The sequence below is a fragment of the Candidatus Arsenophonus phytopathogenicus genome (assembly GCF_056113345.1).
In genome coordinates, this window is sequence record NZ_JBUIOB010000017.1 from 576,716 (window position 1) to 633,776 (window position 57,061).

At 33.9% G+C, this 57,061-nt stretch carries 66 protein-coding genes and 10 pseudogenes (2 of these 76 cut by a window edge); 54 read left to right on the forward strand and 22 right to left on the reverse strand.

What is annotated here, in order from left to right; genetic code table 11:
* From AC01GB_RS06360 to AC01GB_RS06375, 4 genes and pseudogenes are all read right to left on the reverse strand, one after another.
* Window positions 1–1,716, reverse strand: a pseudogene (locus tag AC01GB_RS06360) (toprim domain-containing protein) (it extends 935 nt beyond the left edge of the window).
* A 205-nt stretch (window positions 1,717–1,921) separates the two neighbouring features.
* On the reverse strand, window positions 1,922–2,167 hold the full coding sequence (locus AC01GB_RS06365) for a DUF5347 family protein (RefSeq protein WP_474451093.1): 246 nt from the start codon (window positions 2,165–2,167) through the stop codon (window positions 1,922–1,924).
* A gap of 362 nt (window positions 2,168–2,529) precedes the next feature.
* Window positions 2,530–2,706 (reverse strand): hypothetical protein, encoded by a 177-nt coding sequence (locus tag AC01GB_RS06370; RefSeq protein ID WP_474451095.1) that lies wholly within the window; start codon window positions 2,704–2,706, stop codon window positions 2,530–2,532.
* 189 nt (window positions 2,707–2,895) lie between these two features.
* Window positions 2,896–3,159 (reverse strand): Cox family DNA-binding protein, encoded by a 264-nt coding sequence (locus AC01GB_RS06375; protein WP_474451096.1) that lies wholly within the window; start codon window positions 3,157–3,159, stop codon window positions 2,896–2,898.
* Window positions 3,160–3,283: 124 nt separating this feature from the next.
* On the opposite strand from AC01GB_RS06375, the gene AC01GB_RS06380 reads away from it, so the two are divergent.
* From AC01GB_RS06380 to AC01GB_RS06410, 7 genes and pseudogenes are all read left to right on the forward strand, one after another.
* Entirely contained in the window at window positions 3,284–3,583 is a 300-nt protein-coding gene (locus AC01GB_RS06380; protein WP_474451098.1) for a helix-turn-helix transcriptional regulator, read from the forward strand.
* A gap of 66 nt (window positions 3,584–3,649) precedes the next feature.
* Window positions 3,650–4,630 carry a phage integrase gene (locus tag AC01GB_RS06385; RefSeq protein ID WP_474451100.1) on the forward strand — a complete coding sequence of 327 codons (981 nt, stop codon included), beginning with the start codon at window positions 3,650–3,652 and terminating at the stop codon, window positions 4,628–4,630.
* A 1,438-nt stretch (window positions 4,631–6,068) separates the two neighbouring features.
* Window positions 6,069–7,139: a lipopolysaccharide core heptosyltransferase RfaQ gene (gene rfaQ / locus AC01GB_RS06390; RefSeq protein ID WP_474451101.1), complete on the forward strand. Its 1,071-nt coding sequence runs from the start codon at window positions 6,069–6,071 to the stop codon at window positions 7,137–7,139.
* A 4-nt stretch (window positions 7,140–7,143) separates the two neighbouring features.
* Window positions 7,144–8,268 carry a glycosyltransferase family 4 protein gene (locus AC01GB_RS06395; protein WP_474451102.1) on the forward strand — a complete coding sequence of 375 codons (1,125 nt, stop codon included), beginning with the start codon at window positions 7,144–7,146 and terminating at the stop codon, window positions 8,266–8,268.
* Window positions 8,261–9,058, forward strand: coding sequence for a lipopolysaccharide core heptose(I) kinase RfaP (gene rfaP, locus AC01GB_RS06400; protein ID WP_474451103.1), 798 nt, complete (start codon window positions 8,261–8,263; stop codon window positions 9,056–9,058). Before AC01GB_RS06395 ends, rfaP begins: the two co-directional genes overlap by 8 nt.
* 48 nt (window positions 9,059–9,106) lie before the next feature.
* Window positions 9,107–10,152: pseudogene (locus AC01GB_RS06405) on the forward strand (glycosyltransferase).
* Window positions 10,149–11,153, forward strand: a complete 1,005-nt coding sequence (locus tag AC01GB_RS06410) for a glycosyltransferase family 8 protein (RefSeq protein WP_474451104.1) — start codon at window positions 10,149–10,151, stop codon at window positions 11,151–11,153. Before AC01GB_RS06405 ends, AC01GB_RS06410 begins: the two are co-directional and overlap by 4 nt.
* A gap of 36 nt (window positions 11,154–11,189) precedes the next feature.
* Here AC01GB_RS06410 and rfaL read toward each other — a convergent pair whose 3' ends face one another.
* Window positions 11,190–12,170, reverse strand: coding sequence for an O-antigen ligase RfaL (gene rfaL / locus AC01GB_RS06415; protein WP_474452336.1), 981 nt, complete (start codon window positions 12,168–12,170; stop codon window positions 11,190–11,192).
* A 342-nt stretch (window positions 12,171–12,512) separates the two neighbouring features.
* On the opposite strand from rfaL, the gene mutM reads away from it, so the two are divergent.
* Complete coding sequence (gene mutM / locus AC01GB_RS06420; RefSeq protein ID WP_474451105.1) at window positions 12,513–13,322, forward strand: bifunctional DNA-formamidopyrimidine glycosylase/DNA-(apurinic or apyrimidinic site) lyase; 810 nt, start codon at window positions 12,513–12,515, stop codon at window positions 13,320–13,322.
* A gap of 19 nt (window positions 13,323–13,341) precedes the next feature.
* Here mutM and coaD read toward each other — a convergent pair whose 3' ends face one another.
* Entirely contained in the window at window positions 13,342–13,824 is a 483-nt protein-coding gene (coaD, locus tag AC01GB_RS06425; protein ID WP_474451107.1) for a pantetheine-phosphate adenylyltransferase, read from the reverse strand.
* 312 nt (window positions 13,825–14,136) lie between these two features.
* Here coaD and waaA point away from each other — a divergent pair, with 312 nt between their 5' ends.
* Both waaA and AC01GB_RS06435 read left to right on the forward strand, forming a co-directional pair.
* On the forward strand, window positions 14,137–15,414 hold the full coding sequence (waaA, locus tag AC01GB_RS06430) for a lipid IV(A) 3-deoxy-D-manno-octulosonic acid transferase (protein ID WP_474451108.1): 1,278 nt from the start codon (window positions 14,137–14,139) through the stop codon (window positions 15,412–15,414).
* Between the two features lie 169 nt (window positions 15,415–15,583).
* Window positions 15,584–17,158 carry an ArnT family glycosyltransferase gene (locus tag AC01GB_RS06435; RefSeq protein ID WP_474451109.1) on the forward strand — a complete coding sequence of 525 codons (1,575 nt, stop codon included), beginning with the start codon at window positions 15,584–15,586 and terminating at the stop codon, window positions 17,156–17,158.
* Window positions 17,159–17,228: 70 nt separating this feature from the next.
* Here the strand turns inward: AC01GB_RS06435 and rfaC are convergent, their stop codons facing one another.
* From rfaC to envC, 5 genes and pseudogenes are all read right to left on the reverse strand, one after another.
* Window positions 17,229–18,203 (reverse strand): lipopolysaccharide heptosyltransferase RfaC, encoded by a 975-nt coding sequence (gene rfaC / locus AC01GB_RS06440; RefSeq protein WP_474451110.1) that lies wholly within the window; start codon window positions 18,201–18,203, stop codon window positions 17,229–17,231.
* 2 nt (window positions 18,204–18,205) lie between these two features.
* Entirely contained in the window at window positions 18,206–19,252 is a 1,047-nt protein-coding gene (rfaF, locus tag AC01GB_RS06445; RefSeq protein ID WP_474451111.1) for an ADP-heptose--LPS heptosyltransferase RfaF, read from the reverse strand.
* Window positions 19,253–19,263: 11 nt separating this feature from the next.
* A pseudogene (rfaD, locus tag AC01GB_RS06450) lies at window positions 19,264–20,203 on the reverse strand (ADP-glyceromanno-heptose 6-epimerase).
* 314 nt (window positions 20,204–20,517) lie between these two features.
* Window positions 20,518–21,447: a divergent polysaccharide deacetylase family protein gene (locus tag AC01GB_RS06455; RefSeq protein WP_474451112.1), complete on the reverse strand. Its 930-nt coding sequence runs from the start codon at window positions 21,445–21,447 to the stop codon at window positions 20,518–20,520.
* Between the two features lie 14 nt (window positions 21,448–21,461).
* Window positions 21,462–22,751, reverse strand: a complete 1,290-nt coding sequence (gene envC, locus AC01GB_RS06460; protein WP_474451113.1) for a murein hydrolase activator EnvC — start codon at window positions 22,749–22,751, stop codon at window positions 21,462–21,464.
* A gap of 340 nt (window positions 22,752–23,091) precedes the next feature.
* Here envC and AC01GB_RS06465 point away from each other — a divergent pair, with 340 nt between their 5' ends.
* The 4 genes and pseudogenes from AC01GB_RS06465 (at window position 23,092) to cysE (ending at window position 25,904) form a co-directional block, all read left to right on the forward strand.
* Complete coding sequence (locus tag AC01GB_RS06465) at window positions 23,092–23,529, forward strand: rhodanese-like domain-containing protein (protein WP_474451114.1); 438 nt, start codon at window positions 23,092–23,094, stop codon at window positions 23,527–23,529.
* A 72-nt stretch (window positions 23,530–23,601) separates the two neighbouring features.
* Entirely contained in the window at window positions 23,602–24,078 is a 477-nt protein-coding gene (gene secB, locus AC01GB_RS06470) for a protein-export chaperone SecB (RefSeq protein ID WP_474451116.1), read from the forward strand.
* Entirely contained in the window at window positions 24,078–25,100 is a 1,023-nt protein-coding gene (gene gpsA / locus AC01GB_RS06475) for an NAD(P)H-dependent glycerol-3-phosphate dehydrogenase (RefSeq protein ID WP_474451118.1), read from the forward strand. The genes secB and gpsA overlap by 1 nt, the downstream gene beginning before the upstream one ends.
* A gap of 25 nt (window positions 25,101–25,125) precedes the next feature.
* Window positions 25,126–25,904 (forward strand): annotated as a pseudogene (gene cysE, locus AC01GB_RS06480) (serine O-acetyltransferase).
* A 28-nt stretch (window positions 25,905–25,932) separates the two neighbouring features.
* Here the strand turns inward: cysE and trmL are convergent.
* Entirely contained in the window at window positions 25,933–26,436 is a 504-nt protein-coding gene (trmL, locus tag AC01GB_RS06485) for a tRNA (uridine(34)/cytosine(34)/5-carboxymethylaminomethyluridine(34)-2'-O)-methyltransferase TrmL (protein ID WP_474451120.1), read from the reverse strand.
* Window positions 26,437–26,709: 273 nt separating this feature from the next.
* Between trmL and AC01GB_RS06490 the strand changes: the two genes are divergently transcribed.
* The 19 genes and pseudogenes from AC01GB_RS06490 to wecB all read left to right on the forward strand — a co-directional run bounded on the left by AC01GB_RS06490 (window position 26,710) and on the right by wecB (window position 37,880).
* Window positions 26,710–27,147: a CDP-glycerol glycerophosphotransferase family protein gene (locus AC01GB_RS06490; protein ID WP_474451121.1), complete on the forward strand. Its 438-nt coding sequence runs from the start codon at window positions 26,710–26,712 to the stop codon at window positions 27,145–27,147.
* A 20-nt stretch (window positions 27,148–27,167) separates the two neighbouring features.
* Window positions 27,168–27,404, forward strand: coding sequence for a CDP-glycerol glycerophosphotransferase family protein (locus AC01GB_RS06495; protein ID WP_474452337.1), 237 nt, complete (start codon window positions 27,168–27,170; stop codon window positions 27,402–27,404).
* Complete coding sequence (locus AC01GB_RS06500) at window positions 27,404–27,607, forward strand: CDP-glycerol glycerophosphotransferase family protein (protein WP_474452338.1); 204 nt, start codon at window positions 27,404–27,406, stop codon at window positions 27,605–27,607. Before AC01GB_RS06495 ends, AC01GB_RS06500 begins: the two co-directional genes overlap by 1 nt.
* A gap of 62 nt (window positions 27,608–27,669) precedes the next feature.
* On the forward strand, window positions 27,670–27,951 hold the full coding sequence (locus AC01GB_RS06505; protein ID WP_474451122.1) for a hypothetical protein: 282 nt from the start codon (window positions 27,670–27,672) through the stop codon (window positions 27,949–27,951).
* An 81-nt stretch (window positions 27,952–28,032) separates the two neighbouring features.
* Window positions 28,033–28,269 (forward strand): hypothetical protein, encoded by a 237-nt coding sequence (locus AC01GB_RS06510; RefSeq protein WP_474451123.1) that lies wholly within the window; start codon window positions 28,033–28,035, stop codon window positions 28,267–28,269.
* A 176-nt stretch (window positions 28,270–28,445) separates the two neighbouring features.
* Window positions 28,446–28,799: pseudogene (locus tag AC01GB_RS06515) on the forward strand (glycosyltransferase).
* Window positions 28,796–29,734, forward strand: coding sequence for a glycosyltransferase (locus tag AC01GB_RS06520; RefSeq protein WP_474451124.1), 939 nt, complete (start codon window positions 28,796–28,798; stop codon window positions 29,732–29,734). The pseudogene AC01GB_RS06515 and the gene AC01GB_RS06520 overlap by 4 nt, the downstream one beginning before the upstream one ends.
* 313 nt (window positions 29,735–30,047) lie before the next feature.
* Complete coding sequence (locus AC01GB_RS06525; RefSeq protein ID WP_474451126.1) at window positions 30,048–30,827, forward strand: oligosaccharide flippase family protein; 780 nt, start codon at window positions 30,048–30,050, stop codon at window positions 30,825–30,827.
* A gap of 281 nt (window positions 30,828–31,108) precedes the next feature.
* Window positions 31,109–32,068, forward strand: coding sequence for an EpsG family protein (locus tag AC01GB_RS06530; protein WP_474451127.1), 960 nt, complete (start codon window positions 31,109–31,111; stop codon window positions 32,066–32,068).
* Window positions 32,069–33,371: 1,303 nt separating this feature from the next.
* Window positions 33,372–33,605 carry a hypothetical protein gene (locus tag AC01GB_RS06535; protein WP_474451128.1) on the forward strand — a complete coding sequence of 78 codons (234 nt, stop codon included), beginning with the start codon at window positions 33,372–33,374 and terminating at the stop codon, window positions 33,603–33,605.
* The gene (locus AC01GB_RS06540; protein ID WP_474451129.1) at window positions 33,595–33,741 is read left to right on the forward strand and encodes a hypothetical protein; all 147 of its coding nucleotides are present in this window, start codon (window positions 33,595–33,597) and stop codon (window positions 33,739–33,741) included. The genes AC01GB_RS06535 and AC01GB_RS06540 overlap by 11 nt, the downstream gene beginning before the upstream one ends.
* Before the next feature lie 258 nt (window positions 33,742–33,999).
* Window positions 34,000–34,329, forward strand: coding sequence for a glycosyltransferase family protein (locus AC01GB_RS06545; protein ID WP_474451130.1), 330 nt, complete (start codon window positions 34,000–34,002; stop codon window positions 34,327–34,329).
* A gap of 210 nt (window positions 34,330–34,539) precedes the next feature.
* Entirely contained in the window at window positions 34,540–34,785 is a 246-nt protein-coding gene (locus AC01GB_RS06550; protein ID WP_474451131.1) for a hypothetical protein, read from the forward strand.
* A gap of 2 nt (window positions 34,786–34,787) precedes the next feature.
* Window positions 34,788–35,302 (forward strand): annotated as a pseudogene (locus AC01GB_RS06555) (polysaccharide biosynthesis protein).
* A gap of 79 nt (window positions 35,303–35,381) precedes the next feature.
* Entirely contained in the window at window positions 35,382–35,672 is a 291-nt protein-coding gene (locus AC01GB_RS06560) for a polysaccharide biosynthesis protein (protein ID WP_474451132.1), read from the forward strand.
* 30 nt (window positions 35,673–35,702) lie between these two features.
* Window positions 35,703–36,284, forward strand: coding sequence for an NAD-dependent epimerase/dehydratase family protein (locus tag AC01GB_RS06565; protein ID WP_474451133.1), 582 nt, complete (start codon window positions 35,703–35,705; stop codon window positions 36,282–36,284).
* Window positions 36,285–36,406: 122 nt separating this feature from the next.
* On the forward strand, window positions 36,407–36,535 hold the full coding sequence (locus tag AC01GB_RS06570; protein ID WP_474451134.1) for a polysaccharide biosynthesis C-terminal domain-containing protein: 129 nt from the start codon (window positions 36,407–36,409) through the stop codon (window positions 36,533–36,535).
* Window positions 36,510–36,739 (forward strand): annotated as a pseudogene (locus AC01GB_RS06575) (polysaccharide biosynthesis C-terminal domain-containing protein). Before AC01GB_RS06570 ends, AC01GB_RS06575 begins: the two are co-directional and overlap by 26 nt.
* A 10-nt stretch (window positions 36,740–36,749) precedes the next feature.
* Window positions 36,750–37,880, forward strand: a pseudogene (wecB, locus tag AC01GB_RS06580) (non-hydrolyzing UDP-N-acetylglucosamine 2-epimerase).
* An 824-nt stretch (window positions 37,881–38,704) separates the two neighbouring features.
* Here the strand turns inward: wecB and cpxA are convergent.
* Window positions 38,705–40,075 carry an envelope stress sensor histidine kinase CpxA gene (gene cpxA / locus AC01GB_RS06585; RefSeq protein ID WP_474451135.1) on the reverse strand — a complete coding sequence of 457 codons (1,371 nt, stop codon included), beginning with the start codon at window positions 40,073–40,075 and terminating at the stop codon, window positions 38,705–38,707.
* On the reverse strand, window positions 40,072–40,767 hold the full coding sequence (gene cpxR, locus AC01GB_RS06590) for an envelope stress response regulator transcription factor CpxR (RefSeq protein WP_032115780.1): 696 nt from the start codon (window positions 40,765–40,767) through the stop codon (window positions 40,072–40,074). Before cpxR ends, cpxA begins: the two co-directional genes overlap by 4 nt.
* Window positions 40,768–40,921: 154 nt before the next feature.
* Here cpxR and AC01GB_RS06595 point away from each other — a divergent pair, with 154 nt between their 5' ends.
* The 6 genes from AC01GB_RS06595 (at window position 40,922) to AC01GB_RS06620 (ending at window position 44,254) form a co-directional block, all read left to right on the forward strand.
* A complete protein-coding gene (locus tag AC01GB_RS06595) occupies window positions 40,922–41,434 on the forward strand; it encodes a Spy/CpxP family protein refolding chaperone (RefSeq protein ID WP_474451136.1) in 513 nt (170 codons plus the stop codon).
* Between the two features lie 670 nt (window positions 41,435–42,104).
* Window positions 42,105–42,632 carry a hypothetical protein gene (locus AC01GB_RS06600; RefSeq protein WP_474451137.1) on the forward strand — a complete coding sequence of 176 codons (528 nt, stop codon included), beginning with the start codon at window positions 42,105–42,107 and terminating at the stop codon, window positions 42,630–42,632.
* Window positions 42,629–42,829 carry a hypothetical protein gene (locus AC01GB_RS06605; RefSeq protein ID WP_474451138.1) on the forward strand — a complete coding sequence of 67 codons (201 nt, stop codon included), beginning with the start codon at window positions 42,629–42,631 and terminating at the stop codon, window positions 42,827–42,829. The genes AC01GB_RS06600 and AC01GB_RS06605 overlap by 4 nt, the downstream gene beginning before the upstream one ends.
* Before the next feature lie 448 nt (window positions 42,830–43,277).
* A complete protein-coding gene (locus tag AC01GB_RS06610) occupies window positions 43,278–43,658 on the forward strand; it encodes a hypothetical protein (protein ID WP_474451140.1) in 381 nt (126 codons plus the stop codon).
* 163 nt (window positions 43,659–43,821) lie between these two features.
* On the forward strand, window positions 43,822–44,043 hold the full coding sequence (locus AC01GB_RS06615; protein ID WP_474451142.1) for a hypothetical protein: 222 nt from the start codon (window positions 43,822–43,824) through the stop codon (window positions 44,041–44,043).
* Between the two features lies 1 nt (window position 44,044).
* Window positions 44,045–44,254, forward strand: coding sequence for a hypothetical protein (locus AC01GB_RS06620; protein ID WP_474451144.1), 210 nt, complete (start codon window positions 44,045–44,047; stop codon window positions 44,252–44,254).
* 892 nt (window positions 44,255–45,146) lie between these two features.
* Here AC01GB_RS06620 and AC01GB_RS06625 read toward each other — a convergent pair.
* On the reverse strand, window positions 45,147–45,584 hold the full coding sequence (locus tag AC01GB_RS06625) for a hypothetical protein (protein ID WP_474451146.1): 438 nt from the start codon (window positions 45,582–45,584) through the stop codon (window positions 45,147–45,149).
* Between the two features lie 368 nt (window positions 45,585–45,952).
* Window positions 45,953–46,129, reverse strand: a complete 177-nt coding sequence (locus AC01GB_RS06630) for a Cro/CI family transcriptional regulator (protein ID WP_474451148.1) — start codon at window positions 46,127–46,129, stop codon at window positions 45,953–45,955.
* A gap of 101 nt (window positions 46,130–46,230) precedes the next feature.
* Between AC01GB_RS06630 and AC01GB_RS06635 the strand changes: the two genes are divergently transcribed.
* The 8 genes from AC01GB_RS06635 to AC01GB_RS06670 all read left to right on the forward strand — a co-directional run bounded on the left by AC01GB_RS06635 (window position 46,231) and on the right by AC01GB_RS06670 (window position 50,088).
* Window positions 46,231–46,881, forward strand: a complete 651-nt coding sequence (locus AC01GB_RS06635; protein WP_474451149.1) for a LexA family protein — start codon at window positions 46,231–46,233, stop codon at window positions 46,879–46,881.
* A 467-nt stretch (window positions 46,882–47,348) separates the two neighbouring features.
* On the forward strand, window positions 47,349–47,594 hold the full coding sequence (locus AC01GB_RS06640; RefSeq protein WP_474450812.1) for a hypothetical protein: 246 nt from the start codon (window positions 47,349–47,351) through the stop codon (window positions 47,592–47,594).
* A 94-nt stretch (window positions 47,595–47,688) separates the two neighbouring features.
* Window positions 47,689–48,279, forward strand: a complete 591-nt coding sequence (locus AC01GB_RS06645; protein WP_474450813.1) for a DUF669 domain-containing protein — start codon at window positions 47,689–47,691, stop codon at window positions 48,277–48,279.
* Window positions 48,280–48,319: 40 nt separating this feature from the next.
* Entirely contained in the window at window positions 48,320–48,523 is a 204-nt protein-coding gene (locus AC01GB_RS06650; protein WP_474451151.1) for a hypothetical protein, read from the forward strand.
* Between the two features lie 18 nt (window positions 48,524–48,541).
* The gene (locus AC01GB_RS06655; protein ID WP_474451153.1) at window positions 48,542–48,886 is read left to right on the forward strand and encodes a hypothetical protein; all 345 of its coding nucleotides are present in this window, start codon (window positions 48,542–48,544) and stop codon (window positions 48,884–48,886) included.
* 255 nt (window positions 48,887–49,141) lie between these two features.
* Window positions 49,142–49,264: a hypothetical protein gene (locus AC01GB_RS06660; RefSeq protein ID WP_474451155.1), complete on the forward strand. Its 123-nt coding sequence runs from the start codon at window positions 49,142–49,144 to the stop codon at window positions 49,262–49,264.
* The gene (locus AC01GB_RS06665; protein ID WP_474451157.1) at window positions 49,261–49,827 is read left to right on the forward strand and encodes a hypothetical protein; all 567 of its coding nucleotides are present in this window, start codon (window positions 49,261–49,263) and stop codon (window positions 49,825–49,827) included. The genes AC01GB_RS06660 and AC01GB_RS06665 overlap by 4 nt, the downstream gene beginning before the upstream one ends.
* A gap of 3 nt (window positions 49,828–49,830) precedes the next feature.
* Entirely contained in the window at window positions 49,831–50,088 is a 258-nt protein-coding gene (locus tag AC01GB_RS06670; RefSeq protein WP_474451159.1) for a hypothetical protein, read from the forward strand.
* Window positions 50,089–50,142: 54 nt separating this feature from the next.
* On the opposite strand, the gene AC01GB_RS06675 is transcribed toward AC01GB_RS06670, so the two are convergent.
* On the reverse strand, window positions 50,143–50,349 hold the full coding sequence (locus AC01GB_RS06675) for a hypothetical protein (RefSeq protein ID WP_474451161.1): 207 nt from the start codon (window positions 50,347–50,349) through the stop codon (window positions 50,143–50,145).
* Between AC01GB_RS06675 and AC01GB_RS06680 the strand changes: the two genes are divergently transcribed.
* The 7 genes and pseudogenes from AC01GB_RS06680 (at window position 50,348) to AC01GB_RS06710 (ending at window position 53,441) form a co-directional block, all read left to right on the forward strand.
* The gene (locus AC01GB_RS06680; RefSeq protein ID WP_474451163.1) at window positions 50,348–51,004 is read left to right on the forward strand and encodes a lambda exonuclease family protein; all 657 of its coding nucleotides are present in this window, start codon (window positions 50,348–50,350) and stop codon (window positions 51,002–51,004) included. The genes AC01GB_RS06675 and AC01GB_RS06680 overlap by 2 nt on opposite strands.
* Window positions 50,956–51,153, forward strand: a complete 198-nt coding sequence (locus tag AC01GB_RS06685) for a single-stranded DNA-binding protein (RefSeq protein ID WP_474451165.1) — start codon at window positions 50,956–50,958, stop codon at window positions 51,151–51,153. Before AC01GB_RS06680 ends, AC01GB_RS06685 begins: the two co-directional genes overlap by 49 nt.
* Window positions 51,146–51,397 carry a single-stranded DNA-binding protein gene (locus AC01GB_RS06690; protein ID WP_474452339.1) on the forward strand — a complete coding sequence of 84 codons (252 nt, stop codon included), beginning with the start codon at window positions 51,146–51,148 and terminating at the stop codon, window positions 51,395–51,397. Before AC01GB_RS06685 ends, AC01GB_RS06690 begins: the two co-directional genes overlap by 8 nt.
* Window positions 51,398–51,423: 26 nt before the next feature.
* Window positions 51,424–51,669, forward strand: a complete 246-nt coding sequence (locus tag AC01GB_RS06695) for a hypothetical protein (protein WP_474451166.1) — start codon at window positions 51,424–51,426, stop codon at window positions 51,667–51,669.
* A gap of 85 nt (window positions 51,670–51,754) precedes the next feature.
* Window positions 51,755–52,138: pseudogene (locus tag AC01GB_RS06700) on the forward strand (KilA-N domain-containing protein); the annotation flags it as partial.
* 605 nt (window positions 52,139–52,743) lie between these two features.
* A complete protein-coding gene (locus AC01GB_RS06705) occupies window positions 52,744–52,986 on the forward strand; it encodes a hypothetical protein (RefSeq protein WP_474451167.1) in 243 nt (80 codons plus the stop codon).
* Between the two features lie 8 nt (window positions 52,987–52,994).
* Entirely contained in the window at window positions 52,995–53,441 is a 447-nt protein-coding gene (locus tag AC01GB_RS06710) for an MT-A70 family methyltransferase (protein WP_474451168.1), read from the forward strand.
* On the opposite strand, the gene AC01GB_RS06715 is transcribed toward AC01GB_RS06710, so the two are convergent.
* From AC01GB_RS06715 to ppc, 5 genes and pseudogenes are all read right to left on the reverse strand, one after another.
* Window positions 53,357–53,728: a phage integrase central domain-containing protein gene (locus AC01GB_RS06715; protein ID WP_474452340.1), complete on the reverse strand. Its 372-nt coding sequence runs from the start codon at window positions 53,726–53,728 to the stop codon at window positions 53,357–53,359. The two genes, AC01GB_RS06710 and AC01GB_RS06715, sit on opposite strands and share 85 nt — an antisense overlap.
* Window positions 53,729–54,396: 668 nt before the next feature.
* Window positions 54,397–54,861, reverse strand: coding sequence for a hypothetical protein (locus tag AC01GB_RS06720; protein WP_474451169.1), 465 nt, complete (start codon window positions 54,859–54,861; stop codon window positions 54,397–54,399).
* Between the two features lie 53 nt (window positions 54,862–54,914).
* Window positions 54,915–55,244 (reverse strand): hypothetical protein, encoded by a 330-nt coding sequence (locus AC01GB_RS06725; protein WP_474451170.1) that lies wholly within the window; start codon window positions 55,242–55,244, stop codon window positions 54,915–54,917.
* Window positions 55,219–55,434: a hypothetical protein gene (locus AC01GB_RS06730; protein ID WP_474451171.1), complete on the reverse strand. Its 216-nt coding sequence runs from the start codon at window positions 55,432–55,434 to the stop codon at window positions 55,219–55,221. Before AC01GB_RS06730 ends, AC01GB_RS06725 begins: the two co-directional genes overlap by 26 nt.
* Before the next feature lie 133 nt (window positions 55,435–55,567).
* Window positions 55,568–57,061, reverse strand: a pseudogene (gene ppc, locus AC01GB_RS06735) (phosphoenolpyruvate carboxylase) (it continues 1,122 nt past the right edge of the window).

Sequence of the window (57,061 nt, forward strand, 5' to 3'; positions counted from 1 at the left end):
GGTCAAAGCCTTCGTAATCGGCGCGACCCGTTAACCGCCAGAAGAACTCTATCAGGGTACTTTTTCCTGAACCGGGTTCGCCCATAATTTCCAGAAAAGGGTAACTTTTGCTCAATTTTCGTATCTGTTCGGCAAACAGAGATCCCAGCCAGAATGCAAGTAAGGTATAACCTTTAACCCCAAAAGCCAGCCATAAATCATCGAGCCAGTGAACATCAAAGTGCCTGAGTTCATGATTAATTTCAAGTCTCGGACTGCTACTTAATGTTTTGATATCGAGATGCTCCAGTGAAAAATAATCCTCTTCATTCAGGGTATATAATTTACCCTTCTGCACGGCAATATCATTAAACACATACACACCTAGCGCTTTGTTGTAACCAATAAAATTTTGGGTTTTTACTTCCTTGATATGCGGTAATTCGTGCTTGCAAAAGCGGTCAAGCTGATGGGTATCCCCGGTGTAAACTGCGCCTTTAGCGACATGCAAAAGCCGTTTTTTGAATTCTGAAGCGCTGGTTAACTGACTGGCAGTAAAAGTGGCTTTAACGTCAGGTCGTTTTTGCGGGAAATCCAGTTTTAAATAATACCAGGATTCGTCGGTTGCTTCGGATTTCTGAAAATAAAGCGGGGTCGGGTAACAGTTGGCAATTTCGTTTACAGCGCCTGACTCTTTTAACGCTTTTGTGGTCGCTTCCTCTTTAGTGAGTTTTTCTGAGTCTAAAATTCGCTCAACCGCTTTTAAGTGCCTTTCAATATCCAGTCTAAACCAATAAAAACGACTATCAAATTGAAAGTAGAAGTCATTACGGTGGGTGTAATTGAATATTAACATTGCTTTATCGGTAGCGCTTTTTGTCAGTAACAAATCGCCATAATAACGATAACGCATTAAATCATAACGTTCGAGTCTGCCTTTGAGATGTAGATCGTTCCAGTCTTCATTTTTAAATTGCGAAGGTAAGGCGGCACAGGATTTCCAGCCTTCCTGCTGACTACGGGCAACGTGTTTTCTTATTGCTTTTTCCCGGCATGACCCTTATCAAGTGCCCAGACCAATAGGGGCTTTTTATTTGCGCCCAATGCCGTTTTAAGTGCCGACAAGGCGTGCTCTGGGTAATTATGGCAACTCATCAGGGAAACGGCATTCAGGCCATTTTGAGCAAGGCTGATTGCATCAAAAATCCCTTCGGTTAACCAAATTTCAGTTGCCTTTGTTAAATCCTGTTGCGGCAGACGCCACCAATATCCCTTATAACTACCAAAAAAATTAGCTTTTCGGTCAAAGCGTTGTGGGTTATCAATAATGCGCTCCCAGTAAGCGCCATTGGGTAGGTGAAATTTTACGGTTGCTGAACCCAGCCCTTTAGCGTGATAACTGGATTCTATATACAGCCCTTTTAACGGTGCAATATCTAATCCTCTGGCGTGTTGTAAATAGGCATCCGCCGCGGCATATGGGGCTTTCTCCGTTTTGGGGTAATGTGTTGACCAATCATGAAATAGTTCAGGATAGATTTCTTTAACAATAATTTCGGCACCACATTTATTTTCACGCCCACATTTGAGTACAAAGGGTTTTTCAATGGCGGTAAATAATTCCTTTTTTTTGCAATCGGGACAAATCCCTTGCCGTAAATACCCATTTTGTTCTTTAAATTGGAATTCCTGAATTAATTTCGAGATAATTAAATTCAACCGCATATTATTTATCATTGAGTTAACTCCAAAAATGCACTTTTATCGTGCATTTTTATGTGATTTTTTAGGTAAAAGAATTCCCTGACGTTGTCGCCATTAAATCAATCATTATTATTTAAAAGGGGATGATGATATTTTTGGGTATTAATGCAACCAGTACTCGCAATTGGAATATCGCATAAATAATTGCCTGCTTTTCTTGTTTATTAAATTCTTAAAACTATAAATAATGTTTTTTATTATCAATATTAGCTAAATAAAAAATTAAATTAACAAAGCGTTTATTATTTTTTCGTAAATATTCAATAAAGCCGGATAAACACTTATTATTAGGGTCGTTATTAAAGTAAACTGTTCGTAATTGAGCGCATCTAATTAAACCATCAAACCGTTGATTTATTGATAATTCTTTATTCTGATAAGTATTTATTTTCCTTTTATTTTCTTTTTTATTGATGTCAGTCATATTATTTTTTAACACTTTAATAGAATGAACTCAGGGGGGTGTTAATTATCCTGTATTTGTTATCATTATGATTTAATAACAATCGTGATAAAATAAAAAACAAATAACACGCCAAATAAAAGAATTAATTTATCCATTAACAATAATTTCTTTTTTTTATTATTATAGTGATATCTCTTAACAGATTCACCCGTTAAACGATATTTGTATTGCTGATTAAGTTTACTCATATTAGATATCCTCATTGATTTATAAGATTTTTACTCGATATTAACCAAAATAGATGTTGTGTTTTATTTATTACGTACTTTTTGTGTATAAAAAATTCCCTGGTGTTAAATAAAAAGCGAATACTTATATTCTCAATGGTTAAATCGCACATGTTTGATTTCTGGTGATAATTCAATTTGTATAAGTAAATGGTCATGGAGATACAGTCTTAATAACTTACCGTCACAGGAGGGAACAACGGAAAGCTCATTTATTCCCATCACATAAGCCAGTCTTGTCGCTTTGACGTTTAAGTTAGGATTTCTCATTATTTATATTTATCCCCTGGTATAATTTGTCGATATAGTGGATTGCCTGAGCCATTGCATCAAACCTACCCAAAGAGTTTTTGCCATACCAGACGTGATAACGTGTGATGGGAGTCATTATTTTTTTGGGTAATTTGATAATGTCAAAATCCCGATAACAAAAACTGTGAGGACTTATTTGCTTAAGCGTCATGATTTCAGTCCTAACCATGTTAACCAGCCATCTCTAATTTCTTTAGGTAATGATTCGTAAGCTAATTTCATTCCTTCATTCCAGGCAGGTAAGTAAACCCAATATTCTGAACGGTGTGAGTCAGGAAATTCTTTCATTTGCACTACAGGTAACTTGCCTTTGTTGATCATTCCTTTCACAGCTTCTGGGCTTTTTCCAATTTGTTTTGCAAATTCTTGGTAAGGCAAAGCATCAGAAAGACTTATCACCTGTTTTAACATCTGCTAATCTCCTATTTAGATAATGATTAGTTATCTGTAATAATTATGGGTTATTTACTGCACTCATAGCTACCATAATCAATTTATTACTAATATGGTATAAATATTATATAAAGGTATAATTATGTCAATAGATATATCGGAAAAAATAAAACTTATTAGAGAATCAGAAAGACTTAACAGAAAGGAATTTAGTAAATTAATAGGTATTCCATATAGCACATTATCTAGCTATGAAAGTCGCAGTAAAGGGATGAGTGTTGATTCTGCAGTAAAAATACTTAATCATCCGAGATTTAAAAAATATATGATGTGGTTTATTTCCGATGAGATAGCTCCAGAATCCGGTCAAATTGCACCGGCTCTCGCACACTTTGGGCAAAAAGAAACAAAGTTAGTCCAATCAAAAAAGAAAATTGGTTAGCAATACATCACGCTTTTTGTAAATTTATTGATTCAAAAAGCTTATCTACCATTGGAGAGATTTCTCATGTCAATTAAGAAACTTGAAGATGGTCGTTATGAAGTGGATATTAGGCCAACTGGTCGTAATGGAAAACGGATCAGACGGAAATTTCAAAAGAAACATGAAGCAATTGTATTCGAACGTTATATATTAACAAACCATAAATCACAGGAATGGCAACCTAAACTAAAAGATAAACGTCACTTGTCAGAGCTATCAGAGGTATGGTGGAAATATCATGGTAATAGCATTAAACATGCAACAAAACGATATCTTGAATTAAAAAGAGTAATTAAATTAATGAACGATCCTGTTTCGTTTCAAATTAACAAATCATCTTTGACTTTATATTGTCATGACAGACTTTCAACTGGAGTTAAACCATCGACAATAAATCGTGAGTTATGGCAACTTAGCGGTATGTTTACCTATCTTATTTCATCAGGACTTTTCTTATCTGAAAATCCTATGGATGAATTTAGCGGATTGAAAGAAGACGTCGTCGAAATGTCGTATTTATCAGATAGAGAAATAGAAAATCTTTTTTGCGCGCTCAGCGGGGATAACTATCGTATAGCTATTTTCTGTATAAGTACGGGAGCAAGATGGAGTGAGGCAATAAAATTGAGGAAAGAACATATTGTCCATAATCGCGTGACATTTTTCGAGACAAAAACAGGTAAGAAGCGATCTGTTCCAATATCTGAAGTAGTGAATAAAATAATTAGTGAAGGCAAAACAGATTTTATTTTTCCCTCCGCCAATTATATGGAGTTTCGACGTACTTTAAAATGCATTAAGCCAACCTTACCAGCAGGGCAAGCTACCCATGTGATGCGACATACTTTTGCGACTCATTTTATGATTAACGGAGGAAACATTATAACCCTGCAAAGGATATTAGGGCATTCTAAGATTGAGCAAACCATGACTTATGCTCATTTTGCACCTGATTATTTGGATGATGCAATAAGGTTAAATCCTTTACATTTAAAGTTTAAATAGGTATCTGAGAGTGACCACATTTGACCACACTACAGTTATTTATAGTCATTAGCAGTAATCTGTAGGTCAATAAAAACAATGAGTTATATTTAACTTGTTGTTTTAAAAGTACTAAAAACCCAGCTTGCGCTGGGTTTTTTATATAGTATTTTGGGTGTATAAAGCAAAGCTTTATATTATTCAAATTTTTATTCATTCCATTCTTTTCACAACAAGATCTACGCCCTATTTGAAGAATTTACATCTCACTTTTAATATTCTTATTTATCATCAAGAAATAAATCGTTAATGGTTTAAAATACGCCATAAGTTATTATTACTGGCTAGTGGTATGATACCTAAGAAAAGTTGTCCAAAGATTCAATACTAAAAATATTAAGACATTTTAGCCTTAAGTTAATTAAACCAATTAAATTGGTCAGTCGCAATTTAAGTAAGTTTAAATTCTCAACTTTATCTGATATCAGATATTTATAATTTATCGACAGTAACAGTTACTCATGTTGGTAGCAAAATAGATAATATTTCAGTGTATTTTTTGCTAACTAAAATAAAAATATAAACAGCTATAACAACTCCATATCACCTCTAATGAAAGATCATTGACAACCAAACTGCTGTTTATAAGTATTTAACCGATTATATAGAAAACAGCCAACCTAAACATTTTATGATATGATTAATACCGATAAAAAGAGAAGTAACTACTAGGCATTTTTATAGCTATTGCAACAACTGAAAATATCGACTATGTGCTGAAAAATGCAAGGAACGATATGAATAAAACTAAAATTTTAATTAATGCTTTAATAGCAAATAGCTTTATTAATTTTATATTAAAATAGACTAAAAAATCTTTTTTCAATATAATAAATAAACTTTTGAAAAAAATTATCGAATATAAATAATTATCAAAAATAGGAAAGCTCTATTATTTTATTTATTACGTTTAAACTTACATATCTATATAATTTTTCTTTGAATAAAAACATTACTCAGACAGTCAAGAATTACTATTTTTGGGATAATAAACTAAATCAAACCATCGAGTTATCTTATTTTTATACTAGCCATATAATCTTTCCCTACTATCGATTCAAACTTTCTAAAAATATTCTGGAATATTTCTATTTAAAAATAGACAAATAGCGTGATGCGTAGTAAAAATAGTAGATAATAAATTACAAATCAGTAATTTTATTGTTAAAATAATTGATAATATTAAAAATCCTTTACTTTATATAAATCCAAATTTTTATTACTTTTTCAAATCTGCTGAAATTTTTTAAAATAAAAGTTATTTTTAATGCCAAAATAGGTAACCATTTAAATTATTCTAATAAATTAACTATCTTAAATTTGTTGAATTTATAGTGATAACATTGGTCAAAAAATCAGATAAACTTATAAACAAACAATTCAAGAGTGACTGCAGCAAGTGGATAAACAATTTAAAAAAATTCTGATCATTAAAATGCGATTTCATGGAGATATGTTGCTGACAACACCTGTCATTAGCACGCTCAAAAAAAATTATCCAGCCGCTAAAATTGATATTCTTCTCTATCAAGATACAATACCAATTTTGTCTGAAAATAGAGAAATTCATGCACTTTATGGCATTAAAAACAAAAAAAATAACACAATGGCCAAATTAGTTAATTTTATTTTATTAATCAATAAATTACGAAAAAATCATTATGATTTAATTATAAATTTAGCTGATCAATGGATTGTGCCTTTTTTTGTAAGATGTATCCCTGCCAAAATAAAGATTTCTCACCAATTTAACCATAGAAATACAAACTATTGGTCTGAAAGTTTTACACATATGGTTAAACCAACGGGAAAACATATTGTTGAACAAAATCTCTCTATATTAAAACCACTTCAACTTAATACTTTGTATTCCAGTACAACAATGACTTACCAACCAACTGATTGGGAAAAAATTAATCACCGATTAATATCTCTAGGGGTACATAGTAGTTATGTTGTTATCCAACCAACAGCTAGACAAAAATTTAAGTGCTGGGATGATGAAAAATTTTCTGAGGTGATTGATAATCTACAATCTAGAGGATACCAGGTGATACTAACATCAGGTCCCAGTAAAGATGATCTCAGCTGTGTGGCTAATATTGCACAACAATGTCGTCAATCACCCATTACCGAATTTGCAGGAAAAACAACATTTCCAGAATTAGGTGCTCTAATTAGCCATGCCGCCTTATTCATCGGTGTAGATTCAGCACCAATGCATATTGCAGCAGCATTAGAAACCCCCATTATTTGCTTGTTCGGTGCGACAGATCATCAATATTGGAAACCATGGAGTAAAAACGTTATTCAAATTTGGGCTGGCAATTATGAAAAAATGCCAGAACGACATGAACGTGATCGTAATAAAAAGTATCTATCAATAATTCCAGTTAAAGATGTTATTACCGCTACAAAAAAAATGTTACCAATGGATATACAAACCATAAAATCTGAGATAGAGATATAATCCGATGGAAATTGCATTTTGTTTATACAAATATTTCCCTTTTGGTGGACTACAAAGAGATTTCATTCAGATTCTCTCTGCTTGCCAAAAACGAGGGCATCAAATACGTGTTTACACAATGGTATGGCATGGTGAAATTCCTGCTGATATTAACGTTATCATAATCTCAGTTAAAGCACATACAAATAATGGACGTAATGAAGCATTTTATCATCAGGTCAAAACACATTTAACCCAGCATCCGGCTGATATTATTGTCGGTTTTAATAAGATGCCAGGATTAGATATTTATTATGCAGCAGATGTTTGTTATGCAAAAAAAGTTGAAAAAGAAAAAGGTTTTTTTTATAAACTGACCAAACGATACAAACATTATATCGCTTATGAAAAAACGGTTTTTGATGCAGACAGTCACACCAAATTATTAATGCTTACCCAACATCAAATTAATGATTTTAAAAAACATTACAAAACACCTGACGCACGTTTTTATCTGTTACCACCGGGCATTGACCTTAGTAGAAAATATGATCAACAAATTATTGACGCAAAACCAATTTATCGTAAAAAAAATGCTATCTCTGAAGACCAATTTCTTTTATTACAAGTCGGTTCAGATTTTAAACGTAAAGGCGTAGATAGAACACTCAAATCAATAGCTTCCCTGCCTGACAAAATAAAAAATAAGACTATGTTAATGGTAGTAGGACAAGACTCACCTACCCGTTATCAACGGCTAGCAAAAAATTTGGGGATAGATAAACAAGTTTTATTTTTTCAGGGGCGTAATGATATAGCAGAATTGATGGCTGCTGCTGATATGTTAATCCATCCCGCCTATCAAGAAGCTGCTGGCATAGTATTAATCGAAGCCATTGCAGCGGGTTTACCAGTAATTACAACAGATATTTGTGGCTATGCGTTCTATATCAAACATGCAGATTGTGGCATAGTAATAGATGAGCCTTATAAACAAAAAAATCTTAATAATGCTTTAACAACAAGTTTAACTAATAAATCTCTATTAAAACAATGGTCGAAATCTGCACGCCACTTTGTTGATACTCAAGATTTATACAGTTTGCCTGAAAAAGCTGCAGATATTATTTTGGGATGCCAGCATGCTTGAACTTAAACAACCTTTTAAAAACTTATGGCAAAGCAAAGATCCCTTTATAGAAATAGAAAAATTAGATGGTAAAATTTTTCGTCAATTAGAGACACGCAAAACATTATGCTTTATGCTCAATGAAAAAAGTTATTTTCTCAAAATTCATTATGGTACTACGTTAAAAGAAGTACTAAAAAATCTATTTTCTTTACGCTTACCAGTATTAGGTGCGGATAGAGAATGGAAAGCAATCCATCGCCTAACTGAGGCAGGCATTGATACTATGCATGGTAAAGCTTTCGGTCAAAAAGGAATTAATCCTTTACGCCGTAAGTCATTTATTATTACCGAAGCGCTTATTCCAACCATTAACTTAGAAGAGTACTGCGAAAATTGGAAAAATTCAGCTCCCCAATTTAGTACTAAAAAAATACTAATTTGTCGAATGGCTGAAATAGTACTTAAAATGCATGCATGTGGTGCCAATCATCGCGATTGCTATATTTGCCATTTTTTATTACATTTGCCCTTTGACGGCGATGACAAAAAATTAAAGATTTCAATCATTGACTTGCATCGTGCCCAAATACGTCAGCATGTACCAAAACGTTGGAAAGATAAGGATTTAATTGGATTATATTTTTCATCACTGAATATTGGTTTAACCCAACGAGATATTTTCCGTTTTATGCAGATTTATTTTTCTGATAATTTAAAAAATATTCTCAACAATGAACAAAAATTGATATCGAGCGCTAATATTAAAGCAGAAAGAATAAAAGAAAGAACCGTTAGGAGAGGATTATAACTCTAACCGTTTTGTTTTATAAAAAATTTTAGGAAATAAGTATAGTACATGTATTTTGACAAGCATAAAGTTATTACACAAAAACTCTGCTTAACGCCAAATTTGCATGCTGATTGCCACCCTAAATTCCATATTGCCTATGGAGTAGACAAAAATTTTTTATATGGTTGCGGAATTTCGATAACATCAATTGCACTGCATAATATTAATAATAATCATTGTTTCCATATATTTACCGATTATTTTGATCATGAGCAAGAAACCTTGTTCGATACCCTTGCGCAACAATATAAAATTGAAATAAATATTTATTTGGTTGACGATCAGAGCTTAAAATCATTACCTAGTACTAAAAACTGGTCCTATGCCACCTACTTTAGATTCATCATTGCTGACTATTTTTCAAATAAATTAGATAAAATTTTATACTTAGATGCAGATATCATATGTAATAATAGTTTAGATAGATTACAAAACATTCACTTCAATAATAATGAAATTGATGCAGTTGTGACAGAAAAAGATGAAAAATGGTGGCAAAAAAAAGAGCATTCGAATTAGAAACAGAAAATATCTCGCAAGGATATTTTAATGCTGGATTTTTATTCATTAATCTTAATCGCTGGGCAGAAGAGGATATTTCAACGCAGGCAATGAGGTTACTTAAAAATAATGCGTTAAAAAATAAATTCTCTTTTTTAGACCAAGATGTTTTAAATATTCTGCTAGCAAATAAAATTATCTATCTGGCCCAAAAATATAATACTCAATATAGTATAAATTATGGTCTGAAAAGCGTTAAACATGCTGCGTTTGCTATTGATACTATTTTTATTCACTATATTGGCCCGACCAAGCCATGGCATGAGTCGGCAATATCGCCTTTTTCCCAACCATTCATAGAAGCAAAAAATGCTTCCCCCTGGCAAAATAAACCGCTATTAAAAGCAGAAAGCGTACACCTTTTAAGGTATTGCGCTAAACATAAATTCAAACAAAGAAAATACCACAAAGGTTTAAAGAATTATACTCACTATTATTTAGCAAAATTTAAAATTCTCTTTAAAAGAGTTAAAGGGCTATGTTTATCATGAAGCATTTTATAAAACAAAGTTTTAATATTGCGGGGGAAAAAAATCTTCTTGAAAAGAATAAAAATTTTAACATTGCTTATGGCGTTGATAAAAATTTCCTACCTGGTGCAGCGATATCAATAAATTCCGTATTAATAAATAATATTGATACAGATTTCAATTTTCACCTATTTACTGATTATATTGATGACGAATATATACAACGTTTCCAAAAAATGATAACAAAGTATAATTCTAATATAATTATCTATCTGTTAGATGCTGAAGAATTAAAACAACTATCAACCTCAGATTTCTGGTCTTATGCCACCTATTTTAGATTAATCGCTTTTGAATATTTAAGTACGAACATAAACTCTATTTTATATCTAGATGCTGATGTTATTTGCAAAGGCAGTCTAAAAGAACTATTTCAGCTAAACTTAGCGAATTCTTTTGCCGCCGTGGTACTCGATGTCGACAACATGCAGCAATCAAGTGCGACTCGACTAAAGTTAACCGATTTAAATGGCAAATATTTTAATGCCGGCGTAATCTATGTGAATTTAAAGAAATGGATTGAAAATGATTTATCCAAAAAATCATTAGAACTGGTACGCGGAAAAACAAATTTTGGTAAATTAAAATACCTTGATCAAGATGCACTAAATATATTATTTCAGACGCAAAACATCTATTTATCTCGTGATTATAACTGTATATATACGTTGAAAAATGAATTAGCTTACCACAATTTATCCAAATACAAAAATACCATAACTGATAGCACCATTCTTATCCACTATACTGGCGTAACAAAACCCTGGCATACTTGGGGTATTAATTATCCGGCCAGTCAATTTTTTTTCAACTCATATATTCACTCACCGTGGAAAGATCAGCCATTAAAAATCGCAGAAAAGAGAACGGAACTACAAGAAAAATATAAGCATCTATTTTTACAACATAAATATGTGCATGGTTTTTTATGTTTAATTAAATATAAATTACTAAAAAAATAATTTTAAAACACCTTACAGATAGATGCTTTCACTTAGCTAATTAATCAATTTTTTATCGCTATTCAGTGCTAATGCTATTCCTATTATGATAGCCATATTTGAAACATTTACAGTTTCAAACAAACCTCTAACAATCATATCACCGATAAATATCAACATCAGGATCAAAAAACCATCTTTTACCGTATTATTACGATATCCATTAAATAAATGGATAAAAATTGAAACAAAAAGATAGAGGATAGCAATTAGTCCAAATATTCCAGCGGCAAACCAAATTGACAAAACTGTATTATGAGGCCCAATCGATTGTTTAAAAATCCAGTCAGGATAATCAATTACCCTTTCATTATAAATTTTATAAAATAACTGCTCGCCATAGCCATAACCGGTTATTGGATTCTCTTTAATCAAATCTAATGCTGAATCCTGAGTACCATTACCATAACGATGACTACTATTAGTCTGTTCTAATTTGTAAAAGAATTTATCAAACTGACCTTGATTAACTGTTGCTAAACCTGACAATAAGATACTACAAGCAATAATAGCAATAACCGGCAATTTAATTTCTTTTTTTACTACACACCAGATAATAAATATTACCGCAATAGATAACCAAGTACCTCGCTGTAATGTGCCAATTGATATAGCGACAAAAATAACCGAAAGCGAGAAAAATAAAATCTTATTTTTTACACCTTTATATAACCAAAAAGCAAACAAAGCGGGTGCAATAAATATTAACCAATCAGAAATATATCGATGTTCAAATGCTGATAACGGCATGATACCTTGATGATATTCATCAATATATTGCAAAATTTCCTTAATGGCTAACGGTAAAATAGAAAAAATTAAACAGAAAATTAATAGCTTAGTTATATGCTCTTTCTTTTCTCGATAGAGTACTATCGCAATAGCTATTGCAGTAACAAATAATTTTTCGACAACACCTTTATTAATAGCCTTTAATGAAATGTTAACATCTTTAGAAATAATTAATGAATAAAGCATTGCCAAAAAAAAAATACTAGAGATAAAAATAAGTTATTCTTAAATATACTGAAAACACACTTTCTATCCTTAATTAAATAGACAATTGCAGTAAGATAAATTAATCCAGCTAAGGCATGTTTATAGCGTGTAACACCATCAAGAAAATAAATAGCAATAAAAAAAAATACTATCCCTAAATTCCAATAAGAGAGGTAATTAAATCGTTTATTAATTATAGAGATAACCTTCTTCATTTGTACTCCAGATAACATATTAACGCATTCTATTCTATCGACTAACCAACACAAGATACAGTAGTATATATTGACATTAACGACTAGTTACATAATTAAGGGATCTATGCCAGAACTACCTGAAGTCGAAACCAGCCGACGTGGAATTGAACCCTACTTGGTTGGTAATAAAATACAATATAGCATAGTACGCAATAGTAAATTACGCTGGCCGGTAGCGACAGAAATTGTACATATCGCCAATGAATCAGTGATCAGTGTTAAACGGCGCGCTAAATATTTACTCATTCAGCTCCAGCATGGTTGGATAATCATTCACTTGGGTATGTCAGGTAGTATACGCATCTTAACCAAGCAACAATTAGCCGAAAAACACGATCATATCGACTTGATTCTAGCCGATGGCAAAATATTGCGTTATAACGATCCCAGACGTTTTGGTGCCTGGTTATGGACTAATGACCTGGCTAATTGCTCTGTACTTTCCCATCTAGGGCCGGAACCCCTTTCTATCGATTTTAACGCCAATTATCTTTATCAACGAGCAAAAAATAAAAAAACCACCATCAAACCTTGGTTAATGGATAATAAAGTCGTCGTCGGTGTAGGCAATATTTATGCTAATGAAGCGCTATTTGCTGCCAAAATTCTGCCAACCAGAGCTGCACATTCATTGACAAAAAAAGAGATCAGCAATTTAGTTATTCAAATTAAACAAGTTCTTCGACGTTCAATAGAACAGGGTGGAACAACATTGAAAGATTTTTTACACTCAGATGGAAAACCGGGTTATTTTGCTCAACAACTGTTTGTTTATGGTAAAAAAGATCAAGCTTGTACCCATTGTGGTCAACTGATTGAATCAATAAAACTAGGGCAACGCAGTACTTTTTTCTGTCATAGTTGCCAAAAATAAACTTAAGTATAACTCATTTTTATTGTTCAATTTTTTGCAATATTGCTTTAGCTATTGGTTCTGGTATCAAAGATGAAATATCACCGCCATGGCGGGCAACATCTTTAATCAAAGAAGAAGAAACAAACGATAACTTCGGAGAAGGTAATAAAAAAATGGTTTCTAGATCAGCCATTAGATGACTATTCATATTAGCCAACTGACATTCATATTCAAAATCTGACACGGTTCTCACACCTCTAATCAAAATATTAGCCTGGTGTTTTTGCGCAAAATTTACCGTGAGCCCACAAAACCCGATTACTCCAACGTTAGTTAAATGTTTTGTCTGTTCTTTAGCAAACAAAATACGTTCATCGAGGGTAAACATCGGATTTTTACGCGAACTATCAGCAATAGCCAATATTAGCTGTTCAAATATTAAAGCAGCGCGCTCTATAATATCCAAGTGACCGTAAGTTATAGGATCAAAAGTACCAGGGTAAATTGCTTTTTTTTTCATAAAGTTATTTTCACTAATAACGAACAACTGAACACATATTATCGTATTGTTTAAGCATATTGAACAATTATGTTGACAAAATAAATCCCTATCATTGATAAGAATAGCTACAATTTATTATCTTTTGAAAATGAATGATAATTACTATCATATTTTTAGTTAATCACTAGTTTAATTTTAATTAGCGGACAAAATATTAAAAAATTTTATCTTTAATCATGAATAAAAACGCTATTTAAATAGATATTCATTGCACTTTCTTATGTGCAATATGCTACTATAGTGCTAATCTCAATCAGTCAATGTGATAGAATGTTATTACGTCTATATCAAATACTTATTTACCTTATTCAACCTATTATTTGGTTACGTTTATTGTGGCGTAGTCACAAATCTCCCGCTTATCGCAAACGTTGGGGTGAACGATATGGTTTTTGTAATGGTAAGGTAATTCCCGGTGGTATATTATTACATTCTGTTTCAGTAGGCGAAACCTTAGCCGCGGTTCCGTTAGTTAGAGCATTGCGCCATCACTATCCAACACTACCTATTACCGTTACTACCATGACCCCAACTGGTTCGGAGCGTGTTTTATCTGCATTTGGTGATGATGTTCAACATGTCTATTTACCCTACGATTTGGCAGGATCTGTACGCCGTTTCCTTAATCATGCGGATCCTAAATTAACCATTATTATGGAAACAGAACTTTGGCCAAATCTTATTATTCAATTAAGACAACGTAAAATCCCATTAGTTATTGCTAACGCCCGTCTGTCTGAACGATCAGCGGCACGTTATCAAAAATTAGGTTATTTTATCAAAAAGTTATTGCAAAAAATTACCTTAATCGCAGCACAAAACCAAGAAGATGGTGAACGTTTTATTAAACTGGGTTTAGCAAGAAAAAAATTGAATGTTACAGGTAGTCTAAAGTTTGATATTTCTGTCACCCCTGAATTGGCCGTAAAAGCCATAACATTACGTCGACAATGGGCTCCGCACCGCCCGGTTTGGATTGCTACCAGTACCCATGAAGGAGAAGAGTCAATTATTTTACAGGCTCATACTAAACTATCAAAACAATTTCCCGACTTATTGCTGATCCTTGTTCCTCGCCACCCGGAACGCTTTGCACTAGCAAAAGCGTTAACCCAAAACGCTAAACTACGCTATATTTGCCGTAGTGAAAATCGTGTTCCTAATACGGATACTCAAGTTATTATTGGTGATACCATGGGTGAACTGATGCTACTCTATGGTATTGCTGATCTGGCCTTTGTCGGCGGCAGTTTAGTTGAAAAAGGCGGGCATAATCCTTTAGAAGCAGCCGCACATGCCCTGCCTGTTTTAATGGGGCCTTATACTTTCAATTTCAAAGATATTTGTACCAAACTAAAACAAGCCGATGGTCTTATTACGGTTAATGATAGTAAATCCTTAACTGTTACTGTTTCCCATTTGCTTAAAGATGAAGATTATCGTCTATACCATGGTCGTCAAGCAGCAGAAGTTTTACATGAGAATCAAGGGGCATTGCAAAAATTACTAAAGCTACTGGAACCCTACCTGCCACCAGTAACCCATTAAATACGAATATTATTGAATATCGCTAAAACCCATAGCGAAATAGCACTTATGATAATTCACTAAACAATATAACTTAACAAATACTACATATTTTGTCTTTTCTTCATTATAGTGTTACTGGTTTAATTCAAATAAATGGGATCCTTACCCTCCAATTTTATAACTAACGATGAAAAATAATATACCTTTATCTAGCTCAAATTCAAAAATATTGCTCTATCTGTGGGTGTCAATTTATGCAATTTTATGGATTTGTGGAAGTTATTTTTTAGATTCAACCGTACCTTACGATGCTGTTGAAGCAGTTAACTGGGGAATGAATGGTGAATGGGGCTCCCCCAAAAATCCTTGGTTTGTTGGTGCCGTTATGTGGCCCGCCATCTACTTAAACCTCTCCTACAGTTTTTATTGGTATTTTATTCACTTTGTTGGTATAGCCATTGGTATGATAGGGGTATGGCAGCTGGCTTACCGCCTCAGCCACAAAATTGAATTGGCTTGGTTTGCATTATTGATACTAAATTTATCAGGCATCATTAATTTTGATATCATTCCTTATAATGATAACTATATTTTGGTCACTCTATGGCCCTGGGTGCTGCTTTTCTTCCTGCGTGCTGTTTATGATCATCCTAAATGGTGGCTTGCCTTTGCATTGGTATCTGGCTTGGCCACCATGGGTAAGTATTCAACATTGGCCCTGGTTGGCACGGTTTTTTTATTAACCCTTTTCGTGCCTAAGGTGCGCAAAAGTTATCAACAATCCCTTTTTTATATTGCAATTGCACTTTGGTTCGTATTGATCTTAACTAATATGTTCTGGCTATTAGAAAATGATTTTTCTGCCTTTAAATGGGTTGATTCACAGATCGAACAAGGCTTTAACCTGCATGTTGTCAGCTCAACATTATCTGTTTTCTACCCGTTAGTTATTGCTACCATAATTCTCTATCTATTAGGTGGTAAAATAGGCTGGCCTAAAGAGCAACCCAATCAATTAGTTAATTTTATTTTACTCCTTCCCTTGGCGGTAATTTTTGGTTGGTTTTTGTTTCATGATGGAGGGCGGATGACCGAATGGTTACAACCATTTATGATGATTGCGGCGCCATTATTTATTGGCTCTATCTCCATTTCGCCCAAGAAATCACTACGAAAGACATTTTTTGGTTTAATTATCATTGGCGGCCTGATCTTTTTAGGTTACTGCCTGGTATTAAATTATAATATCCGTGGCGCTGGCCAGAAAATGATCGGGATTAAAGCACTCACGGCAGAAGGACAACAGCGCTGGCGGCAAAAATATGGTCAACCATTAAAATATGTTGGTGGCGAAGATAACCTTTATCAATGGTTTATTATCTATGCTTCTGATAGGCCACACACTATCCAGCCTTGGGATAGCAGTGAAGATCAGCCACCGAATGTTTATTATCGCGATATTACGGCAGAAACAATTAAAAAACATGGTGCTTTATTATTAGGGCGAAAAGATCAAGATTGCAGCCAAGAAAATTTTACTCGGATGTCAAAATATTGGCCACAATTTACCATTAAAAAAGAAGCCATTATTTACCAATCAGAACCAAACGCTTATCCGCAATCAATGTGCTTGGGATTTATTGTGCCAGAAAAAATTATCATTAAAAATAGAGTGACAATGAAAAAGGAAGAAAATTTTCATTGTCACAAAATTGCTACCTATATTTGTATCAACCTGACAGTTTTACTAAAGCTAACTTAAGTTTAACTGAGTAAATTGCCTTGCTCGGTTGTGCCTTATCTGTCAACAAATAGATAGATAAAAATTTTCACTATTTATTGTCCATTATTAAAACTAATCGTTGGTAGATTTCATTCGGTTTAATTGTCGCCATATTGCCATCAGCTGAAACAATTGCTTGTTGTACTTCACCATAACCGCCAATTAATCCCGGATCGGTAGGGCCATAGAGGCTAATATTCGGTTTGCTCAGTGCAGCGGTTAAATGGCTTAATCCTGTATCAACAGAGACGACTGCTTTGGCCGCGACAATTTGTTGAGCTAATTTGTCTAATGACAACTTAGGCAATACCTTAACATGCTTAAAACCAGCGGCCAGCCTCAGGGCACGTTGATGTTCCAGATTGGTTCCCCACGGTAATTTAACTGTTAAGCCTCTAGCTGCTACAGCGGTGATCAATTGTCGCCAATGGGACTCAGGCCAATGTTTCTCATCACGTGTGGTGGCATGGAAAAAAATAATATAAGGATCGTTTTCTTTTGCCAAAGCCGGTGGCGAAAAATAGGCTGCAATACCATAATCACCGACAATAGTCGGTTTACTATAATGTAAACTATCAGCAAATAATTGTCGGATACGTTCAACCGCATGCAACTGTTTATTGACACTATAGCGACAATCATAAAATAGGCTTGCTATAGGCTCGCGAGCACTTTTCCAATCATAACCATGACTTACACCACTAGCTAACCGTGTGATCAAAAAAGCACTTTTCAATAATCCTTGTGCATCGATCACAGCATCGTATTCTTGCTGTTGCAATTGAGCACGAAAAACGGCTCTTTGCTGCCTGACAGATTTTGCCAGCCAGTTTTTTCGCCAGCGTCGAATAGCTACCGGAATAACTCGCTTAACAGCATGATGCCAGCGTGGAATTTCGACAAAATTTTCTTCAACAACCCAATCAAACTGAATATCAGGATAGCGAATAACTGCATCAGTCAGTGCAGGTAAAGTATGCAATACATCACCCATCGATGAGGCTTTAACAATCAACACTTTCATGGCTATTGGCTCTCCGCCAATAACTGAGTTAATGCGGTGAACACGCATTCGGGTTTTATATCAATCAAACTTTGGTGATAGCCACTTTCTGCGCTACCTTTCCTCACCTTATGGTAACCGGTTATTAAACGGATAATTTCTACTCGATTTGACAATGGTGGCGTAAAATCAGGGCTACTTGGCCCATAAAGTGCTACCAAAGGCCGATTTAATGCTGCCGCAATATGCATTAACCCGGAATCATTGGTCACCACAGCTCGGCAAGATGCCAGTAGATTGACTGCCTGCTGCAGGGTTGTTTTACCTGCCAGATTAAAACTATGCTGCCGACAATCTGCAGAAAGTGACTGTCGAATATCTTCACCGATACGACTATCTTTTTGCGAGCCAAAGATTAAAATTTGATAACCATGGGCAGCAAATAATAATTGCGCCAACTCAGCATAATGATAAACTGGCCAGCGTTTAGCTGGGCCAAATTCTGCACCTGGGCAAAAACCGATAATCGGTAACTGTGCTGGAATATGAAAAATGCGTTTACTCTGGACAATCTCTGTTTCTCTCACCGCAAGTTGCGGCCATAAAATAGGCTTGGGGATCTCATCGGCGTTATTAACAGTGCCTTTTTGATAAGCTAAAGCTACATAACGCTGAACCATTTGTGGAAAAGCGGCTTTATCTAATAGGCGAATATCATTCAGCAACCAATAACGCATCTCACCGCGCCATCCTGTCCGTATTGGTATTTGGGTAAAAAAAGGCACCAGCGCAGATTTAAAAGAGTTGGGTAAAATATAGGCTTGATCATAACGCTGAGTACGTAAATGAATACCAAGCTGACGACGTACACTGATAGCTAAACGACCATGGCCCAAAGGCATCGATATGGCCTGCCTGACTTCAGGCATTTTGTTTAATAGTGGCCGACACCAATCAGGCGCCATAACATCAATTTCTGCGTCTGGGTGTAGGGTCTTCAAAGTACGGTAAAGACTCTGCGACATCATCATATCGCCCACCCATGACGGGCCAACTACCAGTATCTTCATACTATTTCCATTTAATCATTGCAATTTAACCATTGCATATAATCAGCAACCCCTTCCGCCACAGTTTTAAAAGGTTTATCGTAACCCGTAGCACGTAATTTGGTGAGATCTGCTTCGGTAAATGCCTGATAACAACCTTTCAATTTATCAGGAAAGGCAATATATTCCACTGCCAGTTTTTTTTCCCTGATGAAAAGCGATTACCGCATCAGCTACCGCCTGAAAAGAGTCCGCCTTACCGGTACCGCAGTTAAATATGCCGGAGATTTTATTTTGCCAACACCATAAATTAACCGCAGCAACATCACTGACATGAATAAAATCACGTTTGAATTTTTCACTACCGGCAAAAAGTTTTGGCCTTTGTCCTTGATTGATTTGGTTATTTAAATGGAAAGCAACACTGGCCATACTCTCCTTATGCCCCTCACGCGGACCATAAACATTAAAATAACGGAAGCCACAGACTTGTGAAGTAATTTGTGGTAAAAGCCCACGAACATATTGATCAAATAAAAACTTGGAATAACCATATATATTTAATGGTTTTTCATATTGCCGCTCTTCAATAAAATGATCACTGCGCCCACCATAAGTTGCAGCCGAAGAAGCATACAAAAACGCAATATCTCGTTCAATACAGTAATGAAGTAACTCTTTCGAATATTCATAGTTATTATTCATCATATACTGACCATTCCACTCAGTGGTAGATGAACAAGCGCCTTCATGAAAAACTGCGTCAACTTCACCAATATTATCACCAGCCATTATACTGGCAATAAAATCTTCTTTGTCGATATAATCTGCAATATCTAAATCAACTAAATTAACAAATTTAGCGCCATTTTTAAGATTATCGACCACCAGAATGTCGCTACGCCCTATATTATTCAGTGCTTTAACAATATTGCTGCCAATAAAACCAGCCCCACCCGTGACTATGATCATTGGATTTACCTCTACTCAATCGAGCTAATCGTTGCTTATATTAGGTGATAATAACATTTATCCCACGTTAACCACAGTAATTCACCTGATTTATCCAAATAGAATAACTTAACCAGAAGCAACAAAACGCCTGCACTCCTCAATCTGTTCGTCAATTAACTACTCTATTAAAATAAATTACAGCAGAACGCGTCAGCACAATTTTCACTTAATTTATTAAAGATATAGACAAAAATATTATGACGAATTTTTTCACGCGAACAAAATAATGTATCATTGTCGTCAGCTATTATTTTATTAGGATGATGAAAAATTTAGCCAAACAGTGACTTTCTCTGTTCAGTAAATAGTTTTTTTAAGTCTGGATCATGATACATCGCATCGACAAAATATATCATTAAATCAATACCCGATAATGCTTTTGTGACTGGTGATATTTCGCAGTAACCGCCGACAACTTTCGGCAATGCCAAGGGTCGCACCGGAACTTTCTCTGGATTTAGTCTAACCGTGTGACTCGCCAATTTATCTTTTATATTATTGTTAAGTAGAGTACTAACCGCCACTAGTTCAATATCATTAGGTAACTTAAATAATGTTTGTTGTAACACATCAATGGTAGCAGGATAAGGGTGGCCAATAACAATACTGCTACCATGCTTACGGGCAAATGAAATGGCATGGGCAAACTGTTTACGAATTTGTACTTCTGCTTTTATATCATCTAAAAAAACGTTGCGACGTAAGGTTGGCAACATAAAAACTTTAGCCGCTTCATTGACCCTAGTGTTTGCTATCGTCACACTATCGAGAAAATAGATATCATAATGCGAAAGCACGCGCATAACATTTATCATAGCCGCTAAATCAGCCGTCATCGCACTGCCCATATGATTATTCATACCTTTGGCGTGAGGTACTCGCTTAATCGCAGCAACGATATGCTGCTCTATTTCACCGCCACTCATCTCAGGCGTTAAGGTATTTTTTTCCAGTGGTTGATGGCTAATCGGCTTCATCGGCATGTGAATTAAAATTTCTCGCCCTTGTTGATAAGCTTTTTCGGCCATTTCTCTGCCATAAGGGGACTCTGGTAAAATGGCAATAGAAAGTGCCACCGGCAAAGCTAATACCTGATTGTCTTCAGTTTTACGATAACCAATATCATCAATCACAATGGCTAATTTGCCAGCATTAACTTGTCCGCTTACAAGTAACAATAGAAGCATGATTATCAAAACCATCCGCTTTTGCACTGTTATCTCCCTAACCAAGGCTGTGGATTAACGGTTTTACCTTGACGACGGATCTCAAAATAGAGTGAAGAACGTTGCTGTCCACCACTACTACCCACTAACGCAACAGGCTGACCCGAACGAACCTGTTGACCAACATTCACCAATGCACTCTGGTTATAACCATATAAACTCATATCTCCCTGACCATGATCAATAACCACCACCAAGCCATAGCCTTGTAGCCAATCAGCCAGTAAAACACGGCCGGCAGAAATGGCTTTAACCTCTGTTCCTTCAGCGGCATTGATTACCATACCCTTCCAGCGTAATTCATCGGAAATACTGTCACCATAGTGATGAAGGATCTGACCATAAACCGGCCACAGAGCCTGACCAACAGGACGGCCTAAACCGCCAGTACGCGCCATCAGAGCCCGCTCATCTTCAGTTGGACGATAAGTGGTTCCTTTTTGCTGTGCCTGCCGTTGTTTTGCTCGTATACGTGCCGCCTCTTTCGCTTCCCTTTCCGCTCTAACTTTTGCCTCTCGTTCAGCTCTGGCAATTTTACTACGCAACAGTGTTTCGTTACGTTTCATCACCGCCAAACTTTTTTGCTCCGCTTTTAAAGTCGATTCCAACAATATCAGAGTTTTCTTTCTAGCATCCTGCGCCGAATCTAGCGTTTTCTTTTCTTGATCTTGTTTGGCTAAGTTTTTTTTCTGTGCCAATTGCGTTTGCTGCTTCTGTTGTTTCTGTTCAGCGAGTAAGGTCGTTGTTTGCTGCAATTTAATAATCGTTTGCTCTCTGGCTGCATTTAAGTAGCTATAATAGGCTAAAATACGCTCTTCTCGTTGTCCTCCTTCACCTTTAAATAACAATTCAATCCCTTTTTGCTGGCCTAATCGAAACGCGTCATCGAGCTGCTTAGCTAATAATGTTTCATGGAGCTGTTTTTGCTGTTGTAAACGGCTAATATTTTCATTTAATTGCGTTAGTTCTTTTGCTAACTGCGAAAGTTTTTTCCGTGTTTCATGTAATACTCGTCCAGCAGCAGCAATATTTTTTTCCTGATTTTTCAATTGATCAAGTAAATGATTTCTCTCAGCTTGCTGCTGTTTAACACTTTTCTCTTTTTCTGCAATATTTGATAACAGATCTTTCAGTTTTACTTTATTGTCACTGATGGGATTGGCTGTGGTAATCAATGGCCAGATAAGAAATAGCGAGACACAGAGTAACGACTTAACCACTACTCTCTTTAGTAGAGCCAAAAGGATTAGGATTAAACCATATCGGCTGGTATTGTTCATCTTAGTTCAGCATCCTGAAACAATATCACTTAAAATTATTGACAATTAATATAATTAGTAAACATTTCTGCTTCTTTTAGGATAATACTGAAAAAACTTAATTTCTTCATTTATACAACAAATTATAAAATAACTATAGGTTATTATTAATATTACTTTCATTCAGCTACTTTTTAAGTGGTATCAATTAACTGATATTGCTGGCAAATATCGTCGGTATTAACACTAATTTGCAAAAAAACCTAGTAATTTTTGCAAATTGGCTGTAATTGCGCAGCGACAAAGCTATACTTTGCAACCTAGATCTATCTATTACTAACTACGGGAGTAATTACCCCACATGATGCAAGAAATCATGCAATTTATTAGCCGACATCCAATACTCAGTCTGGCCTGGATCGCTTTGCTGATCGCTGTAATTATCTTAACCTTTAAGGGTTTGTTCGCTAAAACAAAAAATATCACCCGTGCCCAAGCGATACAATTGATTAATAAAGAAGAAGCGATCAGTATTGATTTACGTTCCCGTGACGATTTTCGTAAAGGACACATTATTGATTCAATTAGCCTGACGCCATCAGAAATTAAAGACCATAATATCGGAGAATTGGAAAAACATAAGCAAAAACCCATTATTGTTGTCTCAGCAAATGGCATGGAAGCATCTAAACCTGCTGAACAACTGGTGCAATATGGTTTTGAACGTGTCTTTATTCTAAAAGAAGGAATTACTGGCTGGTCTAGCGAAAATTTACCTCTAGCCCGCGGCAAAAAGTAATTCATCGGACACATCAGCAATTATGTTTATACAATTCAATATCATAAGGAAATTTAAAAGGTAATTAACATTATGTCAGAACAAAGTCATGAAGAGATGGTATTCCAGATTCAACGAATTTATACTAAAGATATCTCATTTGAAACACCAAGTGCCCCCAATATTTTTCAGCAAGAGTGGCAACCAGAAGTCAAATTAGATTTAGACACCTCGTCTAGTGAATTAGCTGAACATGTTTATGAAGTTATCTTACGGGTCACGGTTACCGCCAGCGTCGCTGAAGAAACCGCTTTCCTGTGCGAAGTGCAACAAGCCGGCATTTTCTCTATTGATGGTATCAAAGAAAGCCAAATGGCTCATTGTTTAGGCGCTTATTGCCCAAATATTTTATTTCCCTATGCGCGTGAATGTATTACCAATTTAGTTAGCCGTGGAACTTTTCCTCAACTAAACTTAACGCCTGTTAACTTTGATGCATTGTTTATGAACTATCTACAACAACAGCATACTGCCGAAACTGAAAATTCGGCAGATCATCAGGAAGCTTAATGAACACTGTTTCGATGACAGTTATCGGTGCCGGCTCTTATGGCACCGCATTAGCCATTACACTTGCCCGTAATGGCCACCGCGTTTTGCTTTGGGGACATGATCCTCAGCACATTAAAAAATTACAACAAGAGCGCTGTAACCAAGCATTTTTACCCGACGTTCCATTCACAGACAATTTGTTACCTGAAGTTTCCCTGAAGACGGCAATAACCGCAAGCCACAATATATTGATCGTCGTTCCAAGCCATGCATTTAATCAAGTTTTGCAAAATATCCAACCTTACTTAACGCAACACTCACGCATTATTTGGGCAACAAAAGGGCTCGAACACGGGACTGGACGCCTGTTACAAGACGTTGCTCGCGAAACGCTCGGAGATAAAATCCAGCTAGCTGTTCTTTCCGGCCCAACTTTTGCCAAAGAACTGGCTGCCGGCTTACCGACTGCTATTGCGGTAGCCGCTTCTAATCCAGAATTTAGTGAAGAGCTACAGCAACTTTTCCATTGCGGTAAGAGTTTTCGAGTTTATAAAAATCCAGATATGATCGGTGTGCAGTTAGGTGGTGCGGTCAAAAATGTCATTGCGATTGGTGCCGGCATGTCCGATGGTATCGGATTTGGCGCCAATGGTCGCACAGCGTTGATCACCCGAGGATTAGCTGAAATCAGCCGCTTAGGCATCGCTATGGGCGCTCAATCCTCTACATTTATGGGAATGGCTGGTTTAGGTGATTTGGTTTTGACTTGTACCAACAACCAATCGCGTAATCGTCGCTTTGGCATGTTGCTCGGCCAAGGCATGCAGACTAAAGAAGCTGAAAAGCAGATTGGTCAGGTGGTTGAGGGTTACTTAAATACCAAAGAAGTCCATGCATTAGCGCAACGTGTTGGTGTAGAAATGCCAATTACCGAGCAAATCTATCAGGTTCTGTACGGTAATAAAAATGTACTCGAAGCAGCAAACACATTACTTAGCCGCGCAACCAAAGACGAAACTAATGATACACGTGCTTCTTGATCATTAAAAATAGTAGAGTGTGAATATGTCTCGACAGCAACTTGAGGAAATTTGGGCGATAATAAAGCAAGAGTGTGAAATATTAGCCAGCTTTTTTCATGCGACATTACTTAAACATGATAATCTTGGTAATGCGTTAAGTTATATCCTGGCAAACAAGTTAGCTACCCCGATTATGCCAGCGATTGCCGTTCGAGAGATTATTCAAAATGCTTATAAAAATGATAAACAAATGATTGCTTATGCCGCTCGTGATCTAAAAGCCATCGTGCAACGTGATCCGGCAGTCGACAAATATTCAATCCCGTTATTATATTTAAAGGGCTTTCATGCTTTACAGGCTTATCGTATCGGCCACTGGTTATGGAAAGTGGATCGCACGACATTAGCAACTTATCTGCAAAGCCAAATATCTGTCTCTTTTGGGGTTGATATCCATCCCGCGGCTAGTATTGGCTACGGTATTATGCTTGATCACGCAACAGGTATCGTTATAGGAGAAACGGCGGTAGTTGAAAATGACGTTTCGATACTACAATCAGTCACCCTTGGTGGAACCGGCAAAACAGGTGGAGATCGTCATCCTAAAGTTCGTGAAGGGGTGATGATCGGGGCGGGAGCAAAAATTTTAGGCAATGTAGAAATTGGCGCGGGTTCAGTCGTGCTATACACCCTGTACCACCTCATACTACCGTGGCAGGAGTACCAGCGCGCAAAGTGGGAGCACCAAACAGCAAAAAACCTTCACTAGATATGGATCAAAACTTTAGCAACTCAATCCATGGTTTTGGTGAGGGTATCTAACCATGCCATCAACCTGTGGTGAATAAAATTACTCACTCAACAGTGCACCGGAGTAATCCAACTGTCGCCATGCTTCAAATACCACCACTGCAACGGAATTGGACAAATTCATACTGCGGCTATCTGCTAACATTGGGATACGGATCTTTTGACTGGTTGGTAACTCATCAAGAACATATGCAGGTAAACCGCGGGTCTCCGGCCCAAACATTAAATAATCCCCCAGCCGATATGCCACACTACTATGACTTGGTGTTCCTTTGGTCGTCAAAGCAAACAAACGGTTAGCAGATGCTGTCTGACAATGCGCTTTGGACAAAGCAATACTAGTTAGAAAAGCAAAATAATCATGATGACGCTGAATATTGGCAAACTCATGATAATCTAACCCTGCCCGCCGTAGCCGTTTATCGTCCCAGGTAAAACCCAATGGTTCAATGAGATGTAACTGACAGCCGGTATTCGCGCATAGACGAATAATATTACCGGTATTCGGTGGAATTTCAGGTTCAAATAAAACGATGTTTAACATACAGCCCTCAACAGTAAGTACTGTATTACAAGATGATGATTTTCATTACAAAATGTTTCAAAAATTTTATATTTATAACTCATTAAAACGCCAATTCTGGGCATAAAAACTGATTGCTTATAGACCATTAAGTATATAGTTTAGCTGCTACCGTTACCATGTTGGGCAAAGTGATAATGTTATCTTATTACTGTAAGAGCAAGGACAATTTTCCTGATTTAAAAATAAATTTTGCCGCAGATTACAAAGAAAGTGGTTAATTTTTGGAATATTGTGACGACAACTACTGCAAAACAACGACGTCGGAAAAACGGCACTATAATAAAATCAGGAACACTTAAGTCTTTCTATCACTACTTTACAAGTAAATACATTGTTACAACTCATAATGAAATGATTGGAACTACATCAAGTTCACAAATATATGTCAGTTTATGGCATGGAATGCCGTTGAAAAAAATAGGCTATCTAGGTTTTGATAGCGTAGGAATGGAGGATTATTCTACAAATAGAATAGCTACATCCGAGATTATGCGTTCTATTATTTCTCCCTGCTTTAGAGAAAAAGCAAATAATGTATATATAACAGGACAACCCAGAAATGATTTTCTATTTGAAAATCGAGCTATAGATTTTATAGATAAGACTTCAAAAACTAATAGAAAAAAAGAATATTTACTCCGACTTTTAGAGAGAATCAAACGTCATTAAAATATTCGGATGGTGATGAAATTAAAGAAAATAATTTTTTTCGAGTAACTGACTTCAACATTGAAGCTCTTGATGCTTTCCTTGATGAAAATAATGCAGAACTTTTTATCAAACTTCATCCTTTTGAAGAAAAAATATTCATTTCAACTGAATTAACTAAAAATATAACAATAATAAAAACAGAAACACTGCAGGAAATAAACTTAGATATAAATCATTTGCTTAATAAGATGGATATACTAATTACTAATTACTAATTACTGACTACTCATCCATTTATTTTGTTTATATGTTGCTCGATAGACCTATTTGTTTTCTTATACCTGACATTGATACATATGAAAACTTAAAAAGTGGCTTTATACTTGAACCAGTGACTTTTTGGATGCCAGGGGCTCACATATTCAATCAGAATTCTTTGCAGAATGAGTTAAAAAAAATTGCTAAATGGGCAAGATGATTATCAGAAACAGTGTAATACGATTAACAATTTAATTAATTTTTATAAAGATGAGAACAATAGTGAGCGAGTCTTCCAAAAATTCTTTATCTCAAAGCAATAAAAAAATAGCTATCAAAATTTTATTAGGAGATATCTCATCCAGAGGTGGAATAGAGAGAGTATCTGTTTCTTTAGCGAATACACTTTCAGATAATTATGATGTTGAAATAATAAGTTTATATAAAACCAACCCGGAACCATATTTTAAGCTATCGAAAAAAATAAACATTCATACTCTGAACGATGGGTATGAAGAAAGTATGTACAATAATAAGAAGAAAAAATTTATTCAAGGCATTTGATTTGAAATATATAAACAAAAAAATAAGTCACTAAAAAAATTTATTGCCTGCGATGATATTATCATATCATGCGATACAAAAATGTCATTATTAGCAATGTTATCAGGTAGTAAATATATTATTGCTATTGAGCATTTTGAATATGATATTATAAATCCAGTTTTAAGGTATGTTCGAAAAATTATTTATAAAAAAATTTCAGCAGTTATTACCCTAACTAATGAAGATGTAGATAAATATTCTTGGCTTCCCAAGCATAAACATAAAATAATTCCAAACATTGTAGAAATATCCATACCCAAAGAAAAAAAACATTAAAAACAGACAAAAATGTACTAGTTATAGGGTGTTTTGTTGAACAAAAAGGATTTGATTCTTTTACTCTCTGCTTGGTCTAAAATTTCAACTAAAGGATGGTCGTTGATAATAGTAAGAAATAGACCAGATAAACCCCTACTTGAAAAATTTATTAACGATAATGAGTAAATAATGTAATACTAGCTCCTTTCACAGAAAACATCGGAGAGTATTATGAACAAGCCGAGATATTTGTCTTATCTTCACGATATGAAGGTTTGGGTATGGTTCTTATTGAAGCTCTTGCATAAAGTCTCCCTTGTATAAGCTTTAATTGTCCTGCAGGACCTAAAACTATTCTTAGCGAAGATAACGGAATTTTAGTTAAAGCTGAAAACTGTGAAGAGCTATCAATAGCAATAAAAAAACTTATGAATGATGAAAATTTAAGAAAACTATATTCATCCAAAGCCTTATTTAGCATAAAAGAATATACTAAAGAGCAAGTATTAAAACTTTGGATTGAAACTATTGAGCAAATAAGTAAATGAATATTTATGATTTTATTTTTATTACCAATATACCTGCATTTTATAAAGTAAATCTTTTTAATAGACTTGCTAAACATTGTCGTATAAAGGTAATTTTTATCGCAAAAAAATCAAAAATACGAAATAATGATTTTTATAATTATCATCATGAATTTGCTCGTGAGTATATCAATACTGGAAATTTTGAAGATCGCGACAAACTAAAAACTCTTATCAAGGTATATAAAAGCATAAAAAATAGTAGGTTTACTAAACTTATTTATCCTGGCTGGGAAATAAAAGAATTATTTGTAAAAAGAATGAGCTCAGCATACCCATCGGAGATTCTACAAAAGAAAATACTTGAAAAAATAAAGTTTAAAGGAAAAATCACATTAACCCATGGTGTAGGTATTCCTAATTATATAAAGCAACCTTTTAAATATTCTTATGAAAAAAAAGAGAATTTAACATTAACCTATTTATATGTTGGACGATTATCTGAAGAGAAAAATTTGTCATTTCTAGTAGAAATATTTAATGAAAGACAGGAAAAGTTGATCATTATAGGTGATGGACCTGAAGCTTACAACCTAAAAAGAAAAGCTAAGAGCAACATTAGTTTTCTGGGTTATATCAATAACAAAGATCTAAAACAAATTTATAAGTCCGTTGATGTATTTATTCTTCCATCTAAGTCAGAACCATGGGGGTTAGTAATTGAAGAAGCTCTTACTTTTGGTTTACCTGTCATAGTAAGTAACAAAGTTGGGTGCAAAGATGATTTGGTATTTAAAAAAAATGGGCTTATTTTTGATATCAATAATAATTCATTTAGAATTTGTTTAGATGATATGAATAAAAATTACAAAAAATACTTTGAGCATGTAAATACTTTAGATATGAAATTAATATACGAAAAACAAGTTGAATCTTATTTAATTTCACTGGAATAAAAATGAAATCTAAAACATTAACAAATTTTTTTAATTATGCTCTTGGGGATGTATTCGTCAAAGGATTTTTATTTATCTCACTCATTAATACCGCAATAATGATTTTATATGTATTTATTAGTTTAAATTTACAAAATGCAATAACTAATAGATTCATGATAACAAGTAAAAACTTTAATAGCTACTTATCAAGTATACTTTATTTTATTATCCCATTTCAGATTATATTGATAATACTATAACCTTTATATAGAGTATCCGTAAGCTATTTTCTTGGAATAAATGAAAAAGATTTCATATATATATTATCAATATGCGTATTGCTTACATACATATATATACCTCTTATCTTCAAGCATCAAGTCAAAGTAAACGTTATGCCATTTTTAATATAATCGCTAAAGTTAGTGAAATAATATTAATTTTTTCCTTCGCATATTTTTTAACATCAAATCAATATATGTCAAAAATTTATGCTCAAATGATTGTCAATATAATACTCATTGTATACATTTTAATGATATCATCGAAGCTAAATCGTGGAAAGTTTGATTTTATTTATTTAAAAGAAGCATTAATATTTTCACTACCACTAATTTTACATGTTCTATCAAATTCACTTTTGTCGCAAGCTGATAGACTTATTATCAATAAAATGATGGGTACCTATTCAGCAGGAATTTACTCCTTTGCACACAACGTTGGTATGTGTGTTATTGTCGTTATTATGGCATGGAACTCCTCTTGGCAACCCAAGCTTTATGAATTAATAAACAATAGAAATTATTGTTCAATAAAAATAACGACATACACAGGTACGATATTAATTTTTTTAATTTGCGTCCTCAGCATATTGTTTTCAAAAGAAATGGTTATTTTTCTAGCTAGTGATAAATATTATGACAGCATATCTATATTACCCTTAACAATTATTGGAAATTCATTAATTCACGTCTATTTGATTTATGTTAATTTTATCTTTTACAAAAAGAAAACAATTATTATTTCTTGTGCTACATTGGGAGCCTTAGTAATTAATGTCATCTTAAATTATTACTTAATTCCCAAGTTTGGTATTGCAGGCTCTGCTTAGGCGACAGTTATCGCTTACTTTTTCTTAGCTACACTTCATTATGCGACAGGAACTTATATTACTAAAATAATATTATTTCATTTAAATATCTTATCTTTTACACTATTGGATTACTACTTATATATCCGGTAGTTTTATATTTAAATGAATTAAATACAATTGTAAGTTTTCAAATTAAGTTTATAATTTTATTAATTATTATCATATTTATAGTAAAATTTAAAATCTTAAAATCTTAAAATCTTAAAATCTTAAAATCTTAAAATTATTAAGTAATTAATATGATAATTTATATTTTATTTTCCACATTAATATTATTTATTGCTAATATTGATATTGCTTTTTATAAAAATAAATTAATAACTAAATATACTTTATTATTATTTATTATTTATTATTTATTATTTATTATTTATTATTTATTATTTATTATTTATTATTTATTATTTATTATTTATTATTTATTATTTATTATTTATTATTTATTATTTATTATTTATTATTTATTATTTATTATTTATTATTTATTATTTATTATTTATTATTTATTATTTATTATTTTAGTAATTAGATTACGTTATGAACTCGGGGTAGATTGGCTTTTTTATCGTAATCTTTTTAACGGCAATAATAGCACATTATCAATAGAGCCTGGATACAAACTACTGCCTTCATTTATAAGTTTTCTAGGTTTTGATTTTTGTCTTTTTGTATGCATGATAAGCATATTTATATTATTAGTTCTTTCTCATTTTTTTAAAAATTACTCACCCTTCCCTCTTTTTTGTTTGAGTATTTATTTTATTTCATCCTTTGGTTTTAACGTTGAAGCATTAAGGCAAATCATCGCTGTGGCGATTTTTTATATTGCATTGAATTACTACTTAAATAATAAGAAGAAACATTATATAATTTTATGTTTACTCGCTTCATCTTTTCATATGTCTGCGATGTTATTATTAATATTGCCATTTATAGATGGTTCATTATTTAAGCGACTGATGAAAATTAGTGTTTTGATTGGTTTAATAATGTCTGTTATGGGATTATATCCTATAGAAACGATTTTAGCGACATTAACTTTACTCCCTGATAATTCATACCTTGAAAAGGTCCTATTATATTCTTTACCTGTAAGTACCAGTAATGCATTTTCATTTAATTTACTCTTTAAAATTCTGATTATTTCTTTAAGAAAAAATACGTTTACTCTGCGTTTATCAATAAAAAAATATCGTTAAGTATACTATCTAGTTTAGAGTCTCTCATATTAATAATGCTAATTGTTAATGTTTATCTTTGTAAGTATGGAACCATCACATCCAGAATAAATGAATATTCTTCTCCAATATTTATAATATTAGTTAGTTAGTTAGTTAGTTAGTTAGTTAGTTAGTTAGTTAGTTAGTTAGTTAGTTAGTTAGTTAGTTAGTTAGTTAGTTAGTTAGTTAGTTAGTTAGTTAGTTAGTTAGTTAGTTAATAATGATAAGTAAACGTATAGTCAATAAGGTTGTCTTCTCGTTTATATTTTCATGCTGCATACTAATTTCTTTTATTAGGTTCACATCGAATGAATATTTTGAAAAATAATATTTACCCTATAGGAATTATCTCTATTTTATGATGGCAAATGAAAATAAGCCCTTGACTCGAGAACGAGAACAAGCTGTAAAATTACATTGGATTGAAAGGAAAAAGTAATGCTAGTAACTTATATAGGGGGAAGACTCCAAGTTGGTATTTCAGTCATTGAGGAATTTACAGCATTAAAAGTTAATTATATAGCTGCAGTATCCCCCCTGTTTTTGAACAATTATCCAGTGAAGCGCAAAAATCATGCAAAGTAATTGAATCAACACCATCAGGTATATTTAATTTCTTTGCACGAAAAAAATTAAATGACTTAGTAAAAAAGTATCAAATAACAGATGTGTTTACTGTATTTGGCCCAAGTTACAGGAAACCAAAAGTTAAAAATCATTTGGTTAGTTTTGCTCAAGCTTGGCTAATTTATGATACATCGATTATTATTGACATGCTTTCATTAAAAGAAAAAATGAAAATAATTGTTCTTAGTTTTATTCAACCCCTATATTTTAAACATAATTCTACAAAACTTGTGACTGAAACAGATGACGTCAGATTGCAAATCGAAAAACTCTTTAAAATTTGTCCAAAAAAAAGTTTTTACAGTTTCAAATACGATTTCATCTATATTTTATGAACCGAAATTTTATGATCGCAAAATTCTAAATAAACTTCCTACTAAAAATAATGATATATGGTTACTCACAATCGCACATGATTATCCGCATAAAAATTTAGGAATAATAACTAAACTTGTAGAAAGACTGCCTTCTCAATTTAAATTTGTTTTTACAGTCACTAATGAATTTAAGATAAAAATCCCTCTAAAATATCAAGACCGTGTTATAACTTTAAGTAAAATAAGTAGCGCACAATGCCCCCTATATACGAAGTTTGTGATGCATTGTTTTTGCCTACCCTAGAATATTTTAGTGTCTCATATGTAGAAGCATGTACATGGGTAAACCTGTCTTTACTTCAAATAGAGCATTTGCAAAAACGATATGTGGAGACGCTGCTTATTACTTCAATCAACTAAATGCCGATGATATAGCTAACACTATTATTAGAGCCTACGAAAATCCCATATTAATCAATGAAAGATGCTTGCGTGGGAAAGAACTTGTAGCTAAGTTTCCTTTAGCAAGAGAACGAGCTAAAAAATATTTGAGTATTTTATATGCTAACTGATATTAAAGAAAAAAGTATTATTTTACTTGTTGATGACTATATTCCTTATAGCACTAAAATCGCAGCAAAAATGATGCATGAGCTTGCTTGTGAATTAGTTCAACGTGGATATAAAGTAACAGTTAACCCCATCTAGCACTTTAAAAAAGCGTTATAGCACTGACTATATAGATAATGTTGAAGTCATAAGATTCAAACTTGGTTCAATAAAAAACTGTTCGCTTATCAAACGTGCTATAAATGAATCACTTCTTCCATTTAAAGCATGGTTTCACACAAATAGATATTTAAAAAACAAAAAATTTGATCCAATAATCAGTTATTCCCCATCCATTTTCTGGGGGGGTTCGCTATAAAACTTAAAAAAATATTTCAATGCCCTTTGTATCTAATTTTGCGTGATTTTTTTCCTCAATGGGTTATTGATAGTGGAATAATAAAAGAAAAGAGTCCTATTGCTAAATATTTTAGATTTATAGAAAAATTAAATTATAGCTCTGAAGATGTTATTGTAATACAATCTTCTGCTAATATTGATTACTTTAAACAATGCTTTGGGAATCTTTACAATACTAGCTTATTATTCAATTGGGTAAATCCTAAAATAGAAAAAAATAATATATATTTTAAGAAAAGCTTAGACTTAGAAGGTAAAATTTTATTCTTTTATGGCGGAAATATTGGTAAAGCACAAGATATGAAAAACTTGGTAAGACTCGCATAAACCTGAAGCACATTTTGTTTTTCTGGGACAAGGTAATGAATTTGCTCTCATAAATAAGATTGTAATGTGCGATAAGATTAACAACGTCACTATATTACCACCAGTATCACAACAAAAATTCAAAGCGATTTTAAACGAAGTTGATATCGGTCTTTTTTCTCTTTGTCGTAATCATAAAAGCCATAATTTTCCTGGAAAAATATTAGGTATATGGCAAATAGCATTCCCATTTTAGGAAGTGTAAATAAAAAGAATGACCTGAAAAAAATAATAGAAGAATATAATGCAGGTTTTGTTTCTATTAATGCTGAAGACGATATTCTTTATAATAATGCACTAATTCTTCTTGAAAATCATTCATTAAGAAAACAACTAGGAATTAATTCAAATCGTCTTTTATATGCAAAATTCACAGTATCCTCAGCTATTGATGAAATTCTAAACAATCAAGGTTAAAAATGTTCAATTCAAAAAAATTACTTATTACCGGAGGAACAGGTTCATTTGGCAATGCTGTCCTCAATCGTTTTCTGGAAACAGATATCGCAGAAATTCGTATTTTTAGTCGTGATGAGAAAAAAATAAGATGACATGCGTAAGAAATACAAAAATGATAAGTTGAAGTTTTATATTGGTGATGTTAGAGATTACCAAAGATTTCTAATGCTATGCGTGATGTAGATTATATTTTCCATGCTGCGGCTTTAAAGCAAGTTCCTTCTTGCGAGTTCTACCCTCTTGAAGCGGTTAAGACAAACATCTTAGGTACTGAAAATGTTATTGAATCAGCAATAAATCATAACGTTAAACGTATTATCTGCTTAGTACAGATAAAGCAGTTTACCCTATCAATGCAATGGGTATTTCTAAAGCCATGATGGAAAAGATTATGGTAGCTAAATCCCGTAATATATCATCTTTTGGTACCGTTGTTTGTGGAACTCGATACGGAAATGTTATGGCATCACGTTGATCTGTAATCCCATTATTTGTTAATCAAATTTTACAAAATCAACCTATTAGTGTAACTGATCTCTGAAATGACACGATTCATGATGACTCTTGAAGATCCAGTGGATCTAGTTATTCATGCTTTTTCTCAGGGCTCAAATGGCGATATTTTTGTTCAAAAAGCACCTGCAGCAACAATTGCTGTTTTAGTAGAAGCTATCACTGAATTGATGAATAAACCCAAACATCAGATAAATCTCATAGGTACGCGTCATGGCGAAAAACAAATAACTGAGATAGCAGATTATAACTCTCATAACACAACACGGCTATCTATTGATGATACAAAAAAAATTACTATTAAAACTGAAATTTATACGAGAAATTGTTAGTGGTAATATTGTACAATCGGAGTATTAATTATGCAAAATGTACTAATCACTGGCTCTAATGGTTTTATAAGTAAAAACCTGAATGTCGCGCTTAAAGAGCGTAATTTCTCCGTTCTAACTTTTACTCGTGAAGATGATATAGATGTACTTACAGAAAAAGTTACAGCTGCAGATATAATATATCATTTAGCAGGCATTAATCGGCCATTAACTGATGATGAGTCTGTTTGTGGGAATACTAACCTTACAGAAACTTTAGTCAAAATTATTGTTGAGCGGAATCCTAATGTCCCGCTGATTTATGCCTCATCAAAACAAGCCGAAAAAATTATCCAGAATGCTGTTGAAAAATCAAATATTAATGCATCTATCTACCGCTTAAATGGGGTTTTTGGCAAATGGTGCCGACCAAATTATAATTCAGTAGTTGCGACATTCTGTTATAATGTAATTAATGATAAACCCTTAATTATCGACGATCCTTTGTTTAATCTCGAGATTATTTATATTGATGATGTGATTGATGCATTTGTTGGGCATCACATAATAAAAAAAGTAATGATATTTTTTATGATATTCCAATTAAGTATAAAATTTCAATCCAAGAATTAGCAGATAAAATAATAGGATTTAAATCTTCTCGCAATAATCTTATAGATTCAGTAGGTAAAGGTGTTACCAGAGCCCTGTATGCTACTTATTTTCGTTATTTACCTCCTGAAAAATTTTCATATATGGTTCCTGTATATGAAGATCTGCGAGGAAGTTTTGCTGAGTTGCTAAAAACATCGGCTTATGGTCAATTTTCGTTTTTTACCGCTAAACCAGGCATCATTCGTGGGGGGACATTACCATCACACTAAAAATGAAAAATTCATTGTTGTATCTGGTAGAGCACTCTTTAGATATGAACATATTATCACTCAAAAAACTCATCCAATATTGAGATTGTCGAAACTATACCAGGTTGGGCACATAACATCAAAAATATAGGCTCTAATGAATTAATTGTAATGTTGTGGGCAAATGAAGTTTTTGATTGTAATAAACCTGATACAATAGCCTAGGATATATTATATGAAAAATAAACTATGCGTACTTAGTATTGTTGGAACACGGCCTGAAATTATTAGGCTTTCAGAAGTATTTAAGAAGCCTGATGTATATTGCGAACATATTATTATTCATACTGGTCAAAATTACGACTATGAATTAAATGAAATTTTCTTTAAAGATCTGGGTGTTAGAAAACCAGACTATTTTCTTAATGCAGCTGGTGAAAATGCAGCAATCACAATTGGTAATATTATAATTAAAGTGGATGAACTACTTTTTAAAATAAATCCCGATGCTATGTTAGTGTTAGGCGATACAAATAGTTGTTTAGTTGCATTGCCTGCTAAAAGAAAAAAATACCTATTTTTCATATGGAAGCTGGTAATAGATGTTTTGATTTGAGAGTACCAGAGGAAATTAATAGAAAAATTGTTGATCATATTTCCGATATCAACTTGACCTATTCGGATATAGCTCGAGAATATCTCCTTTCTGAAGGTTTAAATCCGGATCGTGTAATCAAAACTGGCAGCCCAATGTTTGAAGTTATTAATCAACATATTGATAAAATCCGTGCGCCAGATATACTGAGCCGTATTAAACTTAGACTTGGTAAATTCTTTATTGTCAGTGCTCACCGTGAAGAAAATGTGGACAGCCCAAGCAATATTAGAAAGTTAGCGACCATCTTAAACAAAATTGCAGAAAAATATAACCTCCCTATCATCGTCTCAACTCATCCACGTACTCGGAAACGTATAGAAGAAAATAATTTTACTTTCCACTCAAATATTCAACTTCTAAAACCTCTGGGTTTCATTGATTATATTAAATTACAAAGAGGCTAAGACTGTACTTTCCAATAGTGGAACAATTACAGAAGAATCTTCTATTCTTAATTTCCCTGCATTGAATATTCGTGAGACACATGAACGACCTGAGGGAATGGAAGAAGCTTCGGTAATGATGACTGGTTTAAATGTCGAGAGGGTCATACAGGCATTATCTATTTTAGAAAAACAGCCAACTGGTGAACATCGTTTATTACGCTTAGTAAGCGATTACTCTATGCCTAACGTTTCAGATAAAGTTATACGTATAATACTCAGCTATATTGATTATATTAATCGTGTCGTTTGGAAAAAATATTAATTTCTTATTATAGTTTTTGAGTGCTATTTACTAGAAATAAATATAAATAAATAAGAAATAGCGAGCTTATAGCTCCCCAAGAAGATACTGATCGCTTGAAATGCCGATAAAAATCGATAATAAATAACTATACTAACAATTTTAAATTAATTAATAATCAGTCTATTTTTAATCATTTATCACTATCTATATTAATAATAACTCTCTCTCAGAAATACAAACTTAATCTCTATCCATATCGACAATGAGCTGCAGGATCTACTCTAAACTAATATTTGATTCAGCATACTAGCTTTCTTCTTCTAAAATTTTACTCACAACTATTATATCAATTTCAATAAAAATTAATCTGAAGACAATCATTGTAAAAGTTTCTAAAACATTAATTCATACAAAACTAGACACTACTACAATTTAAACTCACCAAACTATATTCATGAAATTCAAAAAATTTTTATAACGCTGATTTATTAAATCATAATTTATTGAGTTTCAATTTGTATAAACACTATCAACCAAAAATTTTTTAAGTCTTAGTAACAGAATTAATGTTTATGTTACAAAATGGTTTGTTATTTCACAATATATAAGGAATTTATCTATTATTAAAATATTTATAGAATTGTCAATTACAAATCCATATATAGGTTAAATTATTTTAATAAATTTTCTTCTTATTTTTCATGAATTTTTCGTAGCATTATGTCGTTTTTTTCAAATAAATAATCAATTTAAGTCACTAAATAAAACCTACCAATACTTATAAAACCAATATCGATGAAAACATCAATTAAAGTGATGAGAAAACTTTTTAGTTAAAGCAATTAACGTCCATGAAGCAGTAACCATAATTGCAATCTTAGTCCGCCTAATGGGCTATCAGAAGCTTTTACCCACCCTTTATGGTGAAAAACCGCTGTTTCGACAATAGCTAGCCCTAAACCTGTGCCGCCTGATTGCCTATCTCGCGCTTCATCAGTTCGATAAAATGGTCGAAAGATTTTTTCCCGATCTTCCTTTGATACGCCTGGGCCATCATCATCCACCGTGATCAAAATACCTTGATTTTCTTCTTTAAATGCAACTTCAATACGATTATGGGAATAACGTAAGGCATTACGAACAATATTTTCTAACGCGCTACCCAATGCTGGAGGGTTACAATAAATTGTCCAAGTACCAGGAGAAGCCGTTACATTAAGTGTTTTATTCATCTGTTCAGCTTCAAACGTGGCATTGTCCAAAATATCATTCCAAAGATCGGTAACTTTAATATTTTGTCTCAATATTTCATTCTTATGTTGGCTATGAGACAGTACCAACAAATCATTAATCATGCCATCAAGGCGCAATGTTTCAGTTTCAATCCGTTCTAATTCTTTGCTCTCCCCATGTCGGCGGCGTAATAATGCGGTCGCTAATTGAAGACGTGTTAACGGGGTGCGTAACTCATGGGAAATATCAGAAATCATCCGTTGTTGCGCACTAACCATTCCTTCTAGCGCACTAATCATCTGATTAAAGCTGTTTCCTACCGCCAAAAACTCCTGCGGACCAGATTCCAATTCAGGGTGTTGACGTAAATTACCATTAGCAACATCATCTGCTGCCATTTTCAATTTTCTGGCAGGTTTTGCTAAACTCCATGCTAACCATAATAACAAGGGAGCACTAATTAGCATTGTTGCAACTAACAACAAAAAAGGCCTATCAAAAAGCAAGCTAATAAAATCAGATTGTGGACTACTGGCTGGACGAACCAAATAAAGTTGGTAATGATCTTCCCCATCACGAATAGAAAATGGCCCTAACATTTCGACTCGACCATATTTTTTCTTTTTCGGCTGATCAGCATTATCTGATTGCCCAATAAAATTACGAATTACCTGCATTTCATTGGGCATAGCGCCAATAACCCGTCCTTCACAGGTTACCATGATAAGATGCTGATCTGGCGGAGCCCACTTTTGAATGGCGTTAGAAAGCCGGCGCCACCACATAAGATCATTAATTGGGTCGCCAGCTAACTCAGCTTCTATGTGCTGTTCTAACATAAGACCTTGACGGTACTCGCTTTCCAACAGCGGTGTAATTTGCCTTGAATCAAGCTTTGGTACCATCAATACCAACATCAATACTAAAGCCAGCGTAAACCAAAAAATGGCAAATATCCTGGCTGTCAAACTATTTATCATGTTGCTGAAACCATCAAATACCCTCGTCCACGTAAGGTTTTAAACCAAGGCAATCCATCTGTCCGCTCAGGTAATTTACGCCGCAAATTTGAGATATGCATGTCAATAGCACGATCGAACGGGGTTAAACGTTTCCCTAAAACCTCTTGGCTAAGATGTTCACGAGAAACAACCTGACCAAGATGTTGTGCTAATAAATAAAGTAAAGTGAATTCTGTTCCAGTAAGATCGAGCACCTTGCCATTAAAACTCGCTTCTTGTCGTCCTGGGTTTAACTGTAAACCATCTACCTGACAAATTGACGAATTAAGATTATCCTGACTTTGCTCACTCCAATTTGAACGTCTCAGTAAGGCTCGTATACGTGCAACTAATTCACGATCATTAAATGGTTTAGGTAAATAATCATCTGCACCTAATTCCAAACCAAGAACACGATCCAAATCACTGCCACGAGCGGTTAACATAATCACCGGAATTTGATATTGTCTACGTATCTCTTTTAATGTATCAATACCATTTTTCTTAGGCATCATGATATCAAGTAACAATAGATCAATTGTTGAATCGAGAAGCGTTAATGCTTGCTCGCCATCATAGGCGATGATCACACTAAAGCCTTCCATTTCAAGTAATTCTTTTAACAGCGAAGTCAGTTCGCGGTCATCATCAACAAGTAAGATTTTATGCATTGGTCATATCCTCCAAGAGCAAAATACGACAAGAATCGCCGCGATGCCATGACTTTACGTTCTTTTACACGCTCTGACGCTAGTTTTCAACCACACGGATATAGTTAGTATAATATTAACATTTTTATTCAAAGAGGGCGGGAGTAAATTATTAATGCGTCACTGGGCAATGATAACTTTTACATCATCGCTATTTATTGTTGGCTCAACAGCGGCTTTAGCCGAAGCAGCAGATGTCAGTATAGCAACATCACAATCTGCCGAAAAAATACAGGCTGTAAAATATGATAGCCATACTTCTAAGCGTAACATAACAAGAGATAGACTATGCAATCCCTATGATATATTTATTCCCTTAATGAAAGGTATTACATTAAGCGAAAGACAACGCCAGCAAATGCGTGACTTGATGGCTTCACAACGACAACAAAGCTTTAAAAATAGAGTTTCGCGACAAGAACGTGAAATTTTACATAATTTGATGACAGCAGATATTTTTGATGATGTTGCTTTTCGCGTAACAGCAGAAAAACTGGCACAAGACATTGTTGAACAACAAGTTGAAATAGCTCGCATATACAACCAATTTTACAAATTATTAACGCACGAGCAAAAAATGATACTGGAGAAACAACATCAAAAACAGCTATCTCGAGCAAGATATTAAATATTTCGTAACAAGCCTAGTAATAAGTAGCAAGTAATCATTGAAGTTTTTCCTTGCCATAGACACCATCCCTGTCTTTGTTGCCCTCTTTTATAGAGGGATTTTTCTATGTTAGAGAAAACTAATTTTTAGATTTAATAATTAAAAATTCTATTTTTAATTATAAACTAAACAAAATTCTTCTGGTAATAATCCAAGAAAAATGACTTATTACTATCAAAGATAATTATTCAATCTTCATTATGAGAAAGTTTATCATAATATATTTTAAAAAAATAAATTTATTAATTTTTAATAAATCCAGTTTAATTATTTTATAACGTCAAAAAATATCATTTCTTTTTTAAAATAAAAAATTATATTTTATCCATTCCAATTTATAATAATAAATATAGTAATAAGAGTTAATATTTAAAATACAATCATTAGTTGAAATAATATTTTATTAATTTAACCATTAGCATAATATATTAATTTTTTACTTTCATAATTTATATGAATATTTTTATAAAAAAGCATAATCAATAAATTAATTATAAAAAGTTAACTTGAAAAAATAAAAATATTCCTTATTGTTAAAATATTTTCAAATACTATGTTAAGTAAATTTATTATTTAAGTAAATATAGCTTTAACAATAATAAGATACAGTCTTTAGGATAAATTTCATATGCTATTAAAAATAAATTCAACAGAAACCAATCAACCCATTGAATCTCAAAGTCAATCAAAAACAAAAATAACCATAACCTATAATAAAGTTTATATATCAAATAGTTCTACCAATGCAGAAGCTGCTATCACAATTAATAAAAACGATAATAATACAAAAGTTAATACTAATATTGAAAATAATATTGATATAATCACTAATTCATCATCAGGATGGATAAAAATAGATGAAGGCTCTACTCTAAAATCCAATGGAAATGTTTCTATAAAAAATGTCTCAAAAAAATCTGCATTAGAGTCAACAAAAAATAGTAAAGTTGATATAAATGGAAATTTAAGTATAAATTCAAATAATGGAACATCTATTGTTGCTAATCAAGAAGGAACTATTAATATAACAGGAAAAACAAATATAGATTCAACGTCTAAATACACGGTTAATGCAATTCAAAGAGCTATTATTAACTTAAATGATGATGAAAATATAAAATCAAAATCAAAATCAAAATCAAAAAAACAAGCGTGATTCAATCTAATGCACTGGGCAATGAAAAAACAAGTATTAATCTTAATGGAAACTCAGTAATTGAAGTAAATGGGGATGAGTCTGATGGTATTTTCGTTCAAAGAGGAGGAAATTTAATATCAACAAAAAATATTAAAATAACTAACGGCTCTGAATCAAATGCAGTGCATGCAGATAATATTAATAAACCAGAATAAAATAAAATATATTTTAACAATATTAATATTACACTCAACGGGAAAAAATCTAATGGATTAAAATCAAAGGAAAAATCAATTATAAATGTTAGTGGATTAGCTACCATAAAATCAAATAAAGATGACTCTGCCGCCATCTCTAGTGAACGTAAAGAATCACGAATTTTTATTAACAAAGTAGATATAGAGATATCTGGTGATGATTCAAATACAATTGTAGGAGCAAAAAATTATAATCAGAAAGCAGAATATAATATAAAAAATAAATAATGGAAAAATAATATCAACAGGAAACAACAGTAATATCATTCATGGTCATGGAACGAATATTTTCATTGAAAATAGTAAGTTAAGTGCTAAAAATGGAAATTTAATTTCTTTAGATGGTTCAAGTTATATTAATATAAGAAAATAAACTATTAACGCAAAAAATGCAGTTGTTGATATCATGGGGGAGAATGAAGGTAATATAAGTAATGTTATTCTAAACAATGTTAAGCAGGAAAATACAAATCAAGATATAAACCTTATAAATGCAAAAGGTAATTCAGAATTACAGTTAACATTAACTAATGGTACTCAAGTTTCTGGTGGTTCATTAAAAGAAAATACAGCAACAACTAATATAACAATGAATAATAATTCACAATGGAATTTGACCAAAGTCTCTAACATATCAAATTTAAACTCAGATAATAGCCAGCTAAATTGCGCTCCCCCGACAGCAAAAAATTTTTTGACATTAGATATTGATAAAAATTTAACATCAAAAAATGGTAAATTTGTTATGAATACTACCTTAAATAATGACTTATTACTTAGATGGTAAAGGTCACATTGGCGCTAAAATAAAGAAGAAAATTTCTAACGCTGACATTGCCGCAGAAATTTTAGCTACGTACATTAGACTTAAACCATCTATACTTAAGTCTTTTAGAAATATAGGATGTGAATTATAGTTGTATAAATTATATCATAGTGGGAGATATTTAATGAATAAGTTGATAAAAATAGCATCAGCTATAATTCTATTTTCAATCCCATACTTAATTACATTCCCAATTTTTTGTTGGTTTAAATATTCATTAACACCTAATCTATCTTTCTCCCTACACAGGGATGTTCTTGGTGCCACAGTTAATTCTTCTTATTCAAGTGCGCTTATTGCGGTACTTATAGTTGGACTCACATTTCTATTAGGCATACTTCATTAAATTGCAGCAATACGGATACATGTTACCAATAATAACACTCTATGTTCTTACCTTTGTAGAGCTGGGAATATTGTTTTTTGCGGGTATAATTCTAATATCGAATTTTAAAGAATTACCATTACCATCAATAGCTGCAATCATGGCTGTAACCTCATTTATGCATTTATGTTTATTGATACTTCAGCTGTATAATTTATCAAATAGAAAATAACCCTCATCTAGAGGGTTTTATTGCCCTCTCGCTACTATCCCATTAATCCCCCCCTTCAACATATCACATCACATAGCCTATTAATCTCCGTAGGTTTACACTTCCTATTTGTTTTAACAATTCCTTTTTTAACCACTGAAAAATAATTCTATTAAAATCATCATATTATAAATTCATATTAAAAAATTTTACCTTATAATTTAAGTTATCTTTAATTAAACCCTGACTTTATTATTAAGATAACTTAAATTGATATCCATCAACTCACTGCAACAGGCAAACGCCAGACAATACCACGAGTTATCTGAAACCTTGCCAGACGTTACTAAGTAGCCAGCCTGAGGCATATGAACATGAAGGCAAGTGAAGTCATCAGTAACTAAGTCATTCGCTCTTTATAAGCGTTAGAGCATCACCACCAAGTGAGTTTTGGGGTGTGTGAATATAACAAAACAGTCAAATCTCGTTTCTATACCAGAGAATAAACAGACTGTGAACATTAACCGTAAGTATTCGGCACACACCACTAAAACTTATTTAGGAGGAACAAAATGGTAACCATTATCTTTAAATCTAAAAAAGACAATGCTAAATCGCGTCGCCTGGCAAAGCAAATGGCATTCTGGGATAAAAACGCGCTGAATACGAAGCGAAGCCTAAACCCCTTTCTACAGAGCAAATCCTTGATTCCATATTTAACAAGCAAGATGACACCGTTAATACGGTTGTATCACTCACTCTCAATCTGAAAGACAAAAAGCCTCAGCCTTCATTTGATAACTGTTGCTTATCGAATACTTATCTCTATTCTGCAAGAAAATACTCAAAAATCCGAAAATCAAATTTCATACAGACAAAATGATTTGATAGTTTTTGCGGAAACCTTATAACACTAATATTCCTCATATGAAATATCACCTTCATTATTACAAATAAAAATCTTATTTAATACACTATAAAAACATTGACCATCCTTTTCAGCTATGCCAATAATAACATTTCCATCATCGCCTTGTATGTGCATGTAATTATCTTTACTGCTATAAAGATGAGAATTACAAAATCTATTTTTATGTGTAGTAGATGCTAATTCTTTTAGCTTAAAAAATATGCTTTCAACTTCATTTAGACTAAGTGGTGCTTGGGGATTACACAGTTTTTTTAGATTATCAATTGCTTCATCTCTCCCTGTGGAAAAAAAGAAGTTTTTTATTTTTTCCCATATTTCAATAAATAAGCCTTCTCCTCTATAATTAAAATCCATCATCTTATTTATCTGATAAGAAGTGATTTTTGTTTCAAAGAATCCTGAACCGAAAGAAATAGACATTAATTACCTCCAAGATGAAATGTGTACACATACCAATACTACTATTAAGTTAATATCCTCACCAAAAAAAACAACAAAATATCGAACATTTACACCATCTTTAATTCAGTTATGTGAAACAAATCAGCATTAAATGTCATCTCATTAAAATATCGGAAGTAAATCAAATATTATCCAGACGAAATGATTTGATAGTCTTTGCAGCAATCTTATCCTACACTTAACCCATAAGTTTCAGATAATAGCTTTCCCTCCCGATGGGCAGGGAATTTAAAATCTCCCAATTTCAGGAAGGCCAGGTTGTTAAAGAGCGGTTTTTAAACTAAAAATTATATTTTGGTAATATGTTTATTATTCTTTGCATAAAATTACGGATTGAACTTTAATGCCCCATTAGTTCTATATTCGGCTTCTAAAGCTCTAGATTTTGGTATTATTTGACCACTTCTTTTTCGCCACATATATACCGTCTCCAGAGTAATGCCATAAAAATCGGCTATGTGTCTATTTTTACCAAAATATGACTTCAACTGATTAACTGTCATGCTCCCTCCATTTATATAATTTTATTTAGATTCTATAAAATAACTTTTATTAGTCCAATAAAAACTAAAATAAATTAGATTATAAATTCATGGAGTCTATTGTGAAAACATTAGGTCAACGCCTCAAATATTTAAGAAAATTAAAAAAATACACTCAAGTTACACTTGGAAAAGCTATAGGCGTTACAGGAGTTACAGTAGGATATTGGGAAAAAGACCTAAATGAACCTGGAGGTAAAGCTCTTAGCAAACTAGCAAGAGCACTTAATACAACAGAAAACTACTTATTATACGGAAAAAATCCAGGATCAGTTATTCCTATAAAGAATAGTAATATTAGATTTATCCCTCTATTGACTTGGGAAGAAGCAATTTCTTTCACCAAAAATAGAGGGTATGAAATGCCTAACCAAGAAAAAGTAATCCCTGATTTTGTTAATGCCTCACCAAAGGCTTTTTGTATAAGAATAGATGATGATACAATGGTTAATCCTTATGGAGAACCAAGCATTCCCAAAGGAGCGATAATTACTATAGATCCTTTAGATAAACCAACGAATGGGAAAATAGTTGCTGCTATCATATCTGATAATTTAAGTCACCCTCCACGAAATATAATGATGGCAAAAAAATTAGTTATCCATGGCCTTAATAGTTATTTAATGCCATTAAACCCCAGATACGACAAAATACTCATAACCGATTCTTGCGAAATTATTGGCACCGTTCGTGGTATCCACTTCGAATTATAACCCTCTTCCTTTCACTCTGGCGGTCTTAGATTGCCATAAAAAAATACATTTAGTTTTTAGTTGCAATATAAACTAAATTATTTTATATAACATCCATCAACTCACTGCAACAGGCAAAACGCCAAGACAATACCACGAGTTATCTTAAGCCTAGCCAGACGTTGCCAAGTAGCCAGCCTGAGGCGTATGAACATGAAGGCAAGTTACGACAATTAAGCAGTACCGTTCTTTAAGACTATTACGCTGAAAAAGCGAACAACCTACAACAGTACAAAATACAGTCGATAAGTTAAAAACCAACACCAGGGAACTACCAATATAACTGTAAATATAAACCGGATACCTCCGGCACACACCACTAAAACTTATTTAGGAGGTAATATGTGTAACTATCATGGTTATACCGTCGTCGACATGAGCGTAGAAGAGCCAGGCAAGCAGCTTATAAATATAACAAAGCGCTTAATATGGCATTGAAAGCGGCTTTAAACCCATCTAAGCAATCGAATCAACAAACAACTCCAAGCAAAAAACGCCCTGTTCTTTCACTAAAAAGAAAAATGATGAGTCGTGTTGAAATAGCAATATCAATTCGTCCGACTAAAGTTTATGACTCGTTTGATAATTGCTGTCTACCTGTAGTAGCTTTGTACACTTCTAGACGGTTTAACAATAAACCTAAATCAAACTTTGGAGTCACTGCTAACTGTTAAGACTAGCAATATAAATATCATGAAATTTATTGATTTTATTCAACTAACCCTCAATCGAATCAAAATGAAAATCTCGTTTTAAAGGAGAAGTATCTTGGATAACATTACATTCACTTACAATGCAGAACCGGCGTTGGCTGCGGGTAAAAGCGGATTTATTACGGAATCTGGCGCTTATATTGTTACGATTCAGGAAGCAAAATATGTCACCAGCAGCGGCCGCGCTGAATCGATTGAATTTTCGGTTGAGGCGGATGATGGCAAGAAAGCAAACTATCTCAACGTCTATTGTAAGAAAAAAGACGGCTCGCCAAATCAATATGGTATCAACATGATCCACGCCATTATGGGTTGTGCTGATGTCGGTCAATTAACAACGAAAATGATTAATGTCCATACACTCATAGCCCCAGAGCTTACCAATAAGCGTATTGGATTAGTACTACAAAAAACACTAAAGACAAAAACGAACGGACAAGATACTTACAGTTTCGACATTCTCTTGCCTTTCGTTGCGCAAACTCGTCAGACACTAGAAGAAAAATTAAAAGGATTTCCCCCTGAAATCATCGATAAAAAGTTTGCCAGACTACAGGATAAAGACCAACGCAAGAACTCCCCAGTAACCTACCATCAACAATATCAATCAGAATATCCTGGTGATGATGTGTTTTTTAGTGAATAAACCCTAAATCACATTTCGGAGTAACCGCTAATGCTTGATAATGACGAAAAAGATCGCAAAGAATGCAAATGGAGAAAAAATTTATTTTCCCCTTCAGGCAATATGTTCATTTTATGAAGAGAAAAATGATGGCGACGTGCTTAGCGTACTTGAACTGAATAGCGGCAAAAAATATAGATTTTTTATGCCGCTATCTGAACTATTTAACAATATCGATCTCAATATTCAACTTCCAGTTAATTAAAAAATTAAAGAGGTAAATATGCAAAACAAAGAATCTGAAATAATCGATAGTGAAAATACGGATGACTTATTACCCTTACGGATTTACGCGCTCACTTTTTACAATAACAAATTGACTTTATCAACCAAAGACCGGAAAGATTTCTGGTTAGAAATCGATCCTGCTATTGGCTGGATAAAATTTAAAAAGCATAGTCAAGAAGATGAATTTATCCCAAATGGATCACTGTTTCTAGCCACTGAATTGCGTTCGGCATCTGATTCAACCCCTTCCCCAATAATTCAAGCACGATGTGTTTTGTGGCGTCAGCGGGAAGCGGTTTTATCTGCTTTAGAAAGTTCTTTTTTTCTTCCGAATCGTTAACATTCTGATGAATAAATTCTCGAATAACCGCTAGAGATTCATTATGGATTTAGAGCCAACCTGCCAGAACAAACATATATGATTATGGGTGAAATCTATCCAATCATAATCATAATCATAATCATAATCATAATCATAATCATAATCATAATCATAATCATAATCATAATCACAAATGGAGCATATCTGGGTGCAGGATGTCAGCAACATTCGGTAAAGAAATGGCGGCAATTTAGCAAAAAAGAAATCGCAGAAATGGACGATAGAAGAGCACTTGAATTCTATCCTCGTTTACTTGATATTTTAGATTTTTACTTGGGTAAAGATGAACGTCCATGCTGGTTGAATGAAGCGAGTAGTAATAAGGAATTTGAATGACAAAACATATAAAAATTACAACGTTTAAATACGCTGATGAGGCTTGGCAAGAAGGGGGAACTTTAAATAAATATTACGAAGTAGCTAACGAAAGTGATTCTCTATATTCATTTATGAATAATAACAATATGTTACGAAATGCATATAAGGATTTCCCGATGTATCAAATAACAGAAAGACACCCCCACGCTAAATTAATGGCTACTGCTGCTGAGATAGCTAAAAACAGACATGATTGGTGGGAAGAGTTTGACTGGAGACTGAATAAAGAACATGAATGGCTTCCAATGACGGAAGATTCATTTTATGAAAAATATGTCTATAGACTAAAACCCAAAACTATAAAAATAGGCAACCGTGAAATAAATGCACCTGAACGAGAGCCGTTAAAAGGGACGGAAATATACTATACCCCACAATTTGATGGTAGCTTACAAACATGGCATAGATGGAACAATAGCGGATATGATCAGTATCTTTTAAAAAATGGACTGATTTTCTTAACTAAAGAAGACGCCATAGCAGCTCCTGAGGCGATGATTGAGTTTTTAAGTGGAGAATAAATCATGAAACTGGACAATCCACGCATTATAACGGCAAAGCACCCAAATATGGGAAATCTGGTTGGCGTGACTAATGGCAGTCGTGATTTAAGCGACTCAATATACTTAAGCAGTATTGATATATGGAAGGATGACGACAGGGAAACACGCTCTTTCAAAGAAATTATACAGTGCTTAACAAAAGAAAACGATCGTCTTAAAAAAGAGAATCGAAAGCTGATGAAGATATATCGTGAAATTGGCGGACTGTGCAGGATTTGAACCTGCAACCAATCAACTATAGGTGCTCAGGAAAGTTAACACCTATAACCAAAGTTAACCGCCCCATAATTTAGAGATGATTTCTTTAAACAGTAAACCAAGAATACCCGCCAATAAAAACCATTGCAGGCGATCAAATTTTTGTTCCAGTCTGTCAAAACGCTTTTCTGAAAAATCGAGTCGCTTATCTATCTGAGCAATCTCAGCAGATAAGTCTTTACGGACAGCAGCAATATTGCAATGAAAAATGAGGCTCATCATGAAGCAGAAAACGGACGAATGGTTTCAGGCAAGACTGGGGAAAGTCACCGCCAGCAATTTACACAAGGTGTTATCCAAAGGCAAGGGGACAACACAACGAAACTACCTCATGCTGTTAGTCTGTGAAACCCTGACCGGACGACGAGAAGAAATTAAAACCAGTCAGGCGATTGAACGAGGCATTGCCCTCGAGCCTCAAGCCAGAACACGATATTGCCTTAATGAGTTTGATGTCACGGTCACCGAAGTAGGCTTTATTCCCCACCCGACTATTGCGCTATTTGGCGCCAGTCCTGATGGCCTGGTTAATGATGATGGACTTATCGAAATTAAATGCCCCAACACCACTACCCACATTGAAACCATTATTACAGGAAAACCTAAATACGAATACCTGTTACAAATGCACGGCCAAATGATGTGCACAGGCAGAAACTGGTGCGATTTTGTCAGCTATGATGACAGACTTCCCCCCAACCTTGCTTACTACAAAATTCGAATTATCAAGGATGATGATTTAGTTAACAAGATTGAACAGGCCGTTCAAATTTTTATTGAAAAATTAAAATCAGAAATCAACAAAATTAATCAAAAAGCGGAGGCAACATGGCAAACCAGAATCAGTGTCACTTTACCGGACGCATCGGAAAATTAGAAGTCCGCTATACCCAGGATAAAATTCCCATCACCGTATTCTCTCTTGCTATCAGTAAATCAAGGAAAGATGACAGAGGCCAATGGATTGATGAGACCACATGGATAAATTGCAAGGCATTTAAGCAAAATAGCCGAATATATCAATAATTATGCACAAAAAGGCACATTTGTTCGTGTCACTGCCTCCTACAAGGAAAATAAATGGACAGACAAATCCGGTCAGCAAAGGATATCCCCCGAATTTTTAGTCAATGACGTTGAAATATTGGGCAACCGGAAAGAAAGAAAACCGCAGGAAAGTCAAAGTAGACCGAATCTGCCAACCACTAACCATCCAAATAGTAACGCTATTCATCAAACTGATTTTGAAGACGAAGACATACCTTTCTAGACGCTAATTATACCGGAGGTTAAGCAATGAAACTTAGCATCATCAAACTATTAATCACAACATTAGTATTTATCAGTGCAGCGTTCGCCTTCGAATTGGTAGTTGGTCACATTGCACATACCGATGCCGTCATTGACCCACAAATCAGGTTTAAACGTGGTGAATTAGGCAATATTCATTTAAGCGGGCAAGAGATAATGGTTATTGGCATCATGATAGTCCCTGCACTTATCGTCTATTTGGGGGTATTCCTCGACACATTGAAGAAATAGTTACAGAACAAGAGGTCATTACCCAGCTAACCTATTCCACTTAATTAATACCCATTCATCAATTTTAATATTGAAGGATAGCTATATGCAAAATTTAATAAATGAACATTACCCTATCATTGCTGGCGTAGAAATCACGACAGACTCAGAAGGTCGTTTCAACCTGAATGCGTTACATAAAGCCAGCGGTGAAGGTGAACATAAACGTCCTTCCAAATGGCTTGCTACGATTCAGTCTAAAGAATTAATTGCAGAATTAGAAGCTAACTTATTAAAAAACAATCAAAGCCCTAATTCAGGCTCTGCTCATAAAGTGGTCAATGCCGTTAATGGTGGTTCATCACCAGGCACTTTTGCTCATGAGTTGTTAGCCATTGAGTATGCAGGATAGATTGCGCCAAGATTCAGGTTAATGGTTAACCAAACCTTCCTTGATTACAAAACAGGAAGATTAGCCCATGTCACCCCAACAACAGACTGGTTAGATAACCCCTCACAATTACGAAAAATTCTGATTAGCTATACCGAGCAAGTGGAAAAAATAAGCAGTGAGCGTGATGAAGCAATTAGGACAAAATCACAAATCAGTCGCACTCGTGAAGCTTCTGCAATGGGCAAACTTAGTGTGGCTACGCGTAAAAATAGAGAACTTACCGAACGACTAGGAGAAAGTGTTAAACATGCCACCATCACAGCCGTAAAGAATGCCACAGGGAAAGAATATAAGTTTGCTCCACTTCGCAGATGGTGTCGTGAGAACCAGGTGGAAGCAACCGAAGTACCGGATATTCGTTATGGTCAGGTTAAGTCATGGCCTGCTAAATCATGGCTACAGGTATACGGCATCAATCTGAAATCGTTATTTACTAATAGCCAACGTATTCACTAGAAATTGACAGCTATTTGGTGTTTCTGAATCACTCAAAAAAAGACCAGCGCAAGGCTGGCCAACACCAGGGAAAATGTTGCTGTTAACCAACACACAACGGAAACAATGCTATCACAAATAACCTTATAAATAATAATGTTTTAATCAACATTTACATTCATGTAATCAATAACCGGAGAAATCCTATGAATAATATCCATGAATACCGAACAACGTTACATCATGTAAAAGCTGGTATACAGGTTATTTATCATGGTGAGATGATGAAAATAATTAGATTGAAGGAGAAAAAATTAACAAACAAGAGGTTGATATATCAATTTGATACCGATGGAGAAAGTAAAACATTAACCGGAAATGGCGGCAAGAAAATCACTGTATTAGAAAAAATAGACGACTTGCATAAAAGTAAAAGCTGGTATGTTTAGGAGATGAAGTGAAGTATGACCTGATACTCCCAGACCCACCCTGGCAATACCAAAACAAAGCATCAAACGGCGCAGCACACAATCACTACAACACCACTGACTTTTACTCCCTCACTCGACTACCGATAGAAACCATCGTTAATGATAACTCCGTACTCTGCATGTGGTACACGGGGAACTTTGCACTGGAAGCTATCCGGTTAGCCGAAGCATGGGGATTTAAAGTCAAAACCATGAAGGGATTTACCTGGGTCGAGTTGAATAAGTTAGCCAAAGAGCGGATATCCAAAGCTATCAAAAAAGCTGCGCTGTCTGATGCTGATGATTTTCTGGCATTACTCAATGCGGAAACACGCATGAATGGCGGTAATTATACTCGCAGTAATTCAGAAGACTGTTTAATTCCCATCAAGGGATTACATGATACCATCTTTCTTTTTTCAGCCCACGAGTAACATTTTCTTGCATTAGATAAAACACGTTTAGTTATCTCTGAATATTTTTTAGATAATTTATCTAGTAAACTGATCCAATTATGAATAGTTATTGCAGATATTGGATATTTACCAAAATGAGGAAAAACGTGTATCTCGAAAGATCTTAAAATTAATTGTGCGCTTATTTTAGATTCAAAAATAACTGAATACCACTTTCTAAATAACTCTTCAAAAGTTAACTCAGTAATTTTTTCTTTAATAATAAGGTTTTTTACTGTCTTTGGATTATCACCATTAGCTAAAATTACCTGCCATTTAGCAACATCTTCTCGTGCTTTTTTTTAGTGTTAAAGTAGGATAATTACCAATAGTTATTTTATCTTGTTTTCCTAAGTATCTATATCTAAAAAAATGTAACGGTTCCTTTTTTTGATACTCTAACCCATAATCCGTCTCTATCAGATTTTTCAACTATTCGGCTTTGATTTTTTCCTAACATTCTTTTTAGATAGCTATCTGAGATACCCACAAAAATGCTCCACTCTGTCCATTCAAAATAACAAATTTATTAAATAATATATTATGGACACATTTATTGTGGCTTAACTTGTCTTTAGTTAACTCTCATTGTCTGAATTTTTTTTATCTAATTATTTATTAATCATATTTTATATAAATCTGTCTTAAGTTGACTAAGGATGTCTGCATATAATTATAAACGTGGGCGATGATGGCGATATTTCTTAAATTTTCAATAGACACAAATTGTTACCATATTATCTAACTGGAAAGGATTAAATGACTCTGGCCAAGCAGTATCTTGCCGGTAGGCATCTACACATATGCTGTTATTTTACACATAATATTGGCGGAGTGAAATAAATGTGAGTTGTATCAAGTTAAATAATCCACCTAACCAGGCAGATCATTTTTTGAAAGGCATTTTAAACGATTGAAAAAAATTATTCCTCTGTTAGTCTGCAAATGTGTTTCTTACATTATATATTACCCTTTCTAGAGCCGTTAACGACAATAAACTGTCCTCCTTAAGGAGATGTTGAGTGTAGCTTTTTTGACACCAATCATTCTTAAATATATCAATAGAATCATTATGATTTAAGCTACTAAAATTGGCTTGATAAATATTAAAATAATTTTCTATTGTATAATAAAGATCTTGCTGCTGTTGACTGGTTAAAGATTTATTTTTTCTATTTATCACTATATCAATTAGATCTTCAATAACTTTCTTCTTATTATCAACTTGAAAATAAAATTCAGCTAATGGTTTAATACAGTAATTAATAATGTCATTTTTTTGTTGTTTAATAAAATAATGAAGAACAGAATGATGATGAAAAAATTTTTTTAATTGAATAAAATTATCAGCCGCTTTAAACAAACTATATGAATATAGTATCGATTCGGGTGTAACCATATTTTTCAACACTTGAACTAATAAATTAGATTGACTTTCATTAAAATGCCTACCTAAAAAATTTTGTCAGCAATTTCTTTTTGCAAAATAGCTTGCTTATCTTCATCTAACTGATGATAAATATAGGAAAATGTATACATTGCTTTAGAAAAATTTATTTCATTATTGTTAAGCAACAGGAAACCATTATTTTTTAACTCAATCAAATGATTGCTCTTACCGTCTATTTCAGAAAATAAAGTTTCAATCATTCTCGCAGGTGACTCTAATTTAAAATCACGCGGTTTATTTAAATCAATACTTTTTTCTATTTCAGCAAGATTGATAGAAATTTTACTTTTAACATCTATTCTGACTTTAATAAAATGGCAAAAGATGATCAAAATTTTTATTATAAATTTCAGATCTCGTCAGTGTTGCACAAGGTAGTAATAGGGTATTACGAATATCATTCATTTTCTTTATAATATCGTAGCTTTTTCTTACCGCAAATCTATCGTTGAAACTATCTGTTTTTCCTATAAAAATATCACTACCAATAAGCCTTTGATGATAATCTCCAATATTTGGCATAGCAAATGCCTTTTGCTGGTATGTATGATTATTGCCATGATCATAATGATTATTTCATGCTAAATAATCTAACCCAACTTTCCATAGCAAAGATTAGCTGCTAACGCAGCTAGTTGGCTGTTTTTGACAAAATTTAGCCGGTATTACGCATACCAGCGGCAATGCCCGCAATGGTCACCATTAACGCTTGTTCAATATAGGGATCCGGTTGTTGCTGTTGCCTAGAACGATGCAATAATTCCGCCTGCAAGACATTTAAAGGATCGGTATAAACATTTCTTAAAGCAATGGATTCAGCAATCCAAGGTAAATCAGCCATTAATGTTTTATCCTTCGAGATAGCAAGTACACTGTTAATATCTTGCGCCAGCTGTTTGCGTAGTTCTTCGCCTAATGGCCACAGCCGTTTTTCAACCAATCGCTGATCATAATATTCAGCTAACCACAAATCAGCTTTAGCAAATACCATCTCTAACATCGCAATACGAGTCTTAAAGAAAGGCCAGTCATGCCACATATCATCAAGAACTGATTTCATGCCATTATCAATAACATGCTGCAATGCCGCCCCTGCACCTAACCAGGCGGGTAACATTAAGCGATTTTGCGACCAGGCAAAAATCCAGGGAATAGCTCGCAGAGTTTCTACACCACCATCCTGACGACGTTTTGTCGGCCTGGAACCCAATGGTAATTTAGCTAACTCAAGCTCTGGGGTGGCAGCGCGAAAATAGGGAACAAAATCCGGTTGTTGGCAAACATAATCACGATACATATTACATGAGATATCAGATAATATTTCCATTGCCGCACGCCATTCTGGTTTTGGTTCCGGTGGTGTCAATAAATTAGCTTCCAATATTGCGCTAGTATAAATAAATAAACTGCTCATCGTCACTTGCGGTAAACCATATTTAAAGCGGATCATTTCCCCTTGTTCAGTAGCTCTTAATCCGCCTTTTAAACTACCAGGCGGTTGCGAAAGCAGTGCCGAATGCGCTGGCGCTCCGCCGCGAGACCGATGGTACCACCACGACCATGAAATAGGGTTAACTTAACTTTTTCTTTGTCACAAAGTTTAATTAGCGCTTCCTGAGCGCAATACTGAGCCCACGAGGCCGCCATAACTCCAGCGTCTTTGGCTGAATCGGAGTAACCGATCATGACCATCTGTTTATTATCAATAATCTCACGATACCAGGGGATGGTGAGCAATTTTTGCATCACGCTTTCAGCATTATTTAAATCATCTAAGGTTTCAAACAGTGGCACCACCGGTAATTTTAGTGAACACCCACTTTCTTTAAGCAGCAATTTTACCGCTAATACATCAGATGGTACTTTTGCCATGGAAATAACATAAGCAGCAATGGCGTCCGTCGGTGAATCGGCAATAACCTGGCAAGTAGCCAATACTTCTTGTGTTTCTGCGCTAGGTTGCCAATTTTTTGGCCAAAGTGGCCGTTTAGAACTTAGTTCAGCCAATAGAAAAGTCTGTTTTTCTTCCTCTGACCAATTTTTATAATCACCTAACTCAAGGTAATTAAGTAGCTCTGCTAATGCATCAGTATGGCAACTACTTTCCTGACGGATATCAATCCGTACTAATTGCAAACCAAAACAACGA

What these genes read in the sequence shown, in the direction of transcription:
- AC01GB_RS06365 (WP_474451093.1), bottom strand. Translation starts at nt 2,167, where the DNA reads ATGACTGACATCAATAAAAAAGAAAATAAAAGGAAAATAAATACTTAT.
- AC01GB_RS06370 (WP_474451095.1), bottom strand. Translation starts at nt 2,706, where the DNA reads ATGAGAAATCCTAACTTAAACGTCAAAGCGACAAGACTGGCTTATGTG.
- AC01GB_RS06375 (WP_474451096.1), bottom strand. Translation starts at nt 3,159, where the DNA reads ATGTTAAAACAGGTGATAAGTCTTTCTGATGCTTTGCCTTACCAAGAA.
- AC01GB_RS06380 (WP_474451098.1), top strand. Translation starts at nt 3,284, where the DNA reads ATGTCAATAGATATATCGGAAAAAATAAAACTTATTAGAGAATCAGAA.
- AC01GB_RS06385 (WP_474451100.1), top strand. Translation starts at nt 3,650, where the DNA reads ATGTCAATTAAGAAACTTGAAGATGGTCGTTATGAAGTGGATATTAGG.
- AC01GB_RS06395 (WP_474451102.1), top strand. Translation starts at nt 7,144, where the DNA reads ATGGAAATTGCATTTTGTTTATACAAATATTTCCCTTTTGGTGGACTA.
- rfaP (WP_474451103.1), top strand. Translation starts at nt 8,261, where the DNA reads ATGCTTGAACTTAAACAACCTTTTAAAAACTTATGGCAAAGCAAAGAT.
- AC01GB_RS06410 (WP_474451104.1), top strand. Translation starts at nt 10,149, where the DNA reads ATGAAGCATTTTATAAAACAAAGTTTTAATATTGCGGGGGAAAAAAAT.
- rfaL (WP_474452336.1), bottom strand. Translation starts at nt 12,170, where the DNA reads ATGCTTTATTCATTAATTATTTCTAAAGATGTTAACATTTCATTAAAG.
- mutM (WP_474451105.1), top strand. Translation starts at nt 12,513, where the DNA reads ATGCCAGAACTACCTGAAGTCGAAACCAGCCGACGTGGAATTGAACCC.
- coaD (WP_474451107.1), bottom strand. Translation starts at nt 13,824, where the DNA reads ATGAAAAAAAAAGCAATTTACCCTGGTACTTTTGATCCTATAACTTAC.
- waaA (WP_474451108.1), top strand. Translation starts at nt 14,137, where the DNA reads ATGTTATTACGTCTATATCAAATACTTATTTACCTTATTCAACCTATT.
- AC01GB_RS06435 (WP_474451109.1), top strand. Translation starts at nt 15,584, where the DNA reads ATGAAAAATAATATACCTTTATCTAGCTCAAATTCAAAAATATTGCTC.
- rfaC (WP_474451110.1), bottom strand. Translation starts at nt 18,203, where the DNA reads ATGAAAGTGTTGATTGTTAAAGCCTCATCGATGGGTGATGTATTGCAT.
- rfaF (WP_474451111.1), bottom strand. Translation starts at nt 19,252, where the DNA reads ATGAAGATACTGGTAGTTGGCCCGTCATGGGTGGGCGATATGATGATG.
- AC01GB_RS06455 (WP_474451112.1), bottom strand. Translation starts at nt 21,447, where the DNA reads ATGGTTTTGATAATCATGCTTCTATTGTTACTTGTAAGCGGACAAGTT.
- envC (WP_474451113.1), bottom strand. Translation starts at nt 22,751, where the DNA reads ATGAACAATACCAGCCGATATGGTTTAATCCTAATCCTTTTGGCTCTA.
- AC01GB_RS06465 (WP_474451114.1), top strand. Translation starts at nt 23,092, where the DNA reads ATGATGCAAGAAATCATGCAATTTATTAGCCGACATCCAATACTCAGT.
- secB (WP_474451116.1), top strand. Translation starts at nt 23,602, where the DNA reads ATGTCAGAACAAAGTCATGAAGAGATGGTATTCCAGATTCAACGAATT.
- gpsA (WP_474451118.1), top strand. Translation starts at nt 24,078, where the DNA reads ATGAACACTGTTTCGATGACAGTTATCGGTGCCGGCTCTTATGGCACC.
- trmL (WP_474451120.1), bottom strand. Translation starts at nt 26,436, where the DNA reads ATGTTAAACATCGTTTTATTTGAACCTGAAATTCCACCGAATACCGGT.
- AC01GB_RS06510 (WP_474451123.1), top strand. Translation starts at nt 28,033, where the DNA reads ATGTCATTATTAGCAATGTTATCAGGTAGTAAATATATTATTGCTATT.
- AC01GB_RS06520 (WP_474451124.1), top strand. Translation starts at nt 28,796, where the DNA reads ATGAATATTTATGATTTTATTTTTATTACCAATATACCTGCATTTTAT.
- AC01GB_RS06525 (WP_474451126.1), top strand. Translation starts at nt 30,048, where the DNA reads ATGCGTATTGCTTACATACATATATATACCTCTTATCTTCAAGCATCA.
- AC01GB_RS06530 (WP_474451127.1), top strand. Translation starts at nt 31,109, where the DNA reads ATGATAATTTATATTTTATTTTCCACATTAATATTATTTATTGCTAAT.
- AC01GB_RS06535 (WP_474451128.1), top strand. Translation starts at nt 33,372, where the DNA reads ATGGGTAAACCTGTCTTTACTTCAAATAGAGCATTTGCAAAAACGATA.
- AC01GB_RS06540 (WP_474451129.1), top strand. Translation starts at nt 33,595, where the DNA reads ATGCTAACTGATATTAAAGAAAAAAGTATTATTTTACTTGTTGATGAC.
- AC01GB_RS06550 (WP_474451131.1), top strand. Translation starts at nt 34,540, where the DNA reads ATGGCAAATAGCATTCCCATTTTAGGAAGTGTAAATAAAAAGAATGAC.
- AC01GB_RS06560 (WP_474451132.1), top strand. Translation starts at nt 35,382, where the DNA reads ATGATGACTCTTGAAGATCCAGTGGATCTAGTTATTCATGCTTTTTCT.
- AC01GB_RS06565 (WP_474451133.1), top strand. Translation starts at nt 35,703, where the DNA reads ATGCAAAATGTACTAATCACTGGCTCTAATGGTTTTATAAGTAAAAAC.
- AC01GB_RS06570 (WP_474451134.1), top strand. Translation starts at nt 36,407, where the DNA reads ATGGTTCCTGTATATGAAGATCTGCGAGGAAGTTTTGCTGAGTTGCTA.
- cpxA (WP_474451135.1), bottom strand. Translation starts at nt 40,075, where the DNA reads ATGATAAATAGTTTGACAGCCAGGATATTTGCCATTTTTTGGTTTACG.
- cpxR (WP_032115780.1), bottom strand. Translation starts at nt 40,767, where the DNA reads ATGCATAAAATCTTACTTGTTGATGATGACCGCGAACTGACTTCGCTG.
- AC01GB_RS06595 (WP_474451136.1), top strand. Translation starts at nt 40,922, where the DNA reads ATGCGTCACTGGGCAATGATAACTTTTACATCATCGCTATTTATTGTT.
- AC01GB_RS06600 (WP_474451137.1), top strand. Translation starts at nt 42,105, where the DNA reads ATGCTATTAAAAATAAATTCAACAGAAACCAATCAACCCATTGAATCT.
- AC01GB_RS06610 (WP_474451140.1), top strand. Translation starts at nt 43,278, where the DNA reads ATGGGGGAGAATGAAGGTAATATAAGTAATGTTATTCTAAACAATGTT.
- AC01GB_RS06615 (WP_474451142.1), top strand. Translation starts at nt 43,822, where the DNA reads ATGAATAAGTTGATAAAAATAGCATCAGCTATAATTCTATTTTCAATC.
- AC01GB_RS06625 (WP_474451146.1), bottom strand. Translation starts at nt 45,584, where the DNA reads ATGTCTATTTCTTTCGGTTCAGGATTCTTTGAAACAAAAATCACTTCT.
- AC01GB_RS06630 (WP_474451148.1), bottom strand. Translation starts at nt 46,129, where the DNA reads ATGACAGTTAATCAGTTGAAGTCATATTTTGGTAAAAATAGACACATA.
- AC01GB_RS06640 (WP_474450812.1), top strand. Translation starts at nt 47,349, where the DNA reads ATGGCATTGAAAGCGGCTTTAAACCCATCTAAGCAATCGAATCAACAA.
- AC01GB_RS06650 (WP_474451151.1), top strand. Translation starts at nt 48,320, where the DNA reads ATGACGAAAAAGATCGCAAAGAATGCAAATGGAGAAAAAATTTATTTT.
- AC01GB_RS06655 (WP_474451153.1), top strand. Translation starts at nt 48,542, where the DNA reads ATGCAAAACAAAGAATCTGAAATAATCGATAGTGAAAATACGGATGAC.
- AC01GB_RS06660 (WP_474451155.1), top strand. Translation starts at nt 49,142, where the DNA reads ATGGACGATAGAAGAGCACTTGAATTCTATCCTCGTTTACTTGATATT.
- AC01GB_RS06665 (WP_474451157.1), top strand. Translation starts at nt 49,261, where the DNA reads ATGACAAAACATATAAAAATTACAACGTTTAAATACGCTGATGAGGCT.
- AC01GB_RS06670 (WP_474451159.1), top strand. Translation starts at nt 49,831, where the DNA reads ATGAAACTGGACAATCCACGCATTATAACGGCAAAGCACCCAAATATG.
- AC01GB_RS06680 (WP_474451163.1), top strand. Translation starts at nt 50,348, where the DNA reads ATGAAGCAGAAAACGGACGAATGGTTTCAGGCAAGACTGGGGAAAGTC.
- AC01GB_RS06675 (WP_474451161.1), bottom strand. Translation starts at nt 50,349, where the DNA reads ATGATGAGCCTCATTTTTCATTGCAATATTGCTGCTGTCCGTAAAGAC.
- AC01GB_RS06685 (WP_474451165.1), top strand. Translation starts at nt 50,956, where the DNA reads ATGGCAAACCAGAATCAGTGTCACTTTACCGGACGCATCGGAAAATTA.
- AC01GB_RS06695 (WP_474451166.1), top strand. Translation starts at nt 51,424, where the DNA reads ATGAAACTTAGCATCATCAAACTATTAATCACAACATTAGTATTTATC.
- AC01GB_RS06705 (WP_474451167.1), top strand. Translation starts at nt 52,744, where the DNA reads ATGAATAATATCCATGAATACCGAACAACGTTACATCATGTAAAAGCT.
- AC01GB_RS06720 (WP_474451169.1), bottom strand. Translation starts at nt 54,861, where the DNA reads ATGGTTACACCCGAATCGATACTATATTCATATAGTTTGTTTAAAGCG.
- AC01GB_RS06730 (WP_474451171.1), bottom strand. Translation starts at nt 55,434, where the DNA reads ATGCCAAATATTGGAGATTATCATCAAAGGCTTATTGGTAGTGATATT.